This window comes from Brevundimonas sp. 2YAF1 (assembly GCF_052114745.1).
Lineage (GTDB): Bacteria > Pseudomonadota > Alphaproteobacteria > Caulobacterales > Caulobacteraceae > Brevundimonas.
Genome location: NZ_JBFRFI010000007.1, coordinates 1 through 56269 on the forward strand (window position 1 = coordinate 1; position 56269 = coordinate 56269).

The window sequence follows — 56269 nt, forward strand, 5'->3', positions numbered from 1 at the left end:
CCGGTCCGTTGCCGAACCCCGCGGGCCGCTCGTTGCAGAGCGAGGCGCGGATATACGGACCCGCCCCCGACTCCACAAGCCTTGAATGACGGAAATACGAAAAACCGAACGAACACGAATCGCCCGACAGCAGGCCCACGCCGCCGCCCTTACCCCGCCGCTATATAGGTGCGCAGGCTTTCGGCTTCGCGCGTCGCCTCGGCGATCTGGCATTTGACGACATCGCCGATGGAGACGACCCCGGCCAGGCGGCTGTCGCGCAAGACCGGCAGATGGCGCACGCGGCGGTCCGTCATGCGCGCCATCAGGACGGCAACGGTCTCCGCAGGCTCCGCGAAGATCACTTCGGTCGTCATATAGTGGGAAGCGGGACGCTTCAGCGCCTCGGCACCGTCCCGCGAGATAGCCTGGACGATGTCCCGTTCCGAGAGAACGCCGAGAACGGCGTCTCCGTCACAGACGATCAGGGCGCCGACCCGCTTGCGATGCAGTTCGGCGCACGCCTCGATCAGAAGCCTATCGGGCGACAGGGTGAAGACAGCCTCCCCCTTGCCCTTGAGAATCTCGGCGACCAGCATGGCGGCTCCTTCCCTTACGAATATGGGAGGCGACCGCGGACCGGCCGCTATAAGCCGCAGGATCGCTCAGACCCCGCCCGGAAGCAAATCCTCTCGCGGCCCGAACCAACGCCCCAAGGGGCCCATCGCCAGAATGCCGATCAGGAAACCGAATGCGTGCGCTTCCCAGGCGATGCTGGCCCCGGCCGCACCGGGCGCAAGGCCGATCAGCCCCACGACCAGATTGGCGACCATCCAGGCCGACGCCTGCTTCAGGACGCCAGGATGGAACAATGGAAGCACCCGTCCATGCCCGCCCATGAGGCGGGTCGCCGCGCCGATCAAGCCGAACACCGCCCCCGAGGCGCCGACCAGATTGCTCATGCTCCCCGGATGGCACAGCCCATAACCCAGGGCGCCCACGGCGCCGCTCACTATATAAAGGGCGATGAAGGCCAGCGGCCCCAAGCCCTTGGACAACAACCGGGCCACCGGCGTGCCGAACGCCAGGGCACCCACGGCGTTCATGGCCACATGGGGCCACCCACCATGCAGCAGCATGGAGGTGAACAGGCCCGTCCACCGCCCCTGCCACAGGTCAGCGGCCCGGAAGGCCATCGCCATACCATCGTCCGGCAGACGCTCCTGAAACCAGTAGAGCACGGGCATAGAGGCGGCGATCAGCACCGCCAGGAAGGGCGCGTTGAAGATCCGCTCGCGCTGGGGGTGGGTCGGTTCGTCGGCTGAACTCTGCATAGGCCTTGATGGACAAAGACCGGCGCAATCTCAAGTCGATCTTAAGACCCGCGTTCCAAACTGGCACGCGGGTTGCTTGGCGACCCGAAATCGCCCCTGCGGAGTCCTGCATGCCGTTTCAAAGACTGACCCTGACCGCCGCCGCCCTGGCCCTGCCCTTGCTGGCGGCCGGTGTTGCGTCCGCGCAGTCTACGGGCTCGGCCGGCGCCGCACAGTTCCAGGCCGGCTACGGCGCCTCGCGCTATACGACCGCCCAGGCCTCCAGCGGGTCGACCCGCGACGCCAACGGCAATCGGTTGATCGTCAACGGCATCATCCAGTCCGGCGCCAGCAGCTACGCCAGTTCCTCCGCCGGCGTCTCGAACGGCTTCGCCGGCGCGGGTTCGTCCAGCAGCGGGACGGCTATCGGCGGCGCGACCGCCATCGGCAACAGTCTGAACGTCGTGGTCCAGGGCAACCGCAACACGGTGATTATCAACTCCAATCAGACCAATACCGGCAATATCACGGCCGGGACCGCCCTGAACGGGACCCTGAACTTCTGATGGCCGCACATCGCTTCTCTCGCCCGCTGCGGGTCGCGGCCGTCGCGGTCGCCGCCGCCGGCGTCCTGGCCGGATGCGCCAGCACCAGCGCCGGTTCCTCGGGTCGCTATGCGACGCCGATCGGCAACGCGCCGGTGACGTCGAACCCGACGCCCTATTCGACCGCCCTCTATTGCCTGGCCGACTACGCCCGCCGCTATGATCTGCCTTCGCCGCGCATGGCTGTCGGTCGGATCAGCGACTACACGGGCTCGGTCTCCGCCGACGGCGGTCGCCAGATCACCCAGGGCGCGTCGCTGATGGCGAACACCGCCCTGGCCAAGGCCGGCGCGCGCATCGTCGAGCGCTACGACACCTCGGTGTCGGAGCTGGAGCTACGCTACGCCAACAACAAACTGATCAGCGACGACCAGCCCAACGGCGGGCCGCAGGACGCCGCCTACCGCCGAATCCTGGCCGGTCAGGTGCCGGGCTCAGACTTCTATGTCGTCGGCGGCATCACCGAGGTGAACTACAATATCCGCTCCGGCGGCTTCGACATCGCCGGCGGCGAGCTCCACGAGAAGGGGGGCTCGGGCATGCTGACCGGCAAGGTCTTCGTCATGAACGTAGCCATCGACCTGCGGCTGGTGCAGACCACCACGCTCGAAGTCGTCGATGTCGTCTCCTATCAGAAACAGATCGTCGGCCGCGAGATTTCGGCGGGCGTGTTCGACTTCCTGAACGGCAACGTTTTCGACATCTCAGCGGGAACCAGCGGCCTGGAGCCGGTGCAACTGGCGGTTCGCGCCCTGGTGGAGCGCGCGACGGTCGAGTTCATGGCCAACCTCTACGGCGCGCCCGGTCCCGAGGTCTGCCTCAGCCCCGCCAACGACCCCTTGGGCGACTCTGCCGTCGGCCCGACCGGCGGCTACTACCCCGCCTATGCCAATACGGACATGAACAATGGTCAGACTCGCGCCGATCCGTCTCGCTGGCATGATCGCCGCGACGGCGATGTGCGTCGCGGCCGCTACTGAGGTCGCGGCCCAGGATCGCGGTCTGGTCCTGAACAATCAACTGCAGCTCGGCGAGGTCGTCGCCGGGCAAACGCTGAACGTCGTCGATGTCAGCGATCAGGTGACCATGTCCGCCGCCGCCCACGGCAACAGCCTGATCGGCGGCGCGGACGGCCAGGACCTCGACGTCCGCACGTCACAGGACGCGCGCGACGACGTCTCGGCTTCGACCTCCCTGACCCTGGACGGCGACACCAGCGCCCGGGTAACCAGCGCCACCCAGGCGCGCGGCAACTATCTGGCGGGTACGGCGACGAACGCCCGGATGGCGATCGACGCGACGCAGACGGTCGGCGGCGACGTCACGGCCTCAACCGACATCACCGGAACCGACGCCCGACTGGTCGGTGGCGGGCAGATCGCCGCCGCCGCCTTCGGCAACGCCGTCGCCCTGACGGCCAGCGGCTTGAGCGGCGACCGCGCTTCTCTGACGGGAAGTATCGACCAGACGGTCACGGGCGAGGTCCGCGCGACCAATCAGGCCGCACCGCGTTTCGTGCGCGACCCGGCCGAGTTTTCCAGCCAGGCTGTCGCCAACACCGTCCAGGCCGCCACCGGTCCCTCCGCCAATCAGGAGTTGGAGGTCCGGCAGCATTCTTCGGGCGCCATGGTCGAGGCCGGCACAGGCGTCTGGGCCGGCAACGGCTGGAATCTGGCCGTGCGCGCCCACGCGGGCGGCAATCAGGCGACCTTCTACAATCAGGGCGGGTCGCTGATCCCGACCACGGCTCAGGATAACAGCGCCGATATCCGCGGCGCGGCCCAACTCAGCGCCTATGATTTCGGCAAGGCCACGGCCTCGGCCAGCGCCCTCGCCAACGAAGTGACCATCGGCAACAACGACATCTATGTCGACATCGACAACACCCAGATGAACACGGGCGGGGTCGAGGCGAGCGCCTCCTTTACCGGGCAAAGGGGCTACGACGCCTATGTGGGGGCCAACGCCGCAGGCAATTCGATCACTGGCTACGCCTGCGCCGAATGCGACGGCGATCTCAACGCCCGCAACGTCCAGACCAATGCGGGCAATGTCAGCGCCATCGCCACTACGACGATCAACGGATGGGGCCGCAACGTGGTCGCCGGGGCCAACGCGGTCGGCAATGCTGCGACATTTTACGTCACCCGAACGGGCGGAAATTAACATTCGGTAACTTGAGACAGTCAAGGACCTTTGTCACTCTGATCGAACGTGCATACGCCGTTGCACGCGACCATCGACGTGCAGGGCCGCAGTCAGTCCCGGGGGCAGCCTGATCGCACAGGGTTCGGAGTCTCACTGAATGCGATCGCCTCGCCACCTGCTGTTGCTTGCCGCCTCCAGTCTCGCCCTTCTAGGCGGCGCCGCCCTGCCCGCCGTCGCCCTGACGGCCCCCGCCGCCGTAGCCGCGCAGAACGCCCAGCCATCCAAGCCCTGGGCCCAGGTCGCCAGCGACATTCGGGCCGACCCGGCCGTGCGCTTCGGCGTCCTTCCGAACGGCATGCGCTACGCTATCATGAAGAACGCCACGCCTCCGGGACAGGCGTCGCTGCGTCTGCGGATCGACGCTGGTTCGCTGATGGAGAACGACGACCAGCTGGGGCTGGCCCACTTCATGGAGCATATGGCCTTCAACGGCACCACGAACGTGCCCGAGAACGAACTGCTGCGCATTCTTGAGCGTCTGGGCCTGGCCTTCGGCGCCGACACTAACGCCTTCACCAGCTTCGACCAGACCGCCTATACGCTGGAGCTGCCGCGCACCAACGACGAGACCGTCGACACCTCGCTGCGCATCATGCGCGAACAGGTGTCCGAGGCCCTGATGAACGCTGCCGACATCGACGCCGAGCGCGGCGTGATCGAGGGCGAGGAACGTCTGCGCAACACACCGGGCCTGCGCTCGCTCAAGGCCCAGATCGCCCTGCTCGCCCCGGGCCAGCGCCTGTCGAACCGTCTGCCGATCGGCGACCTCAGCATCATTCGCTCGGCCCCGCGTGAGCGTTTCGTCGAGTTCTACAACGCCTACTACCGCCCCTCGCGCGCGACGATGATCGCAGTCGGCGACTTCGACGTCGATCAGATGGAAGCCAAGATCCGCGCGACCTTCTCCGACTGGCGCCCCAAGGCCGCCGACGGCCCGAATCCCGATCTGGGCAAGGTCGTCCCGCGCTCGGCCGAGACCCGCATCCTGGTCGAGCCGGGTGTTCAGTCCTCGATCCAGCTCAACTGGATCCGCAATCCCGACCTGGACCCCGACACCGTCGCCGAACGCCGCGACACCTTCATCCAGAGCCTGGGTCTCGCCGTTCTGAACCGCCGCCTCGGGGAAATCGCGCGCGGCGACAATCCGCCCTTCATCACCGCCAGCGCCGGCAAGGGCAGCCTGTTCGACACGGTCGACCTCGGCAGCGTCTCGGCCAACTTCAATCCGGGCGGCCTGAATCGTGCTCTCGAGACCATCGAACAGGAGCAACGTCGTCTGGTGCAGTTTGGCGTGACCCAGGCCGAACTGGATCGCGAAATCGCCAACACCCGCACCGCGCTTGAAAACGCCGTCCAGGCGGCCGCCACGCGCAGCACCCCGGCCTTGGCCAACGGCCTGCTGGCGGCGGCCAACGATGATCGGGTCTTCGCCTCGCCCGCCACCAACCTGGCCCAGTTCGAGGCCGTGGTGAAGGATCTGAAGGCTGAACAGGTCAACACGGCTGTGAAGGCCGTGTTCGAAGGCTACGGCCCGCTGGCCCTGGTTGTCACCCCTGAGGCGATCGACGGCGGCGAGGCCGGCGTCACCGCCGCGCTGCAAGCCAGCCGCGCCGTCGCCGTCACGGCGCCCGCCGTCCAGGCCGAGCTGCAATGGCCCTATGCCGACTTCGGCGCCCCCGCCGCGCCCAGCAGCCGGACCGAAGTGGCCGCTGTCGGCGCCACGGTCGTGACCTTCCCCAACGGCGTCCGCCTGACGGTCAAGCCGACGGACTTCAAGGATCAGCAGATCCTGATCTCGGTCCGCACCGGCATCGGCGACGAAAGCCTGCCGACCGACCGCATCACGTCCCAGATGCTGGCCCCGCTGGTCTTCACGCGTGGCGGCCTGGGCAAGCTGACGGCGGACGAACTCAGCCGCGTCCTGACCGGCAAGATCTATAGCGCTGGTTTCGCCATCGACGACGACGCCTATCAGCTGTCGGGGGCGACCCGTCCGGCCGATCTGCAACTGCAAATGCAGGTGCTGACCGCCTATCTGACCGACCCCGGCCTGCGCGCCGCGCCGTTCGAGCAGATCAAGGCCTTCTTCCCGCAGATCCTGACCCAGCAACTCGCCACGCCGGGCGGCGCCTTCGGCATTCAGGCGGCCGGCCTGCTGGCCAGCGGCGACAAGCGCGAAGCCGTGCCTTCTCCGACCGAAATCGCCGCCTTCACCCTGGACGAGATGAAGCAGGGCGTGATTCAGGGCATGGCGTCGGGCCCGATCGACATCGTCATGGTCGGCGACGTGAAGATCAATGACGCAATCGCGGCGGTAGCCTCCACCTTCGCCGCCCTGCCGACGCGAGCCCCGGCGGCCCAGCCCCTACCCGGTTCGGACCTGCGCCGCTTCCCCGCGCCGACCGCCCAGCCCGTGCGCCTGACCCATACGGGTCCGGCCGAACAGGGCCTGGCCTACATCGCCTGGCCGACCACCGACGCCGTCGATGACCGCACCGAAGCCCGCAAGGTCAGCATCCTGGCCGAGGTCTTCAAACTGCGCGTGCTGGACGAAATCCGCGAGAAGCAGGCCCTGGCCTATTCGCCGCGCGTCTCGTCCTCCTCATCGGACGTCTACAAGGGCTACGGCTCCATCTCGGTCATGGCCGAGACGGCGGCGGACAAGATCCCGGCCTTCTACGCCGCTGTCGACGCCATCACCGCCTCCCTGCGCGACACGCCCATCACGCAAGACGAACTGAACCGTGCCCGCCTGCCGGTGATCGAGGCCCTGCGCCGCAGCCAGGCCGGCAACGAATACTGGCTCGGTCAGTTGGAGGACCTGGCGGCCAAACCGGCCTCGGTGGAGCAGATCCAGACGCATATCAGCGACCTGGAATCCTTCACCGCCGCCGACATCCAGGCCGCCGCGCGCCAGTACCTGAAGTCGAGCACGGCGTGGAAGGCCGAGGTCGTCTCGGTCAACGCCCCGGCCAAGTAGGGGTCCGCGACGCTGACGAAAAAGGGGCCCCGATCCAGCGGATCGGGGCCCTAGTCTTTTGGCCTATCGACGGAGAGCCGATGACCGAACCTTATGCCGGCCTAGCTGTCGCCAGGCTGAACGGCATGTTCAGAACACCCGGCCGCCGACACCGCCATCCAGCATGATGACCGCGCCCGAGGCCACGGCCCCGGCGGTCTCGACCATCTCCTCACGGTATTCGGTGTAGGATTCCTCGCGGATCATGGTCAGCACCTTCACGCCCGCGCCATAGCGGCGCAGCAGCGAACGCTCGTTGCAGTCGCGTTCCTGCTTCTCGGGACGGCATTCCAGCATCCCACCGCGGCCGTACCAGAGGGCCTCGCGCTTGTTGCAGTTCAGGGTCTCGCCCGGACCGCCCATCTCGTCGCCGATGGTCCACTGCAGCTTGGTCCCGGCCATGCAGCGAAACAGTTCGCCTTCATAGTCCATGGCCACGTCGCGGCCCGGTCGGACCTGCGAGGCCGGGTGCGGCACGGCGCGGTCGTCGATGCACAGAGCCTGGATGAGCACGCGCTTCTCCATCCGGCGCGAGGCGGTGTAGGGGACCCGCACCATCTGCATGGTCGAGCCCTCGACAGTCAGGCCCTGGATCGTGGTGGGATAGGGCTGATCGACGTTGAAATAGGCCCCGCCGCCCCCGCCGACGATCACCGTCGCGCCGCTGCGCGACCCGGCGAAGGCGCGCGCCGAAGCGCTGGCGTTCGCGCTGGCGTTCGCGTTCACATTGACGTTCACGTTGACGCCCCAGCCTGGCGGGTCGAAGGGCGGGTCCGCGGGTGGTCTGCACCCCCCGCCACACGGGGGGCTCGGGGGCGGAGGCGGAGGCGGGGGCTGGCACGTTCCCCCGCACTGGGCTGCGGCCGTGTCGGCGATCGCCATCAGGCCGACAAAGGCCCCGGCCGCCGCCAGCAAAGTCTTGATCCGCACCCGCATGGGCTGGACTCCTGCATTGATCTTCGCGCCGTCCCTGCAAGTCGCGGGCCGGTCCCATGCACGATGAAGGCGCAAAAGCCTTGCGTTTCCGTTGTCCGTGGGGCGGCAGGCGGAACGCAGGCTGTGCCATCCTGACGCGCCCGCCCCATTCGCGCCGACTGCCTCAGGCGAGCAGGCGCAAATCCTCGGCATAACGCCGCCAGTTGTGGACATAGTGCTGGGCCGAGACCCGCAGCGCCTCGATCTGTCCCTCGTCCAGCTCCCGGACCACCTTGCCCGGCTGACCCATGACCAGACTGTTGTCGGGAATGACCTTGCCCTCGGTGATCAGGGCGTTGGCGCCGATCAGACAATTCTTCCCGATGCGCGCGCCGTTCAGGATCACCGCCCCGATCCCGACCAGGCTGTTGTCGCCTATTTCACAGCCGTGCAGCATCGCCTTGTGTCCCACGGTCACGCCCTTGCCGATCGTCAGCGGCGCGCCGACGTCGGTGTGCAGGATGCTGCCGTCCTGAATATTACTGTCCCGCCCGATGACGATAGGGTCGTTGTCGCCACGCAGCACCGCATTGAACCAGATGCTGGCGCCAGGATGCAGAATCACGCTCCCTAGGACTGTTGCACTTGGCGCGATCCAGTATTCGCCCACTGGCGGAAGCTGCGGCCTGCTGTCGCCAAGACTGTAAACACTCATCCGAACACCGCCTATGTTTCAGAAAATGAAGGCTTTAAGCCTTCATAAACTACGTTAGCATCAGTCTGTTGATGCGATTCGAGGTCGCCATTTCGGCCCCGGATCCGAAGCCGGATCAAGCCCGGTCCGGTCAGATACTGGAGAATGCGCGTGGCGTGTTCGCGACCAGTCCCGGGACGGCGACGCCTCTGCTGCGGCGACGACCCCGCGACCGATCCGACCGGCCGCCGCACGATTCCGGCCCGTTCCTCCCCCACCGTCGTTCGAGGCGAGTCCCTGTCGGGCTCGCCTTTTTTCATGCCCTGGAGGCGTTCATGACGAAGCGTTCGGCCATCAAGCATCAAGTTCGTGAAGGCGTGCTGGATTCGCGAGAGTTCCTGCAGGACGCCAAGGTCCGGCGATTGCCGCCCCGCAACGGATGGTCGCCCCACCCCTCCAACGACGACCGCGACCAGGCCTACCTCAAGACGCTGAAACCGAAGTCGGACGGCCAGGCCGAACTGATGGACGCCGTCGACGCCCACAATCTGGTGCTGGCGCTGGGTCCCGCAGGCACCGGCAAGACCTACCTCGCCGTCGCCAAGGCGGTCGAGGCGCTGGAGGCCGGCAAGGTCGGCCGCATCGTCCTGTCGCGGCCCGCCGTCGAGGCTGGGGAATCCATCGGCTTCCTGCCCGGCGACATGGAGGACAAGCTGGCTCCCTATCTTCGCCCCCTCTACGACGCCCTGTCGGACCGTCTCAGCATGAAACGGGTCAAGGCGCTGATGGCCGAGGGTCTGATCGAGATCGCCCCCATCGGCTATATGCGCGGCCGCACGCTGAACAACGCCTTCATCGTCGTCGACGAGGCGCAGAACTGCACCTACGTCCAGTTGAAGATGCTGCTGACCCGGCTGGGCTGGCACTCGACCATGGTCGTGACCGGCGATCCGCAGCAGTCCGACCTTCTGCCGGGCATTTCGGGCCTGTCGGACATAGCGGAGCGGCTGGAGGCGGTGCCCGGCATCGCCGTGGTTCGCCTGGCCGAGCGCGACATCGTGCGCCACCCCCTGGTCGCGAGCATGATCGGCGTCCTGTAAGCCCCGATCAGGACGCGGATGCGCAAGAGGCCCGGCGAGCGATCACCGGGCCTCTTTTTCATCACATCACGTCGGCCAGGGCCGCCTTGGGCTCGACCTCCGGCTTCTTGCCCGGCGGCGGCATGCGCGCGCCCATCCGGTCGATCAGGGCGAAGACGAACGGGTTCAGCGAGATCGACAGCAGGGCTGCGGCCAGGATCAGGTCGTGGGTCTCGCGGCTCATGGCGCCCAGTTGCATCGAGATGGCGGCCAGAATGAACGAGAACTCCCCGATCTGGGCCAGACTGGCGGCGACCGTCAGACTGGTCGCCCGGTCCAGCTTGAAAGCCGTCGTGATGACCAGCGCCGCCAGGGATTTACCGATGATGACGATGCCCAGAACGCCCAGCACCGCCAGCGGCTCGCGGACCAGAATGGTCGGATCGAACAACATCCCGACCGAAACGAAGAACAGCACGGCGAAGGCGTCGCGCAGCGGCAGAGACCGTTCGGCGGCGTTGTGGCCCAGCGGCGAGCTGTTCAGCACCAACCCGGCCAGGAAGGCGCCCAGCGCAAACGAGTGGAACAGAGCATAGGCGACCCAGGCGATCCCCAGCGCAATGGCCAGCACCCCCAGGGTGAACAATTCCCGCGACTTGGTGTGCGCGATCCGGACCAGCACCCAGGGCAGCGCCTTGGCGCCCACGACCAGCATGACGCCGACAAAGCCCGCGACCTTGATCAGCGTCCATCCGATGGACTTGGCCAGTGCGACCCCGCTCAGCGTTTCGCCAGGCGCGATGATGAGCAGCGGGAGCAGAACCAGGGCGATCACGATCACCAGATCCTCGACGATCAGCCAGCCCATGCCGATACGGCCGGCGTTGGTCTTCAGCTGTTTGCGCTCTTCCAGCGCGCGCAGCAGCACCACGGTCGAGGCCGTCGCCAGGGCGAAGCCCAACAGCGCCGCTTCAACGTCGCCAAGGCCGAGCACGAAACGGCCGAGGCCCCAGCCCAGGATGGTGGCGGCCGCGATCTGGACGATGGCGCCGGGAATGGCGACCTTGCGGACCTGCATCAGGTCCTTGGGCGAGAAATGCAGCCCGACCCCAAACATCAGCAAGATGACGCCGACCTCGGCCAATTGCGGCGCCAGTTCGGTGTCGGCAACAAAGCCGCCCGTGAAAGGCCCGACGACGACCCCGGCCACCAGATAGCCGACCAGAGGCGACAGCTTCAGCCGATTGGCCAACATGCCGAACACGAAGGCGAGGACGAAGCCTCCGACCAGGGTGATAATCAGGCTGTCGGCATGCGGCATCGGCGCTCCTGCGTCGGGCGAAAGGTTCTTATGGGGCTGGAAGCCGTTATCTGGGGGCACAGGGCCGCCACCGCAAGGCTTACGCCCTAGTTTTACCGGGATGAAACCGATTTGGAACCGTCAAAGTTGCCTGCGCGACGACGAGTCGCGCCGCCTCGTGCTGGCACGGGCGGTGGAGGGCTGGGCGGGGCGCCGGGCCTTCGCCCGGAGAGGATGTAGTTTTACCGTTTCGACGAAGGCCGACGCCCCGCGCGAAGAGTTGGACATGAGCTCGGGGCAGGCGCCGCTGTTAGCGGCTACCCCCGGCGCCCATGACGGGCAGGCCGCGCGACGACGCGGTCCTGGAACGGTCCGAGTAACCCCCTCGACCCTGACCGGAGCCTCTATGGCGGACGGGTCGAACGCCCCGTCGCTAGGCCCCAGCGGCGTCATGTCTTGATGCTGTGGCCTATCGCGCTTGCGCGCTACTTGAGGCCACGGAACGACGGTAGAGGCGCTCGCCTCGTTCCCCCGCCCGCGAAACATCCTGAACCGCCCGCCTGATCCATCGCCGCCCTCCGCTGGGTGCTCCCTTGCCCGGTGCGCGCGACGAGAGGCTGACGGTCCGACAAGACCCCCGTTCTCTCCGCTCCCGCCGCCGCTTCGGTTCGCCGGCCAAGCGAGCCCTCCCTTGCGACGGGACAGGGAAAGCATGGCGCAGGTTGGGGGTGAGGCGAGGTGATGGGGGCGGATGAGGCGTAATCCCGGCGGTTTTCAGGGATTGGAGGGCCTGATTGTGAAGGCCGTCTCTTTTCTCCGCTCATCCCGGCGGACGCCGGGATCCAGTGAGTGCTCCGCCCGCGGCGTTTGCAGCCAAAGGGCTGCGTCGAGTGGCCGAGCGGAGCGAGGTCGGATGAGGGGCTGCGCGACAGCGGATGAAGCGTGCGGATTTCGAGGTCAGCGAGACCCCTCATCCGTCAGCCTTCGGCTGCCACCTTCTCCCGCAAGGGGAGAAGGAAATCGGGTTACGCCCACACCGCCCGGCTGGCGTCGACGCCCAGGGCCGACAGGGCGGTCGCCGCGATGTGGTCGGCGTCGAGGCCGGCCTGGGCGTACATGATCTCGGGCCTGTCCTGGTCCTGGAAGACGTCGGGCAGGGTCAGGGTGCGGATCTTGAGGCCGGCGTCCAGCGCGCCCTTTTCGGCCAGCAGTTGCAGGACGAAGGCGCCGAAGCCGCCCATGGCGCCCTCTTCCACCGTGATCAGGCACTCATGCTCGCGCGCCAGACGCAGGATCATGTCGGCGTCCAGCGGCTTGGCGAAGCGGGCGTCGCCCACGGTGGCCGAGACGCCGCGCGCGGCCAGCAGGTCGGCGGCCTTGAGCGATTCCTGCAGGCGGGTGCCCAGCGACAGGATGGCGACGGACGTGCCTTCGCGGACGATGCGGCCCTTGCCGATCTCCAGCGGGGCGGCCAGTTCGGGAATCTCGACGCCGACGCCGTCGCCGCGCGGATAGCGGAAGGCCGAGGGGCGGTCGTCGATGGCCAGGGAGGTCGAAATCATGGCGGCCAGTTCCGCCTCGTCGGCGGCGGCCATCAGCACCATGCCGGGCAGAGCCCCCATGAAACCGATGTCGAAGCTGCCGGCGTGGGTCGCGCCGTCGGCGCCGACCAGACCGGCCCGGTCCATGGCGAAGCGCACCGGCAGGGACTGGATGGCCACGTCGTGGACGACCTGGTCATAGCCGCGCTGCAGGAAGGTCGAATAGATGGCGCAGACCGGCTTCATCCCGTCAGCGGCCAGACCGGCGGCGAAGGTGACGGCGTGCTGCTCGGCGATGCCGACGTCGAACGTCCGATCCGGGAAGACCTGACCGAACAGGTCCAGCCCCGTGCCGGTCGGCATGGCGGCGGTGATGGCCACGATCGAGGGGTCGATGCGGGCGTGCTTGATCAGCTCGGTTCCGAAGACCTTGGTGTAGCTGGGGGCGTTGGAGACGGCCTTGGCCTGCTTGCCCGAGACGACGTCGAACTTGACCACGCCATGATATTTGTCGGCGCTGTCCTCGGCCGGGGCGTAGCCCTTGCCCTTTTGCGTCACGACGTGGACCAGCACCGGACGATCGGTGATGGCGGCGGCGTTTTTCAGGATGGGGACCAGGTTCTCCATGTCGTGACCGTCGATCGGCCCGATGTAGTAGAAGCCCAGCTCCTCGAAGAAGGTGCCACCCACGATCATGCCGCGGGCGTATTCCTCGGCCTTGCGCGCCGCGTCGCGGAAGGGGCGCGGCATGTGGTCGACGAACTTCTTCCCGACCTTGCGGATGTTCTGATAGGCGCCGCCCGAGACCTGTTTGGCCAGATAGGCGCTCATGCCGCCGACCGGCGGGGCGATCGACATGTCGTTGTCGTTCAGCACCACCATCAGCTGGCCGTTGGTGGCCTCGGCGGCGTTGTTCATCGCCTCATAGGCCATGCCCGCCGACATGGAGCCGTCGCCGATGACGGCCACGACGCGGTTCTTCTCGCCCTTGGCGTCGCGGGCGGCGGCGAAGCCGAGCGCCGCGCTGATCGAGGTCGAGGCGTGGGCCGCGCCGAAGGGGTCGTATTCGCTCTCGGAGCGCTTGGTAAAGCCCGACAGGCCGCCGGCCTGACGCAGGGTGCGGATGCGGTCGCGGCGCCCGGTCAGAATCTTGTGCGGATAGCACTGATGGCCGACGTCCCAGATCAGGATGTCCTTGGGCGTCTCGAACACATGGTGCAGGGCGACCGTCAGCTCGACCACGCCGAGCGCCGATCCCAGATGGCCGCCGGTGACCGAAACCGCGTCGATGGTTTCAGCCCGCACGTCGTCGGCCAACTGTTTCAGCCGCGCGATATCGAACCCGCGCATATCGGCAGGAACAGTGACGGTGTCGAGAACGGGAGTATCAGGCATCAGAGACATCTAGTCCGGGATCGGCATTCAAGCGAGTGTCCATGTCGTCGCCATGGGCATGTGGCAAGTTGTTAAACGGCGGCGTCGGGAGCCAGTTGCCGGGCAAGGCGCGTTGAATCGCCTCGCGTGGACAGCCAAATCAAGGCTTCGGTCGCATGGCTGATGGTGCTTTCGAGCCACGCGAAGCCATGGCCGCTGCGATGAGTAGCCGCATAGCGGATGTGCTCCTGCTCCTCGATCTGGATGCCTTCAATGGTGCTGCAAAGCTCTTCATCTCGCGATGAGGACCACCGAATCTGGTCATCGAGATGTCGATGAACTGTTCGCTCAACTGCCTCGGTGCAGGCCAGGATCGCTTCGCGACCGAGGACGCCCGAGATCAGGCCCAGCCCTGCGCCGCCAACCGCCCATATCCACATCATTCGGCAGGGTTTGCCCTGACGTGAAGGCATCAGGCTGCGAAATCGCGCCCGATGACTGCGCTCGTGAACCAGAGCTTCGTTCAGAAACGGCAGAAGATCGGGCGCTCTAAGCCGCGCCGCCGCGATCTGGGCGCTGTAGATGCAGATGGCGCCGTGTTCGCCGCCGTGATTGACCCGGAGGATACGCGCCGCAATCGACGTGTTCCACGTCATGCCGTCAGGACCTGCGCTTGAGCACAAAGTCCACGCTGGCCTTGAGGATTTCTGCGTCGTGGCCGAACGGATCCAGGTGGGAGCGGGCCTGATCGGCCAGGTGCGCGACCCTGTGCCGCGCCGCATCGACGCCCAGCAGGGTGACGAAATTGGTCTTGCCGAGGGCGGCGTCCTTGCCGCCGGCGGCCTTGCCCAGTTCGGCGGCATCGCCTTCCACGTCCAGCAGGTCGTCGACGATCTGATAGGCCAGGCCGATGTCGTGGGCGAAGCTGATCAGGGCGTGACGGGCGGAATCGCTGGCGTTGGCGATGATCAGCGGAATCTCGAAGGCGTAGGCGAACAGGGCGCCGGTCTTGAGCCGCTGCATCCGGGCGACGCCGCCGAGGTCGTCGCGAACGCCCAGCAGGTCGATCATCTGGCCGCCGGCCATGCCGCGCGCGCCCGACGCAAAGGACAGACGCCGGGCCAGCTCGCAGCGGATGGCCGGGTCCTCGTGGGTGTCTTCGTCGAGGATGATGTCGAAGGCGGCGGTCTGCAGCGCGTCGCCGGCCAGGATGGCGGTCGCCTCGTCATAGGCGATGTGCAGGGTCGGACGCCCACGCCGCATGTCGTCGTCGTCCATGGCCGGCAGGTCGTCATGCACCAGGGAATAGGCGTGGACGCATTCCAGGGCGCAGGCGGCGCGCAGCACGGCCCGCTCGTCGACATTGAACAGCCGCCCCGCCTCGATGGCGAAGAAGGGCCGCAACCGCTTGCCGGGGCCGAGCGCGGCATAGCGCATGGCCTCGGTCAGACGGGATTCGGGGCCGTCGGCGCGCGGCAGCAGCTCGTCGAGGGCCACGGTGACCAGATCGGCGATCTCGGCCACCCGGTCGATGACGGCCTGTTCAGGGGAATTGGCGGCGAGCACAGTCACAGGCGTGCGTCAGCCGAACTCGGCCGGTTCGACGCCCTTGGCCTGACCATCGGCGCCGACCACGATCTTCTCGACCCGCAGTTGAGCGGCCTTGAGCCGGGCCTCGCAGTGGGCCTTCAGGCGCGCGCCCTCTTCGTACAGGGCGATGGATTCTTCCAGCGGGGCCTGCCCGGACTCCAGACGCGAGACGATGCCTTCCAGACGCGACAGGGCGTCCTCGAAGCTGAGATCGGCGGAAACGGCGGGGGAAACGGATGCGTCGGTCATGATGCGGGCAACCTAGAGACGCCCGCCCGGCGCATCAACGACGAAAGGGCTCAGCGCCGCTCGTAGCGACGTTGCGACCAGTATTTGAAGCCCTGGTTCTCGGCCAGACGCCAGCCGTGGGCCTTCAGCTTCTGGCCGACCATGTGGTTGAAATAGCCGTGAGCCAAAACCAGGACGTCGTGGCCTTCGGACGCACGGGCGATCAGGATACGGGCGGCCTGATCGGCGCGAACCTCGGCCTCCGCGCGGGTCTCCTGGCCTTCGTGGTGATTGAAGACGTGCCACCAGAAGCGCGAGATCACGCCCCACAGGCGCGGCGACAGCTTGAGCCAGTTCGGCGCGGCCGGCGGCGGCAGGGGCGCCTCGATGAACAGGGCGTCGACCAGGACCTCGCGGTCGCGGGCCACGGCGCGGGCCGTTTCCTGGGCGCGCGGACGCGACGAGGCGTAGATGGCGCCCGCGCCCTCGGCGGCGGTCAGCAGGGTCTGGGGCGGCGTCTGGCCGGCGCGCAGGCCGCCGACCTCGTAGCGGCCCCACCAGTCGCGGTATTCGTCCGAGGTGATCAGACATTTGCGTGACAGGGCCGGTTCGCCGTGGCGCGCCAGAATGATCGCGCCAAACGCCGTCGCCGCCTGAAGGGCGCGACTCGCCTCTGAAGGCGTCGATGCGGCGGATTCGGTGTGAGTCATGAGTGCGGGAGAAGTCATAGCATGGGGAGCGGCCTGTGGAATCAAGGCTTTGGCGTCCCTCAATCTCCCCCGAATGCGGTTGACGGGGCAGGCGTTTCGTCGCCCCTTGGAAGACGGTGGTAGCCCCCGAGGCGCGCCCCTGCAACCACCAAGCGATGACAGCCTCGCGAGCGGCTCGACCGACGCGCCTTCCAGCGCTATGGCCGAAGCCATGACCGAACCCGCGATCCGCCCCGCCCGACCCGACGACGCCGCCGCCCTGGGCGTGCTCGGCCGCCAGACCTTCATCGACACCTTCGTCACGGGCTTCGGCATCCCCTACCCCGCCGACGACCTGGCCGCCTTCCTCGACAAGAGCTTCAGCGTCGAGACCATTCTGTCGAAACTGGCCGAGCCCGGCGCCGCCTGGTGGGTGGCCGACCGCGAGGGCGAGATCCTGGGCTTCGCCAATACCGGGCCGAACACCCTGCCCCATCCCGACGCCCGCGCCAGCCACGCCGAACTGCGCCGCCTCTACATCAGCCGTGACGCGCAAGGCCTGGGTCTGGGCACCCGACTTCTGAAGCTCGCCCTGGAGTGGATGGAGGCCAACACCGACGGCCCCCTGTGGATCGGCGTGTGGAGCGGCAACGAAAAGGCCCAGAAACTCTACGCCGCCTACGGCTTCGAGAAGGCCGGGGAATACGACTATCCGGTCGGCGCCTGGAACGACCACGAGTTCATCTTGCGGCGCGGCTGATCGCGGCCCAGTCTGATCCCATGCTGCTGCCCTTCTTCACCGCCCTGCGCGAAGCCCGTGTGCCGGTTTCGCTGAAGGAATGGCTCCATCTGATGGAGGCCATGGACAAGGACGTGGCGGGGCGGGAGGTCGAGGCCTTTTACCATCTGTCGCGGGCGGTGCTGGTCAAGGACGAGAAGCACTATGACCGGTTCGATCAGGTGTTCGCCAAGGTGTTCAAGGGGCTGGAGACGGTCGGCGCGGGCGAGGACCTGACCACCGACATTCCAGAGGAGTGGCTGCGGCTGCTGACCGAGAAGTTCCTGACCGACGAGGAAAAGGCCCAGATCGAGGCCCTCGGCGGCTTCGACAAGCTGATGGAGACGCTGAAACAGCGTCTGGACGAGCAGAAGGGCCGCCACGAGGGCGGCGATCGCTGGATCGGCACCGGCGGGACCAGCCCCTTCGGCCACGGCGGCTATAATCCCGAGGGCGTGCGCATCGGCGGGCCGGGCAAGCAGGGCCGCGCGGTCAAGGTCTGGGAGAAGCGCGAATACAGGAACCTGGACGACAGCGTCGAACTGGGCACCCGCAACATCAAGGTCGCCCTGCGTCGTCTGCGCCGCTTCGCCCGCGAAGGCGCGGCCGAAGAGCTGGACATGGACGGCACCATCGACGGCACGGCGCGTCAGGGCTGGCTGGACATCCGCATGCGGCCCGAGCGGCGCAACACGATCAAGGTCCTGCTGTTCCTCGACATCGGCGGCTCGATGGATGGGCATATCAAGCTGTGCGAGGAGCTGTTCTCCGCGGCCAAGACCGAGTTCAAGAACCTGGAGTTCTTCTACTTCCACAACTGCCTCTACGAAGGGGTGTGGAAGGACAACCGGCGGCGTCACAACGAGAAGATCCCGACCTGGGACGTGCTGAACAAATACCCCGGCGACTGGCGCGCCATCTTCGTCGGCGACGCCACGATGAGCCCCTACGAGATCACCATGCCCGGCGGCTCGGTCGAGCACTGGAACGAGGAGGCCGGCGCCGTCTGGCTGAAACGCGCCCGGCAGCAGTGGGACAAGTCGGTCTGGTTGAACCCCGTCACCGAACGCTATTGGAGCTACACCCAGTCGGTCGGCCTGATCCGCGAGGTCATGGACCAGCGGATGTATGCCCTGACGCTGGACGGACTGGACAAGGCCATGCGGGCGCTGACACGGTAGGCGCCTGATCCGGGAGGCCCAGCTTCGGGAGAGATGCGATGACGACGGTTCTGCTCTTCGCCTTCATGCTGCAACAGGCCGCGTCGCCCGGCGTGGTCTGGTCCGACGAACCGCCCGCCCCGGTCGAGGAGGTCGCCGTCGCGGCGCCGGTTCGCGCCCTGCCCGCCCTCGCCCTGGCCGATCCCTATGGCTGGGAGCGGTCGCAATGCAGCCCCTTCATCCGCAAGGACGAGCCACTGGCGCATTGCCAGGCACGGGTGCGGGTGGAACTGGCCGCCGCGATGGGCGACCGTCTGCCCGACGGCCTGCGCCCGTCCGCGGCACTGGAGAACTGCACCCCCGGCAAGGCGGCCAACGGCTACGCCATGCAGTGCGGGCCGCGACCCGTGGCGGCGCTCGGCGCGCCGACGCCGCTCGAAAAGGTCTGCGACAACCGCCCCCAGCGCACGGCCAGCGGCGCCATCGCCTTCAACAGTGAATGTCGCCCGGCGGCGGGCGAGGCGCGCGCACAGGACGGCTTGCGCATCCGTCTGGGCGGCGACTGACCCAGGCATGAAAAGGCCGCGTTCCCGCGGGAGCGGCGGCCCGATCGGTGCTGACTTTAGTGGCGGTCGCCCCGCAGGGTATCCTTGATCCCACCGACGGCGTTCTGGACCTTGCCGGTCACCTGATCGGCGCGGCCCTCGGCTTTCAGCTTCTCGTCGCCGGTCAGCTTGCCGGCGGCTTCCTTGATCTTGCCGCCCATATTCTTGGCGGCGCCTTCCATACGGTCACGATCGGGCATGATACGTCCCTGTACTGACGCCGCCAGAGTGACGACGCTTCGACAGAAACAACCGTTCGGCGTCGCGCCGGTTCCCTAAATTCGTGACCGCAGCCATTTGGCCACGGCCCAGGCGTGGGCCTCGTGGCGCAGGCGGGACACGGCTTCCAGCGGATCCAGCCAGACCAGTTCGTGGTCGTCCTCGCATTTGGTCCCGGCGTCGAAACCGGCCAGACGCACGGTCCAGAATCCCCCGGCGTTGTTGACCGCCGAGCCGTCGGTGCGAAGGAAATACTGCGCCGCCTCGGTCAGACGATCCTCGGGCTGGACGATCAGGCCGGTTTCCTCGGCGAACTCGCGGATCAGGGCCTGCTGCTCGCTTTCCTCGCCGTCGACGGCGCCGCCCGGCAAATCGAAATAGCAGCCCTCGCCCCGATCCACGCGCACGCAGGCCAGCTTGCCGTCCCGTTCGGCCAGACCAAAGGCGGCGGGGCGGTGGAGGTAGTCGAGACCCGGTCGGGCCGTTCCAAACTGAAGCTTCATGACGGCAGACTAACGCGCGGCGAAGCCGATGCGAAAGGGCCTAAAGATCGAAGACCAGCCGCGCCCGCACGCCGGGGTGGTCGGCGTCGAACTCGACCGCCGAGCGCAGGCCGCCAGCCATGGCTGAAACGATCTTGGCCCCAAGGCCGGTGCCCTTGGGGGCGCCGTCGCCCAGGCCCGGCCCGTCGTCCTCGACGGTCAGGACCGCCCGGCCCTCGGTTGCGCCTTCCAGCACCACGCGGATCTCGCCGTCCTCGCCTGGGGCATAGGCGTATTTGACGGCGTTGGTGACCAGTTCGGTGACGATGACGCCCAGCGACACCGCCTGATCTGTGGTCACCCGCATCGGCTCGGCGCGAAGGGTCAGGCGAGGCGAACCGTCGTCGGGACCGACCGACTTGCCCAGTTCCTCGACCAGGCCCGCCAGGTATTCGTCCATCGCCACCGTGGCCATGTCCGAAGAGGTGTAGAGGCGGCGATGGACCTGGGCGACCGCCTCGATCCGCACCTGGGCCTCGCGCAGGGCCGAACGGGCGCCTTCGTCCGCCAGCTGGCGCAGCTGCAGGGAGATGAAGCTGGACACCAGTTGCAGCGAATTGCCGACCCGGTGATTGACCTCGCGCAACATGGCCTCGGCGCGGTCGCGGGCCAGACGGACCTCTTCGTGAGCCTCGTCGTTCTCGCGTTCCAGACGGCGGCGCAGCAGGGCGTCCTCGATCGCGGAGCGCAGCAGGGCGGTGAAATCCTCGGACACGTCCTTAATGACGTAGTCGGCGGCGCCGGCGCGCAGGGCGGCCACGGCGATGCGCCCGTCCTGGGCGCCCGTGACATAGACCACCGGCGGCGGGCTCGGCAGGGCCAGGATGTCCGGCAGGACGTCCAGCCCCTCGCGGCCGGGCATGTAGTGGTCCAGGGCGCAGACGTCGAACTCGCCAGTCTGCAGCGCCGCATAGCCGGCGTCGGCGTCCGGCGCGCAGGTCACCTCATAGCCGTGTCGCCCCAACTCCTTCTGGACGAGCCGGGACAGGCCCCGGTCGTCGTCGATGTACAGCAGACGGATGGCGGCCCCCATGTGGATCACGCGGCTCAGATTTCCGGGGCCTGCATGACAGACAGGAACAGGCCCAACTGCTGGATGGCGCCGGCGAAGGCTTCATAGTCCACCGGCTTGGTGATGTAGACGTTGCAGCCCAGGTCGTAGCAGCGCTCGATCTCGACCTTGTCGTCGGTGGTGGTCAGGATCACCACCGGGGCGCGGCGCAGACGCTCGTCGGACTTCACCCGTTCCAGAATATCGGTGCCCGACATGTCCGGCAGGTTGAGGTCCAGCAGGATCAGCAGCGGCCCTTCGGCGCGCACCTCGTCGCTGAACAGATAGTCGAGCGCCGCCCCGCCCTCGGCGAAATGGACGATGTCGTTGGCGATATTGGCGCGCCGGATATTCTTCTCGATGAGCTTGGCGTGACCCAGGTCGTCCTCGACCATGACGATCTTCACGGAGTGGCTCATAGACGGTCTCCTGCATCCCCCGGCACGATCAATCGTGTGGGGAATTTCAAATGGAATGTCGAGCCTTGTCCCAGCTCGGACTCCAGTTCCATGACCCCGCCGAGGCGGCGCACGTTGTTGCGGACGAAGGCCAGGCCCAGGCCCTCGCCCGGCTGGTCCTGTTTCCCCGCGCGACGGAACAGTTCGAAGATACGCTCGTGGTCGCGCGCCGACACGCCGCGCCCGTTGTCAACGACGCGGTAGTGGACGCGGCCGTCGTCGGTCGTCTCGCCCTCGACCACGATGCGGACGGGGCGGCCGGGCTGCTGATATTTGACGGCGTTGTCGAGCAGGTTGCCGAAGATCTGCTCGATCGACAGCCGGTCGCTTTCCAGCACCGGCAAGTCGCGCACGACGATCTCGCCGCCGGACTCGATGGCCTGATGATGGACGCTGTCGGCGATGGCCTTGACCACGGCGGTCATCGGCAGAACCTCGGGAACCAGCGTCCGACGTCCCTCCCGCGATAGCTTGAGAATGGCGTTGATCAGCCGGTCCATCTTGGCGGTGGAGGCGCGGATGAAGCCGACGGCTTCCGGCACGTCCTCGCGCACGGCCCGGAGCGCCTCGGCCTCCACGGCCTCGGGGTGGGTCTTCTCCAGCGCCGTCAGCTGATGATCGAAGATCTTGCCGACCTGCTCCAGCTCGGAGGTGTAGCCCATGACGTTGACCAGGGGCGCGCGCAGGTCGTGGCTGACGATATAGGCGAAACGCTGGATCTCTTCGTTGGCGCGGGTCAGTTCGGCGGTGCGGTCGCGGACCTGGTTTTCCAGCCCGGCGTTGACCCGGTCCAGTTCCATATGCGCCGCCTCGATCTCCTCGACGTAACGCCGCACCAGCCAGACGCTGATGCCGGCCAGGATCAGGATCAGCAGGGCGGCCAGGGCGTTGACCGCCACCGTCACCTGAGAGGCGCGCTCGGATTGATTGGTGCGTTCGACCAGGCGCCGCGCCTCGACCTCGTCGATGGCGGTCAGTTCGACCCGCATCGCGTCCATCATGGACTTGCCCTGACCGCTGCGGATCAGGGACACGGCCTCGCCGATCCGCCCGGTGCGCGTCAGGTCGATGGTATGCTCCATCAGGGCGAGACGTTGTTCATACAGCGATCGCACCCGCCCAAGCCGGGGGGCCAGTTCGTCGTCCGCGCCGACCAGGGCCTCCAGCCGGCCCAACGCCGCGGGCAGAGCCGCGACCGCCTGATCGTGGACGCTCAGATAGTCAGGACGGGCGGTCAGCATGTAGCCGCGCTGCCCGGTCTCGGCATCGACCAGCAGACCGAGCATGTCCTTGGACGCCAGCCGCACCTGCTGTCCGTGGTCGACGGTGTCGTTATAGGCCGTCGTCCGCTGGATCATGACGAAGGTGGCGGCATTCACCGCCAGCAGCAGCAGGATGGCCAGCGCCAGCAGGGCGATGATGGAACGACTGAGGGTCGGCGTGCGCAGAAAGAGGCTGAAGCTGCGCAGGGCCGGCCGGATGCGATTCATGATTCGAGCATCCGCGACCGAACCCCTTGAGTCCAGCCGTTAACTCGACGCCGGTCAGACCGTGCCGATGGTCCGCAACCGGGCCTTGGGGTGGACCTCGTTCTGGCTCATCACCACCGTCTGGCCGCGGAACCGCTCGATGATCGACCGGACATAGGGGCGGACCTGCGGCCCGGTCAGCAGGACCGGGTTCTCGCCTGACATGGCGGCGCGCTCGAACACGTCGCGGACTGCGCGGATAAAGTCCTGAAGCCGGCTCGGGGCCATGGCCAGTTGTTTGTCCTCGCCCGGACCGATCAGGGCATCGGCGAAGGCCTGCTCCCAGTCCAGCGACAGGCTGACGATCGGCAAGGCGCCGTCGTCGCCCCGGTTGGCCCAGCACAGCTGACGCGCCAGACGGGTGCGGACGTGCTCGACCAGGGTGGTGACGCTGGTGGTGTGCGGCGCCGCCTCGGCCAGACCTTCCAGAATGGCGGCGAGGTCGCGGATCGAGACCTTTTCGCGCAGTAGGGTCTGCAGCACGCGTTGCAGGGTGGTGACGGTGACGACGGTCGGGATCAGTTCCTCGACCAGCTTCTTCTCCTCGCCCTGCAGCTCCTTCAGCAGCTTCTGCACCTCGGCGTAGGACAGCAGGTCGGCCATGTTCTCCTTGAGGATCTCGGTCAGGTGCGTGGTCAGCACCGTCGAGGGATCGACCAGGGTGTAGCCGCGGAAGGTGGCCTCTTCGCGCAGGGATTCGTCGATCCAGGTGGCGGGAAGACCAAAGGCGGGCTCGCGCGTGTGCTCGCCCGGCAGCTCGACCTGACGACCCGCCGGATCCATGGCCATCAGCTGGGACAGACGCACCTCGCCGGCCCCGGCCTCCATCTCCTTGATGCGGATGGCGTAGCCCTGATTGGACAGGCGCATGTTGTCGAGGATGCGCACGCTCGGCATGACGAAGCCGTATTCCTGGGCCAGCGAACGGCGCAGGGCGCGGATCTGATCGGTCAGGCGACGGCCCTCCAGATCGTTGATCAGCGACAGCAGGGCGTAGCCCAGTTCGATCTTGACCTCGTCGATGGTCAGGGCCGTGGCGATGGGCTCCTCGACGTCTTCCTTGGGCTTCAGATCGACGGTTTCGACCGGCGCCGGCTTCAGCCGGTTGCGGCCCAGCCTCCAGGCCATGAAGCCCGAGCCGATGGCCAGGGCCGCAAACGGGACCAGCGGCATCCCGGGGATCAGGCCGATCAGGCCCGCCGCGCCGGACACCACGCCCAGGCTGACCGGGTTGGTCGCCAGTTGCGCCACCAGGGCCTTGTCCGCCGTGCCCTCGACGCCCGCCTTGGACACCAGGAAACCGGCGGCGATGGAGACGATGATGGCCGGAACCTGGGTCACCAGACCATCGCCGATGGTCAGCAGGACATAGGTGTTGGCGGCCTCGCCGACCGGCATCTTGTGTTGCAGCACGCCGATCAACAGCCCGCCAATGGCGTTGATGAAGGTGATGATCAGGCCGGCCACGGCGTCGCCGCGCACGAATTTCGAGGCGCCGTCCATGGCCCCGAAGAAGGTCGATTCCTGCTCCAGTTCCTTGCGGCGCAGCTTGGCCTGTTCCTCGGTGATCAGGCCCGACGACAGGTCGGCGTCGATGGCCATCTGCTTGCCCGGCATGGAGTCCAGGGTGAAGCGGGCCGAGACCTCGGCGATCCGGGTCGACCCCTTGGTGATGACGACGAAGTTCACCACCAGGACGATGGCGAAGATGATCACCCCGATGATGAAGTTGCCGCCCATCATCAGTTCGCCGAAGGCGTTGATGACCTGGCCGGCGGCGGCGTGGCCTTCCTGGCCGTGGCTCAGGATCAGCCGCGTCGAGGCCAGGTTGAGGCCCAGCCGGTAAAGCGTCGAGACCAGCAGCACCGTCGGGAAGATGGCGAAGTCCAGCGGCCGCTTCATCATCACGGCCGTCATCAGGATCAGCACGCTGGAGACGATCGAGATCGCCAGCAGCAGGTCCAGCAGCATCTTCGGGATGGGCACGATCAGCAGCATGATCACGCCGATCACGCCGACCGACATCAGCACTTCGCCGCGCATCACCCAGCCGAGCGCGTCACGCCCGGTCGGGCGCGCATAGCCGTCCTTCATCAGGATCGGCGCATCAACCATGGCGGACGCAAAGAGACGCAGTCGAAGTCATCCCGCCAGATGACAGGATTCGCGGATTCTCAGCCATGCCCGAGGGCCTTGAGCGCCAGACGCGTGGCGTCGGCGATGACGGCTTCGCGCTGAGCGTCGGTCGAAGCGTCAGTCGCGTGGAAATAGACGGCGATGACGATGGGCGCGCCGGTCGGCGGCAGGATCAGGCCGATGTCGTTCACGGGGCCGTAGCCGCCGGTGCCCGTCTTGTGCGCCACGGCCCAGCCGGGGGGGACGCCCGCCCTGATGCGCGCCCGGCCGGTCGGCGTCTCGGTCATCCAGCGCATCAGCAGCGCCTTCGACGCCGCGTTCAGCGGGGTCTCGGGAGAGACCAGCAGGCGGCTGAGGTTCTGCATCGACTGGATCGGGGTGATGGTGTCCTTGTCGCCGTCCAGGCGGTTCATCTCGGGCTCGAGACGATCGACGCGGGTGCTGTCGTCGCCGATGCCGCGATAGAAGGCGCGAAGCACGTCCAGACCGCCCATTTCCCGGATCAGGATGTTGGCGGCGGGGTTGTCGCTCAGTTCGACGGTGGCCTTCATCAACTGTTCGACCGTCAGGGTCGAGCCGATGGTCGGTTCCGTAGTCGGCGCATGGTTGACCATGTCGGCGCGGGTGATCGGGATGGCGCGATCCAGCCACTCCTGCCCCGCCTGCACGCGCAGCAGCATGGCGGCGGCCAGATACATCTTGAAGGTCGAGCAATAGACGAACCGTTCGTCGCCGCGCCAGGCGGCGTTCATTCCCGCCGAGGCGACCGCGACGCCCAGACGACCGCCGTGCCGCGCCTCAAGCGCTGAAAGGTCCAGATCCAGGGCTCCGGCGTCGGCGTCGGCCTCGCGCACGCAACCCGTCAGCGCCAGCGCCCCGGCGCCCAGCAGGACGGTCCTGCGGACGGCGCGCATGGTCAGCCCACGGCGCCGTAGGCGGCGGCGACGCCCGATTGCGGGGCCGGGATCGGCGTGCCCTCGTCGGCGTATTCGTTCAGCTTATTGCGCAGGGTGCGGATCGAGATGCCCAGGATGGTCGCCGCATGGGTGCGGTTGCCCAGGCAGTGCGACAGGGTGTCGAGGATCAGCGTCTTCTCCATCTCGGCCACGGTCTGACCGACGAAGCCGCGGGTCATGGCGTCGGCCATCTGGGCCGCATGGCCGGCGACCCCGGCGTCATAGGTCGAGGCGGCGGGCGACGGCGCGGTCGAGCCGCCTTCCAGCAGCGGCCGGCCGTCGGGCAGGCGGAGCGCGTCGACGTCGATCTCGGAGCCCGTCGCCAGCAGGACGGCGCGGTGCATGGCGTTTTCCAACTCGCGCACGTTGCCGGGCCAGCGGTGGCCGACCAGGGCGCGGCGAGCGTCAGACGAAATGGGACGCGGCGGCACGCCGTTGGCGACGGCGTATTTGCGGATGAAGTGATCCGACAGGACGGCGATGTCGCCCGGCCGTTCGCGCAAGGACGGCAGACGCAGGTTGACGACGTTCAGGCGGTACAGCAGGTCCTCGCGGAATGTGCCTTCGGCCACGGCCTTGGCCAGGTCGCGGTTCGAGGTGGCGATGATGCGAATGTTGACCGGCACGGGCTTGGAGCCGCCGACGCGGTCGATGACCCGCTCCTGAATGGCGCGCAGCAGTTTGGCCTGCAACCGGGCGTCCATCTCGCTGATTTCGTCCAGCAGCAGGGTGCCGCCGTCGGCCTCTTCGAACTTGCCGATGCGGCGGGCCACGGCGCCGGTAAAGGCCCCCTTCTCGTGGCCGAACAGCTCGGATTCCAGCAGGTTGTCGGGAATGGCGGCGCAGTTGACGCTGATGAAGGCGCGATCGGCGCGCTTGGAGCCGTTGTGCAGGTGACGGGCCATCACCTCCTTGCCGACGCCGCTTTCGCCGGTGATCAGGATGGAGGCGTCCGAACGCGCCACCTGATCGGCCAGGGCCACGACCGCCTTCATCGCCGGATCGGCCGAGATCATCGGCCGTTCGTCGTCGGCCACGGCCGACAGGACCGCGGCGATCAGGTCCGCCTCGGGCGGAAGGGGGATGAACTCCTTGGCCCCGGCGCGGATGGCGTCGGCGGCTTCCTTGGCGTCGGCGTCCACGCCGCAGGCGACGATCGGCACGAAGATGCGCTCGGCGTCATTGGCGGCGATCAGGGCGGCGATGTCGATGCGGTAGTCGACCATCATCAGGTCGGCCCCCTGCCCGCGCCGCAGTTGCTCGGTCGCCTGATCGGCGCGTTCGACGTGCTGGACCTTGGCGCCGTGCGCCATGGCCATCTTCACCGCCGTCGCCAGCTGTCCGCTGAGCCTGCCAACCACCAGAAGCCGCATGGGTCTTCTCCTCTAGAGCGCTATTCCGAAACAGGGCGGCCGATCAGGCGCCCTTGTCCTCGGTCTTGATGATTTCCGTCATGGTCACGCCCAGGCGGTCCTCGACGACGACGACCTCCCCGCGGGCGACCAGGCGGTTGTTGACGAAGATGTCGATGGCCTCGCCGACCTTGCGGTCCAGTTCGAGCACCGATCCCCGGTTCAGCTTCAGCAGCTGGGCGACGGACATGTGGGCCTTGCCCAGCACGGCCGAGATGTTGACCGGCACGTCGAAGACGGTGGCCAGATCGGCGGCGGACTTGTCGCCGCCCTCGTCGGCGACGTTGAGCGCGGTGGAATCGCCGAACTCTTCCAGGGCAAGGTCGTCGGTGGCCATCAGAAGGCGCTCCTGTCGAGGGGTTCAGCATGGCCGGCCTCGGCCGCGAGTGCGGCCTCCAGCGCGGCGGAAACACGGGCGGCGACGCCCTCGGGATCAAACTCGGCGCGGCCGTCGGCCCATTCCAGGGTGAAGGCGGAGGCGGGCGCCCCGGCGTCCTCGCGGAAGGCGATCAGGCCGCTAAAACCCGCGTCGGCGCACAGGGCCTCGACGTGGGCGCGGGCGGCTTCGTCCAGACCGGCGGCGCGGACCTGCAACCGGGGCGAGGCGTCGATCTCCTGGGCCAGTTGCTCGATGGCGGCTTCCAGCGGACGGCGCGGGAAGCGGTCGAAGGCGGCCGAGGCCAGGACGCGGGCGGCGGCGACCGACAGTTCGGCCGACTGGCGCCGGTGCGCCTCGACGACCATGCTGAGGGTCCCGACCGAATGGGCCACCGACTGGGCCAGGGCGGACAGGGCGTCGGCGCGCAGGGCCTCGACCTCGGCCAGGGCCTGCTGCCGGGCCTCCAGCCGCGCCTGGGCGACCAGGGCCTCGACCTCGGCCGGCGCGAAGGAGCGCTTCATCGGCTGCCAGGTCGAGGGGCGCACGACGTCGCCGGCCGCGTCGAACTCGGTGTCGAAAATGAAGGGGCGAGCGGTGGAAAGGATGGCGGTCATATCAGTAGATCAACTCGTCGTCGCCGCTCTGGCCCGCCAGCATGATGTCGCCCCGCGCGGCCAGATCCTTGGCCACCTGGACCATGGTCATCTGGGCGGCGTCGACGTCCTTGAGGCGGACAGGCCCCATGGACTCCATGTCCTCGCGCATGATTTTCGAGGCCCGCTCCGACATGTTGGAGAAGAACATTTCGCGCAACGCGTCCGAGGCGCCCTTCAGCGCCAGGGCCAGTTGATCCTTCTCGACCGCGCGCAGCAGGGTCTGGACGCCGCCCGGATCGAGGCGCGACAGGTCCTCGAAGACGAACATCAGGGCGCGAATCCGCTCGGCGGAATCGCGGCTGCGTTCCTCCAGGGCGCCGATGAAGCGGGCCTCGGTCTGGCGGTCGAAGCTGTTGAAGATGTCGGCCATCAGTTCATGGCTGTCGCGCTTGGAGGTGCGCGCCAGATTGGACATGAACTCGGTGCGCAGGGTCTGTTCGATCTTGTCCAGGATGTCGCGCTGCACCGGCTCCATGCGCAGCATGCGCTGGACGCACTCCAGGGCGAAGTCCTCGGGCAGGGCCGTCAGCACGCGCGAGGCGTGCTCAGGCTTGATCTTGGACAGGACCACCGCGACGGTCTGCGGGTATTCGTTCTTCAGATAGTTGGCGAGGACGGCCTCGTTCACATTGCCGAGCTTGTCCCACATGGTCCGGCCAGCGGGACCGCGGATTTCCTCCATCAGGGCGTCGACGCGCTCGCCCGGCATGAAGGAGGCCAGCAGACGCTGGGTTTGCTCGTAGCTGCCCATCAGCGAACCAGAGCCGCCGATGCCGGACACGAACTCGACCAGGACTTCCTCGACCACCTGGGCGGCCACGGTGCCCAGCGAGGCCATGGCCTGGGAAACTTCCTTGATCTCTTCGTCGTCGAGCTGCTGCCACAGGATCGTGTGCTCCTCGCCCAGCGACAGCAGGACCACGGCGGCCTTCTCGGGCCCCGTCAGCTTGCGGATGTCATCGACTGCAGGTTTCTTGCTCACGAGACGGGTCACTAGCTTTCATGCACCCACGACCGGAGGATCGCGGTGGATTCCTCCGGGTGGGAGTCCACGAAGTCGGCCACCTTCTTGATCGAGGAAGCCTTCACCTGTCCCTCGATGCGGGCGATGTCGAGCCGCTGTTCCATGTCGCTCGGCCCGGTCAGCATGGGCGCCCCGCCCGGCAAGGTTCCGCCGACAATCTGGGCGTCCAGCGCCGTCACCGGCATGCCGTTGGCCCCGACCAGGGCCGGGAGGCCCGTCGCGCCCGAGGCGGTCTTCAGCAGCGGCCGCACGACGAAGAAGATCAGCAGCAGGCCGGTCACCAGCAGCACCAGCAGCTCGACCCCGCGCATGATGTCGTTCTTGTCGAAGTTGAACATCGACGAGCCGGTGTCTTCGCCCGGCGCCGCCGAAGGCTCACGGCTGAAGCGGACGTTGACCACCTCGATCTTGTCGCCGCGCGTCTCGTCGATGCCGACGGCGGCGGCGACCAGGGTCTTGATCTGCTGGACTTCCTCGGCGGTGCGCGGGGCGTAGGTCGGCTCGCCCTTGCCGCCGGCGGCGGGGGTGTATTTGCCGTCCACGGCGACCGAAACCGACAGCTTCTTGACCTCGCCGGGCTCCTTCACCGTCGTGGTGGTGGTGTTGGAGATCTCGTAGTTGGTGGTCTCGGTGTTTTCCGAGTTGGTCGAGCCGAGGGGCGTGGTGTTCGGGGCCGCGCCGCCGGGAATGTTGTTGGTGGCGGTGACGCCGCCGTCGGCCTGGCCCGTCGTGTCCTGCGACTGCGAGCCATTGGTCGAGGTCGAGCGGACGACCTGGCCGTCGGGGTCGAACTTCTGCTCCTGGGTGGTCGAGCGGCTGTGGTCGATGTCGGCCGTGACCTGGACGCGCGCCGCGCCGGCGCCGACGACGCCCTCGACGATGTCCTTGATCCGGGTCTGCAACTGAGCCTCGGTCGTGGCCTTGGCGGCCTCGGCGTTGGCCGAGGTGAAGCCGCTGTCCTCGGACCCCGCGGCCAGGGTGCGGTTGGCCTGATCGGTCACCGTCACCTTGTCCGGCTTCAGGTTCGGCACCGAGGAGGCGACGACGTTGCGGATGGCGCGCACCTGATCGGCGCTGAGGTCGCGCCCGCCCAGGCCCACGACCACGGCGGCGGTCGGGTCGATGGCGGCGGCCTGGAACATCTCGCGGCGCGGCATGGTGATGTGGACGCGGGCCGAGGTGATGCCGCGCATCGACATGATGGTGCGCGACAGCTCGCCCTGCAGGGCGCGCTGCTCGTTCAGGTTCTGCTGGAACTCGGTCTGGCCCAGAACCGACTGGTTGTCGAAGATTTCGTAGCCGACGCTGCCCGAGGTCACGAGCCCCTTGCCCGCCAGCATCAGGCGCGCCGTACCGACTTCGTCGCGGCTGACGAAGATGGTCGAGCCGTCGCCCTTGGAACTGTATTTGATGTTGGCCTGATCCAGGGCCGCGCTGATCTCGGAGGCTTCGCGCAGGTCCAGGTTGGAATAAAGCAGCGCGTCGGGCGCCTGGCCCACACGCAACATGACGGCGACCAGCACGGCCGCGACGCCCGCGGCGACGCCAAGCACTGCGGCCAGACGGCCGATCCCGAACTTCTGCAACGCCGCCGTGAAGCCGCCCACGCGTCCCCGCCTCATACTGGCGGGAGGACCAAACCGCCCCGCTAGGCAGAAACTGCCGTGTGGATGGTAAACGCGGCGTTAAGATGCGTTAAAGATTGAAGGAATCGGGGAGCGCTTCCCTTCTCCCCTTGAGGGAGAAGGTGGCTCGCGCAGCGAGACGGATGAGGGGTGACGGCGCAACCGGCTACCGTCAGGCGAACACCAGACACGAAAAAGGGGTGCGGCCCTGCCGGAAACGGCAGCGCACACACCCCTCATCCGAGCGCCTGCGGCGCCCACCTTCTCCCTCAAGGGGAGAAGGAAGATCGTTACGCCGCCTTCAGCAGTTCCGCCTTCTTGTCTGCGGCTGCGTGGATTCGGGCTTCGGCGATGGCGTCGGCGATCAGATGGGTCGGCTTGTTCTCGACCACCGAGCGCTCGAGGATTTCCTCGAAGGTCTCCATCAGACGCGACAGCTTGCCCTCGACCCACGACGGGTCATAGGCCCCGCCCGACTGGCGCGCGTTCATTTCCGAGGCCACGTTGATAATGCCGCCGCCGTTGACGACATAGTCCGGCGAATAGAGGATTCCGCGCGCGAACAGCTGGTCGCCGATGTCCGGGGTGGCCAGCTGGTTATTGGCGGCGCCGCAGATCGCCCGGACCTTCAGACGCTCCAGCGTCTGCAGGTTCAGCGTCGCGCCCAGGGCGCAGGGGGCATAGATGTCGGCGGCGACGTCATAGATGGCGTCGGGAGCGACGATCTCGGCGCCGGTCTTGGCGGCGACGGCGTCCAGGTTGGCCTGGTTGACGTCGGTGATGATCAGCTTGGCGCCAGCCTTGTGCAGCTTCTCGGCCAGATAGGCGCCGACGTGGCCCACGCCCTGGATGGCCACGGTCAGGCCGGTCATGTCGTCCTGATTGAACAGGCGACGCGCCACGACCAGGTTCGAGCGGAACACGCCCTCGGCGGTGACCGGGCTGGGGTCGCCCGAGGCTTCCGGGCCGTCCTTCAGGCCCAGGACGTATTCGGTGACCTTGCGGGCCTCGGCGATGTCCTCGACCGAAGTGCCGACGTCTTCGGCCGCGTAATAGTTGCCGCCCAGGCCGTTCAGGAAGCGACCGAAGGCGCGGAACAGCTCGGGGCTCTTCTGCGTGCGGCTATCGCCGATGATGACCGACTTGCCGCCGCCCATTTCCAGGTCGGCGACGGCGTTCTTGTAGCTCATGCCCTTCGACAGGCGCAGCACGTCTTCCAGCGCCTCTTCAGCGGTGGCGTAGTTCCACATGCGGGTGCCGCCGACGGCGGGGCCGCGCGCGGTGGAGTGAACCGCGACGATGGCCTTCAGGCCGGTTTTCTCGTCATGGAAGGCGTGGACGCCTTCATGGTTCGCGAAAGAAGGGGAATCAAACAGCGTCTTGCCCATGACAGGCCTTTCCTGGGGTATTTTTTATTGCGTGAGGAGATACGCCGTGCCCGCCTAAACGGCAAGCATGACGGTTTCGCACGCCGAGAGATCGGGACTGACTTCATCTGGCGTGTAAGCCCCCACACTTAGTCCCGCTCATCCCGGCGGACGCCGGGATCCAGTAAGAGCACAAAGCGGTACGGTGAGAATGCACCTTCCTCCAACCACGCGCTTGCGGCCAAAGCACTGGATCCCGGCGTCCGCCGGGATGAGCGGAGAAGATCAAGCCAGGACGAGCGGCTCTTAAGCTCAGCGCGCCTTGGGGTCGGCCTTCAGCGCCGGCAGGACGGGCGGAGCCCCGGACGGCAGGGGTGCGGCCGGGTCGCGCAGCCAGGCCTCGATGTCGCGATAGACGACCTCGCCCTGCAGGTCCCGGTTCAGGATATGCCAGCCGTCGCGGTAATAGGCCGTACGCAGGTTGGACCGTTCGCCGGCTCGCTCCAGCGCCAGCCGCATCGGGCGCTTCTCGATGATCTGATCGTGGGCGCCATAGAGCAGCAGGGTCGGCTTCTCGACCGCACCCAGCCGGTTCGTCGCCGTCTCCATAAGATCGACCAGCCCGTGCAGGGAATCGAAGCGGGTGGCGATGATGCTGAGCGGATCGCGGCCGTTGCGGACCAGTTCCAGCGTATTGTCGGACGCACGGATCTTGCTGACCGCGAAGGACGGCGGCTCGACCGCGACATCGCCCATCAATCTGGCGGCGGCCCACAATCCCGCGCTGTTGAACGGACTCTGGCTGGACCAGCCCCAGACGCCGGGGGCCAACAGGATGACCCGGTCGGCGTCGGGCGGCGTCTCGGCCCCGAAGGCGGCGATGGTCGAGGACCCGCCCATGCTTTCCCCCGCCACCACGATCAGGGCGTGGGGCCGCTCGGCGCGGACCAGGGCGACGACGGTGCGCAGGTCCTGGCTGGTCAGGCTTTCGGGCGCGAACTCGCCGCGATGGGGCGCCAGGCCGAAGCCGCGCTGGTCATAGGCCCAGGTCTCGATGCCGCGCGTCGCCCACCACGGTCCCGCCAGCCGGAACGAGGCGTAATGGTCGTTGAACCCGTGCAGGGCGACGATGACGGCCCAGGGCTGCTGCCCCTGGGGGCTCCAGCGCAGATAGGGCAGCCGCGCCCCGTCCTGCACCACGAAGGCGCCGCGCCCTTCGGTCCCCGTCTCGATACGCGGCCCGGCGAAACCGGCGGGCGGGCTCTGCGGCGCCTGAAGATGCGGCGTGGCGCAGGCGGACAGGGCGAGGGCGAGCAAGGCCGCCCCCAGCAACCGCTCACCCCGGCGGACGCCGGGGCCCAATGATTTGGCCGCGCGCGCCAGGCTGGCCAACAGGGCTGCGATCAAGTCCGAACTCTGCTTCATGATGCCCAAAGCACTGGATCCGGCGTCCGCCGGGATGAGCGGATTGGAAAGATCGTCACCCGAGAATGACTCGAACCCGTTCGCGAAGGTAGGGCAGAAGCTCGGCCTCGAACCACGGATTTTTCCGCAGCCAGGCCGTATTGCGCCACGACGGGTGCGGCAGCGGCAGGATGGCGGGCGCGTAATCGCGCCAGGCCCGGACCGTTTCGGTCATGTTGGTCTTGGCGCGATCGCTCAAAGCCCAGGCCTGGGCGTAGCCGCCGACCAGCAGGGTCAGTTCGACCTTGGGCAGTTCGGCCAGCAGCCGGGGCCGCCACAGCTCGGCGCAGCGGCGCGGCGGCGGATAGTCGCCGCCCTTCGGATCGGTGCCCGGAAAACAGAAGGCCTGGGCCGCGACGCCCAAACGCGGGTCGCCGTAGAAGGCGGCCTCGTCCACGCCCAGCCAGTCGCGCAGACGGACGCCGGACGGATCGGTGAAGGGCAGACCGCTTTCATGCACCCGCCGCCCCGGCGCCTGGCCGCAGATCAGCAGGCGCGTCTGGGCCGTGACCATGACCACCGGCCGCGGCGTGTGCGGAAGGTGGCCCAGGCAGGCCCGGCAGGCCCGGATGTCGGCCAGGACCGCGTCCAGGCCGCCGTCCTCCGCGCCCTTTTCAGGGCCCTTTTCAGGATCAGTCGAAGTCGCCGTCATCCGAAGGCTCGACCGGCGGCAGGGCCGCCAGGGCCGCGGCCGTCTCGGCCTCGGTCGGCAGGCGCAGACGGATCACGCCCTTGAAGCTGTTGGGATCGACCGCCTTGCCCTTCTTGGTGATGGTCAGCTTGCCCTGACGCATCAGGCCCAGGGCCGCGCTGCGCACCTTGGGCAGCATCCGCTGCCACTGCTCGGGCTGCAGCTCCTTGGCCACATCCGACGGTTCAATGCTCTTGCCGCCGACGCTCTTGGGGTCGGCCTTGGCCAGTTTTTCAAAAATGGCCGCTTCGATAGGATCGCTCATTGCGCCTATATGCTGCAGCGCGAGATCAGAAAGAAGGCGTAATCGGCATGGTCGGCAGGATCACGGTATCGGAAGGCGAGTTTTCGGGTTGGGAAACCTACGAGGTGAGCGGCGCCACCTTCGACTCCACTGTCGGTCCCTTCTACCGCAAGCCGGACCCCGACGGGTCGATGCGCTGCGCCTTCCGGGCCGAACAGAAGCATATGAATTTCGGCGGCCGGATGCACGGCGGCTGCCTGATGACCTTCGCCGACATCGCCATGTTCCAGATCGCCTATCAGGAGATGGAGGGGGCCTCGGGCGTCACGGTGCAACTGGATTCCACCTTCATCGACGGCGCCTATGTCGGGGAACTGATCGAGGCGACCGGCCAAGTCACCAAGGCGGGCAAGAGCCTGATCTTCGTGCGCGGCCAGATCAACACCGGCGACCGACTGCTGATGACCTTCTCGGGCGTGATCCGGAAATTCACGCCACGCGGCTGAAGCGGACGAGGACCGCCAGGCCGGTCGCCAGCCCCGCCGCCGGCCACAAGGCGTTCAGGCCCAGCGCGCCGTAGCTGAATGCGCCCACCACGGCCCCGCCGAACAGGCCCGCCCACAGCAGCAGATAGGGCGCGAAGGCCGCGCGCTGCCCGCCCCGCAGAGCGCCGGCCAGCGCCTGCCCCAGCTTGACCAGGGCGCCGGTCATATAGGTCAGGCCGACGCCGACCTCGCCGTCGCGCAGGAAGACGGCGTTCTCGACCCCCATGGCCAGCACCATCAGGCCGACGGCCAGCGGCGTCAGCCCGACCGGGACGGCCAGCGCCGCGCCGGCCAGCAGGCCCGCCTCCAGCGCCAGAACCCGGCTGCGCGACCGCATGCCTTCGCCGCCGGCGACCAGAGCCCCCAGCGCCGCCCCGAGAACGAACAGGATCAGAATGGTCGCGGCCACCCCGACGGTGCGCCAGTCGCCCAGCGACACGCCGACCGCCATCCGGGTCGAATTCCCGCTCATGAAGGAGACGAACAGCCCGCCCAGCTGAAGAAAGCCCAGGCTGTCGACATAGCCCGCCAGGCCCGCCAGCAGCACCGCCATCCCCCGCTCAGGCGGGGCCAGCGTCCGCATGACGCCTAGGCCCCCGCCTTGGCCGTCGGACGCGCCCGGCAATCCTCCATCCAGCGCGCCAGATGGGTGAACTCTTCCGGCGGGCGGTATTTGACCAGACGAGCGAAGTCGAGGCCGACCGCCGCGACGATGTCGGCGATGGTGAAGCGGTCGGCGGCGATGAAGGTGTGCTCGGCGAGGTGGCGGTCCAGCGACTTCATGAACTTCTCGGCGCCGACGCGGCTGTACTCGGCGACCTGCGGCTGAGGCGGTTCGAGAGCGGCCAGTGCCGGGTGGCTGAAGCGCACGTTCAGCATCATCGGATTGGCCAAGTAGATCTCGCAGCGACGGGTCCACATCTCGATGATCGCCTGCTCGCGCGCATCGTGGCCGAACAGGTTCGGCTCCGGGTACAGCGCCTCCAGATAGCGGCAGATGGCGATGGACTCGGAGATGCAGGCGCCGTCGTCCAGCTCCAGCGCCGGGACGTGCGGCACGCCCACCTTGGCGCGGTAGTCCGCCGTGCGGTGCTGACCGGCCAGCAGGTCGATCTCGACGAAGTCGACGTTCTCGACGCCCTTCTCGGCCATGACCCAGCGGACCCGGCGCGGGTTGGGAGCGCGATGCGAGGTGTAGAGCTTCAAGCCGTCCTCCAGCGTCTTAAAAAACCTACTGTCCGAACACCGAAGCCGGCATGGCCCCGACGATGCAGGCGGTCATCAGCGTGGCCAGGAAGCCGGCGAACAACGCCTTCCACACCAGACCCAGAACCTCCTCGCGGCGTTCCGGCATCAGGACCGACAGGCCGGTGACGGTGATGCCCACCGAGCCGATGTTGGCGAAGCCGCACAGGGCGTAGGTCATCAGCATCCGGGTGCGCTCGGTCATGTCGCCGGGGGGGATATGGCCCAGTTTGATGAAGGCGACGAACTCGGTGAGCGTCAGCTTCACGCCCAGCAGCCAGCCGGCGGTGCGGGCGTCGGCCCATTCCACGCCGATCAACCAGGCGACCGGCGCGAAGACCACGCCCAGGATGCGCTCGACCGTCAGCGGATCGCCGCCGATGACGAAGCCGCTCAGAATGACGTTGGCCAGGGCGACCAGGGCCACGAAGACGATCAGCACCGCCGAGATGTTCAGCACCACCATCAGGCCGTCCGACGTGCCCTTGACGATGGCGTCGATGGAGCTGTCGTACTTCAGCGCCGAGTTGTAGTCGGCCACCGCCCCGCCCTGGCCCGGCTTTTCGGGGATGATGACGCGGGCCAGCAGCACGCCCGCCGGAGCCGAGACGATGGAGGCGACCAGGACGTGGCCCGCCGCGTTCGACAGCACCGGCGCCAGGATGGTCGCATAGGCCACCATGGTCGAACCGGCGACGGTGGCCAGACCGACCACCATCATCAGGAACAGCTCCGACCGGGTCAGCTTGTCCAGATAGGCGCGGATGACGATGGGGCTTTCGATCATGCCCAGGAAGACATTGGCCGCCACCGCCAGGGCCGAGGCGCCGCCGAGACCCATGGTCCGCTGGAACAGGAAGCCGAAGCCGAGCGTGATCCATTTCAGGATCTTCCAGTGCCACAGCAGGGCCGACAGGGCCGAGATGACCAGGATCAGCGGCAGAACCTTGAAGGCGAAGGTGAACAGGGCGCCCTCATTGGCCACGGCGTAGGGCTGATCGCCCCCCGCGAGGAAGCCGAAGACGAACTTGGTCCCCTCCTCCGTGGCCAGTTCCAAGCCCTGAACCGCGTTGTTGATGCCGTCCAGCACCACCTGAGACCCAGGGATGGCGAAGGTCGCCAGCACCAGGGCCGCCTGCACCGCGATAGCGCCCAGCGCCAGCCGCCACGGGAAGACCCGGCGGTTCTCGGACATCGCCCAGCAGACGGCGACGATGACGGCCAGGCCGAACAGGCTCTGGAGGTTCAGGAAACTGAACATGGGAAAGGCGGCTCCGCGACCGGCGCTACGGGAGCCGGCTTCTTATTTGCGCATGAACGACAGCCGCGCGCGGCTGGCAAGAGGCGCATGAAAAAGGCGGAGGATGAATCCTCCGCCTTCGCTCCTTGTCCGACCAGGGTCAGAGTTGGCCGCGCACCAGCTTGCCGTAGTCGTCCATCAGGGTCAGCGACAGGTCGCCGGGCGTGAAGCAGTAGTCGCCGATCTCGCTGACCGGGGTGACCTCGGCCGCCGAGCCGGTGAGGAAGCATTCCGAGAAGTTCGACAGTTCTTCCGGCAGAATGTCGCGGACGACGACCTCGATCCCCTTGGCCTGGGCCATCTCGATCACCGTCTGACGCGTGATGCCGTCCAGAATATGGTCGACGCGCGGGGTGTGCAGGACGCCGCCCTGGACGAAGAAGACGTTGGCGCCGGTCGCCTCGGCGACATAGCCGCGCCAGTCCAGCATCATGGCGTCGGCATAGCCGCGCTTCTCGGCTGCCGTCTTGGACATGGTGCAGATCATGTAGAGGCCGCCGGCCTTGGCCGTCGAAGGGGCGGTGGCCGGGTCGGGGCGGCGCCATTTGGCCCACTCCAGCCGGATGCCGCGCTTCTTGACCTCGGGGTCGAAGTAGCTGGGCCATTCCCAGGCAGCGATGGCCATGTGAACCTTGCTGTTCAGCGAGGAGACGCTGAGCTGTTCGGCGCCCAGATAGGCCACCGGACGGATGTAGCAGTCCGTCATGCCGTTCTTTTCGCAGGTTTCCTTGCAGGCCGCGTCGATCTCGGCCACGCTGTAAGGAATCTCGAAGTCCAGCAGCTCCGCCGATCGTTTCAGCCGCTCGCTGTGCGCCGTCAGCTTGAAGATTTCGCCGCCGTACATACGCTCACCCTCGAACACCGACGAGCCGTAGTGAAGGCCATGGGTCAGAACGTGCGTTTTCGCTTCCCGCCAGGGCACGAATGCGCCGTCAAACCAGATCCAGCCGTCACGATCGTCGAAAGGAACGAAGGCCATTGAATAACGTCTCCCGGGGATATGATCGGGTTACACTCTTCTCGCCCGCCGCCGTCAACGCCTCGCGTTCGGCAGGATCGCCCAAAGCATGACCGATACCCGTTCTTCCAGCCGTTCCGGCCCCGTCGCAGCCCCCGGCACGGGCCGCCACCTGCTGATCGTCGATGATGACGACAGAATCCGCGAACTGCTGAAAGAGTTCCTGGCGCGCGAAGGCTATCGCGTCACCGGCGCCGCGCACGCGGGCGCCGCCCGACGCCTGGTGGAATTGATCGAGTTCGACTTGATCGTGCTGGACGTGATGATGCCGGGCGAGAGCGGCTTCGACCTGACGACCTGGATCCGCAGCCAAGCCTCCCTGTCCAGGACGCCGGTCCTGCTGCTGACGGCCAAGGGCGATCCCGACGACCGAATCGAGGGCCTGTCGCGCGGCGCCGACGACTATATGTCCAAGCCCTTCGACCCGCGCGAACTGGCGCTGCGGATCGAGGCCATCCTGCGCCGCACCGGCGGCAAGCCCATGACCCCGCGTGAAATCCGCATGGGACCGGCGGTGTTCGACATGGAGCGGCTGGAACTGACCCGCGACGGGACGCTGCAACGCTTGACCGAGGCCGAGGCGCAACTGCTGAAGACCCTGGCCATCCACTCCCATTCCCCCGTCGAGCGCATGAACCTGTCGCCCGACACCGCCGACATCACCGGCCGCGCCGTGGACGTTCAGGTGACGCGCCTGCGCCGCAAGCTGGAAGCCGACCCCAAGAACCCGCGTTATCTCCAGACCGTGCGCGGCGTCGGCTATATGCTGGCGCCGGACTAGGGTCTTGCGTCTTGCTCACGCCCCCTCCTCCGCCGTCATCCCCGGCCTTGTGCCGGGGATCCAGACCCTCGACGTCGACGGATCGAAGCGACGATCTTCGCTATCGAGCGGCATGTTTCTGGATTCTCGGGACAGGCCCGAGAATGACGCAAGACTAACAACACCTCCCCTACCTAGGCCCCTCCGATGAGGCTGCTGCCGTTCAACGTCTGGGCGCGAGTGATCAAGCGCCGCCTGCCGACCTCGTTGTGGGGGCGGTCGCTGCTGATCATCGTCCTGCCCGTGCTGATCATGCAGGGGGCCGTGACCTGGGCCTTCTTCGACGCCCACTGGCAGGCCGTGACGGCCCGCCTGTCCGAAGGGCTGGCCGGAGACGTGGCCTGGGCGGCTGAAAGCTATCGCGACGAACCGACGCCGCAGAACCTGACCCTCATCGCCGACCGGGCCGAGCGGTCCATGCAGTTGTCGGTCGCCTTCCAGGAGGGGGCGAAACTGCCCGCCGAGCAAAGGCGCGGGCCGATCGGCGTGGTCGACCGCACGCTGGAGAAGGCCCTGGCCTCGCGGCTGGATCAGCCCTTCTGGTTCGATACGACCCGCTACCCCGCCTATGTCGACATCCGGGTGGAGGAGCCCGGCGGGGTGCTCCGCGTCATCGCACCGCGCGAACGGGCCGTGGCGACCCAGGCCCACATCTTCGTCCTGTGGCTGATGATCGCCACCGTCCTGCTGCTCAGCGTGGCGGTGCTGTTCATCCGCAATCAGGTGCGCGCCATCGAACGGCTGGCCGACGCCGCCGAGGCCTTCGGCCGGGGCGAGAGCGTACCGCGCTTCAAACCGCACGGCGCGCGCGAGGTGCGGGCCGCCGCCAGCGCCTTCCTGGACATGCGCGCTCGCATCCAGCGCCATATCGAGCAGCGTACGGCCCTGCTGGCCTCGGTCAGCCATGACCTGCGCACACCCCTGACCCGGCTGCGGCTCGAACTGGCCCTGGCCCCGCCGTTCAAGCGCGCCGAGGCGATGAAGGGCGATCTGGACGAGATGGAGCATATGATCGACGAATACCTGGCCTTCGCGCGCGGCGAGGCGGGCGAAGCGATCCAGTCGATCTCAGTCCCCGAAATGCTGCGCCGCGCCGCCGAAGACGTTCGCCGCGCCGGCGCCGAGGTCACGGTCGAGACCCCCGATGAACTGGACGCCCAGGTGCGCCCCCTGGCCTTCCGGCGCGCGTTGAGCAATCTGGCCGGCAACGCCGCCTCGCACGGCGAGCACGTGCGGCTGTCGGCCCGCCCCCTGCCCTCCGGCGGGCTGGAGATCGCGGTCGAGGACGACGGGCCCGGCATTCCCGAAGACATGCACGAAGAAGCCTTCCGGCCCTTCTCGCGGCTGGACGCCTCGCGCAATCAGAACCGCAAGGGCGTGGGCCTGGGCCTGGCCATCGCCCGCGACGTGGCCCGCGGCCACGGCGGCGACATCACCCTGGACCGCAGCGACATGGGCGGGCTGAAAGCGCTGATCCGCCTGCCCGCATAAATCGCGACGCGCCCTCTGGCGTGACTGTAAAATCAGCGCCATCTTGGGACAGTTCTAGGGGGGCCTGGATCAGGAGTCCGTATGATGCGTAATTTCGCATTCCTCGCACCGCTCGCCGCCGTCGCGGCTCTCGCCGGCGCGGCCGCCGCCCAACCCTCCGCCGTCGTCGTCACCGTCAGTCCCGACATGGCCAAACAGGTTCAGGAACTGGGCCAGCGCGACGTGCAGCAACAGGTCGAGGATCTGACCCGGACCATCGAGCGCACCCTGACCGCGCGTCACGCGCTGGACGGCGCCCGGATCGAACTGGTCATCACCGACCTCAAGCCGAACCGGCCGACCATGCAGCAACTGGTGGACAAGCCCGGTCTGGACGCCATGCGCAGCATCTCGATCGGCGGGGCCGCAGTCGAAGGCGCCGTCACCATGGCCAACGGCGAGGTGCAGCCGGTCAAGTATGACTATTATTCCAACACCCTGGCCGAGGTTCAGGGCTTCACCACCTGGCAGGACGCGCACACGGCCTATGACCGGCTGGCGCGCAACCTGGCCGACGGACGCTACGTCAAACGCTGAGGAGTGAGGCGCTGACGATCAGCCGCTGAGCTCGGTCGACTTGGCCACAGCCGCCTGAACGGCGCTCTCGACCGCCCGGTCGAGGGCGCCGTTTGCGTTCAGGGCCACCAGACCGGCCTGCGTCACCCCGCCGGGCGAGGCCACGCGGTCGATCAGGGCGTCCAGCGCCTCGGTCCCCTCGACGCCCGCCGCGGCGGACCGCAGGGTGGCGCGGGCCAACCGCACGGCGGCCTCGGGGGACAGGCCTTCCTCGATCCCGGCCTGGGCCAGGGCGCGGGTGAAGGCGAAGAAATAGGCGGGCCCGCAGCCGGACACGGCGGTCGCGGCGTGCATGACGGCTTCCTCGTCCAGATGGACGGTCTCGGCGATGGGCGCGAACAGGGCCTCGCCCACGGCGCGGGCCGCGTCGTGGGCGGCCCAGATGGTCGCCACCCCCTGAGCCTGGGCCACGCCCGTCGTCGGCATGATGCGGACCACAGAACGGCCGCCGAAGCCCGCGGAAATGGTCTCGCCCTTCACCCCGGCCATGACCGAGACGATGACGGCGTCGGGGGCCAGATGCGGCAGGATCGGGCGCGAGGCCTCGAACCATTTGGCGGGTTTGACCCCGATGACGAAGGCGCGGGCCTCGGCCAGGGCCTCCAGCGGCGGATTGATCCGCGCGCCCAAAGCCCGCGCCGCTTCGGCAGCGGGCTTTTCGGAGGGCGTCAGGATGATCAGGTCGGCGGGATCGACGGCGCCGGTCTTGAGCCAACCTTCAAGGATGGCCGAGCCCAGCCGCCCCACGCCTTGCAGGACGACCGGCCCGATCTTCCCGACTTTGCTCATCAGGCGGTGCCGACGGTCTCGAACAGGCAGGCGTCGATGGCCTCCTGCGCCTTCTTGGAGCCGCGCACCATGAAGTCGAAGGCAGGATAGTAGCGGTCGGCGGCCTCGATGGCGGCGTCGATCATGGACGCGGCCTGGGCCAGGGTCGGGCGCTCGCTGTGCGGCAGGGCCAGCGAATGACGGAAGACGATCTCGCCCTCGTCCGGCCAGACCTCGAAATGGCCCAGCCAGGTGCGCTGGTTGATCATCGACACCAGTTCATAGGCGGCGGCGCGGCGCGTCTTCATGACCCGCAGGTCCAGGGCGCAGCACAGCTGAAGGCAGTCGCCCTCGGGCCGCCAGGCGAACCACAGCTCATAGTCCTTCCAATCGCCGGCCAGGGCGAAGGCGAGGTCGCCGTCGTCCGTGCGGTCGAACGGCAGGTTCTCCGCGTTGAGGACATGCTCCACGACATCCAGGGGGTCGTAGGGAACGTCGACCTCTTCGGGTCGGGCTGCATCCATCAGGGATTCACATTCTTACTCGGGGGCCGCGACTCACGACCTGCAAACGAACGGTAAACGTGTTCGGAGATTCGGCTCAACCGGCTGTGTCGGCGTCGGGCGCCGCGCCTGTGGACGTTCCGGCCGAAGAGTTTTTCCCGGGCGTTTTCTGAGCCTTAAGCTCGGCGATTTCGGCGCGAAGGGCGGCGATCTCGTCCTTCAGCACATCGAACTCATCGCGACGGACCAAATCCATCTCGGCCACGAAGCGGTCGGTCTGGGCGCGCCAGGCGGCCTTGGCCTCGTCGCCGGCCGCCTGGGCCAGGCCCATGGCGCCCGTGGTCAGCTTGGCGAACTCGTCGAGGATCGGATTGCGCGTCTGCATGATGAAATCTCGCGTCTCTGCCACACCAGTATATGGTTAATGGCGTCGTAAATTGGGTGAACGAAACCTTTCCGTCCGAACCGGCTATAAACTGCTTCGCTGGAAAAGCGCGCGACGAATGCAGTCTCGCTTGCTAGACGACGAAGGGTTCAAAACGGCGCTGACGGAGGCCCTGTGCCCTTCCCCGAATTCGACCCTGTCCTGATCCATCTCGGCCCCCTGCCCATCCGCTGGTACGCCCTGGCCTATGTCGCCGGGATCGTGCTGGGCTGGTGGTACGCCTCGCGTCTGGCCAAGACGGAGCGGCTGTGGTCGCCGGGCAGGCCGCCGGTGACGGGGCCGCAGTTGGACGACCTGGTGCTGTGGATCACGTTCGGCGTCATCCTGGGCGGGCGTCTGGGCTACGCCCTCTTCTACAAGCCGGCCATGTTCGCCCAGTTGTTCACGGGTCAGAACCTGGGCGAGCGGCTGGAGCTGCTGCAGCTGTGGACCGGGGGCATGAGCTTCCACGGCGGCTTCCTGGGCGTCGTCGTCGCGCTGACGCTTTACGCCAACCGCCAGAAGATCAATCCGCTGAGCCTGGGCGACCTGATCGCCCCGGTCGCGCCGCTGGGCCTGTTCTTCGGCCGCATCGCCAACTTCATCAACGGCGAGCTGTGGGGCCGCGAGACGACGGTTCCCTGGGCCATCCGCTTCTGCAACGCCCGCATCGAACAGATGTACGGCTTCTGCCCCGCCGGCAACGAGCCCCGCCACCCCAGCCAGCTCTATGAGGCGGGCCTGGAGGGGCTGCTGCTGTTCGTCGTCCTGTCGCTGGCTGTGTGGAAGTGGCGGATGCTGAAGCGTCCGGGCTTCGTCACCGGCCTCTTCCTGCTGGGCTACGGCGTCTGCCGCGCTGCGCTGGAGAACGTGCGCCAGCCCGACGCCGGTCTGGAGCATCTGCCGCTGGGCCTGACCATGGGCATGATCCTGTCGACGCCGATGATGCTGGTCGGCGTCTGGCTGATCTGGCGAGCGCTGAAGAAGCCGGTCGTCACCGCCTCTACGGATTGATTTTCCTCGTCATTCTCGGGCTTGTCCCGAGAATCCAGACACGCGACGAGTCGCACTCAAGACATGACGCCCCTATGTCACGCCTTGAGTCCCTGGATCCTCGGCACAAGGCCGAGGATGACGGGACAAAGAGAACACGCGACATGAGCCACGCCGCACAGCCCACCACGACAGAGACCCTCAAGGACCGGCTGGTCCGCGAGATCGTGCTGACGGGGCCGATGACGGTGGCGGACTATGTCACCCGCTGCCTGCACGACCCCAGGGGCGGCTACTACGCCACCCGCCCCGCGCTGGGGGAAGGCGGCGACTTCATCACCGCCCCTCTGGTCAGCCAGATGTTCGGCGAACTGATCGGCCTGTGGGCCATCGAGGTCTGGAGCCGCCTCGGCGCGCCCGAGCGGGTGCGGCTGGTCGAGGTCGGACCCGGCGACGGGACGCTGATGTCCGACATGTTGCGCGCCGCCCGGCTGGTTCCCGGCTTTCTCGAGGCCGTGGACCTGATCCTGATCGAGCCGAGCGCGCCGCTGCGGGCCGAGCAGGCGCGGCGGCTGGCCGACGCGGACGTCCATCCCCGCTGGCTCAGCGCCCTGCATCAGATCGAGACCGACGCCCCGGTCATCCTGATCGCCAACGAGGTGCTGGACTGCCTGCCCGCCCGCCAGTTCATGAAGACCGAGGGCGGCTGGGCCGAGCGCCGCATTGGCGTCACCGACGATAATGAGCTGACCTTCGGCCTGGTCGCCATTTCCGGCGGTTTCGAGCGGCCCGAGTATGACGTGGAGCCGGGCCAGGTCGTCGAGATTTCGGAACAGCAAGCCGCCTTCGCCCGCGATCTGGCGACCCTGGTCAAGACAGCCTCGGGCGCGGCCCTGCTGATCGACTATGGCCGCAGCAGACCCGGCGCGGGCGACACGCTCCAGGCCCTGCGACGGCACCAGAAGGTCGATGCGCTGGAGACCCCGGGCGAGGCCGACCTGACGCAATGGGCCGACTATCCGCTGGTGCTGGAGGCGGCCGTGCGCAGCGGCGCCGACGTGACCGGCTGCGTCGGCCAGGGCGCTTTCCTCAAGGCCCTGGGGATCGAAGCCCGCGCCCAGCGGTTGATGCAGGCGCGCCCCGACGCCGCGCCGGTCATCCAGCGGCAGCTGGATCGCCTGACCGCGCCGGACCAGATGGGCGAGCTGTTCAAGACGGCGGCGATCTTCTCGCCCCGCTCTCTGGCCCTGCCGGGTTTTGAAGCATGAGTTTGACGCCCATCACCCACCCCCTGCTGGACAAGGCCGGGGTGCGCCACGGCTTCTTCACCCGCGAGGGCGGCGTGTCGGAAGGCCTCTACGCCGGGCTGAACACGGGCGTCGGCTCCAACGACGATCCGGCGCGCGTGGCCGAGAACCGTCGTCGCGTGGCCGAATGGATGGGCGGCGGCGCCGACGACCTGTGCGGCTGCTATCAGATCCACTCCGCCGTCGCCCGCGTGACCGACGCCGGCTGGAAGGGCGAGCGCCCCGAAGGCGACGCCGTGGTCACGGCCGTGCGCGGTCCGATCTGCGCCGTCCTGACCGCCGACTGCGCGCCGGTGCTGCTGGCCGACGCCGAGGCCGGCGTGGTCGGCGCGGCCCACGCGGGCTGGAAGGGCGCGCTGGGCGGGATCATCCACTCGACCGTCGCGTCCATGGAGGCCCTGGGCGCGAGCCCTGCACGCATGGTCGCCGTGGTCGGCCCCTGCATCGCCCAAGGCTCCTATGAAGTCGGCGCGGACTATCAGGAGCGGTTCGCCCACCACGACCCCGGCAGCGAACGCTTCTTCGCCCTCGGGCCTGCGCCCGACAAACGCCTGTTCGACCTGCCCGGCTTTGTTCTGTGGCGACTGGAGCAATCCGGCGTCGGCGAGGCCGCCTGGACCGGCGAGGACACGCGCGCGGACGCGGCGCGGTTCTATTCGAACCGTCGGGCGTTTCTGGCGGGAGAGCCGGACTTCGGGCGGTTGATGAGCGCGATCACGCTCACCTGATCCTTCTCCCCTTGAGGGAGAAGGTGGGCGCCGAAGGCGCTCGGATGAGGGGTGTGAGCGCGATGATCGAGTACGAAAAGCACTGAAGCCGGGCCTGAGCATCGAAGGGCGCCGCCGACACCCCTCGTCATGCTGCGCACGACACCTTCTCCCTCAAGGGGAGAAGGAAGGCTTGGTTCAGCCCGCCATCGCCAGGTCGAAGACGCGTGTCGTTTCGCGCCAGGCGTCGGGCTGGGCCAGCAGGGCGCGGACCAGCTTGTTGTTCAGGGCGTGGCCCGCCTTGACGCCTTCGTAGCGGCCCAGCAGGGGCGCGCCCAGGACGTAGAGGTCGCCGATGGCGTCCAGGGCCTTGTGGCGCACGAACTCGCCTTCCATGCGCAGGCCGCCGGGGTTCAGGATCTCGTCGCCGTCGATGACCACGGCGTTTTCCAGCGAACCGCCGCGGGCCAGACCGGCCTGACGCAGGGCCTCGACCTCATGGGCGAAACCGAAGGTGCGGGCGGCCATGATATCCGAGCGGAAGGTCGCCTCGTCCACGACGAAGTCCACCACCTGATTGCCGATGACCGGCGTCGGGAAGTCGATCTCGAAGCGCATCTCATAGCGGTCGCAGGGCAGCAGGACGGCGGACTTGTCGCCCTCCTCCACCCGGATCGGTTTCAGGATCTCGATATAGCGGATGGGGGCTTCCTGACGGCGGAAGCCGGCGCGGTCCAGCAGTTGCACGAACTGAAGAGCCGAACCGTCCAGGATCGGCAGCTCGGGACCGTCGACCTCGATCACGGCGTTGGACACGCCCAGCGCGCACAGCGCGGCCATCAGATGCTCGATGGTCGACAGGCGCACGCCCGCCGCATTCTCGATCATCGTGTTCAGGCGCGCGTCGACGACGGCCTCGCCCGAGACAGGGATGCGATTGTCGCGGTCGGTCACGTCGGTGCGGACGAAGACGATGCCTGCACCGGGCGCGGCCGGGCGCACGACCAGCTTGACGCGCTGGCCAGTATGGACGCCGACGCCGGCGCAGATGGCCGGGGCGACGATGGTCTGTTCGTGATGGTCGTGACGGACCGGCAAGCTGGAAACTCTCTGGGCTGCGCGCCCCCGCCTCTGACGTGCGGAGTTCGCCTCACCTGTCGTTTACCCACGACCGCTCAAGCACGAAATGAAAGATGGGTTTCGGATTGTTTCGGTCCGGCGCGACCCAGTTTCATGGCTGAAACAAAGAAAAACGCCCCGGAGCCTGGCTCCGGGGCGTTCGATCAGCGTCTCTTCCGCTCAGTTCGCCAGGCGGCGAAGGAAGGACGGAATCTCGAGGTCGTCGTCTTCGGCGTGACCTGCCTGATAGTCCTGCGTCGGCTGGGCCGACTGGGACTGACGCAGTTGCTGGGTCGTGCGGTTCGACGACGGCTGCGGCGCATAGGACGGCTGCTGCTGCTGTTGCGGCTGCTGGCGCTTCTTGCCGAACAGGCTCCAGCCGCTGCGACGATGATCACGGTCGTCGTAGTATTCTTCTTCAGCGACCGGCTGCTGCTCTTCGCGGCGCGGGGCCGGACGGGCTTGCGGCTGTTGCGGCTGGCCGCGATCGAAATAGAGGTCGCCTTGCGAGGCGGCGACAGGCTGGGCGCGGACGGCGCCGGATTCGTATTCCTCGACCCAGGGGTCGACGATCGGCTCCAGATTGCGGGGCGCGTCGTGGATCACCGGCTCAGGGCGCGGCTCGGGCGCACGGGCGGCCGAGGCTTCATAGGCGGAGGCCGGCTCGGGCGCGCGGACCGGTTCGCGCACCGGCTCGATGCGGACTTCGGGCTGGCGCGGCGCGGCGGCGTGGGTGGTCGGGCGACGGTCCGAGAAGGCCGAACCTTGCGGCTCGATCTTCTGGATGACGGCCTCGTCCATGCCGGTGGCGACGACCGAGACGCGGATCTTGCCGTCCAGAGCGGGGTCGAAGGCGGCGCCGAAGATGATGTTGGCGTCGCCGTCCACTTCGGCGGCGATGGCGTTGGCGGCCTCGTCCACTTCCAGCAGGGTCATGTCCAGACCGCCGGTGATGTTCACCAGCACGGCCTTGGCGCCCTTGAGGCTGGTCTCGTCCAGCAGCGGGTTGGCGATGGCGTTCTGAGCCGCCAGCAGGGCGCGGTCGTCGCCCGTGGCCTCGCCCGTGCCCATCATCGCCTTGCCCATTTCGGACATGACGGCGCGCACGTCGGCGAAGTCGAGGTTGATCAGGCCGGGCAGGATCATCAGGTCGGTGATCGAACGCACGCCCGAGTGCAGCACCTGGTCGGCCATGCCGAAGGCGTCGGCGAAGGTGGTGCGCTCGTTGGCGACGCGGAACAGGTTCTGGTTCGGAATGACGATCAGGGTGTCGACGTAGCGTTGCAGCTCGGCGACGCCCGAGTCCGCCAGACGCATGCGGTGACGGCCTTCGAAGGTGAAGGGCTTGGTGACGACGCCGACGGTCAGGATGCCGCGGTCACGAGCGCACTTGGCGATGACCGGGGCCGCGCCGGTGCCGGTGCCGCCGCCCATGCCGCAGGTGATGAAGACCATGTGCGCGCCGTCCAGGTGCGCGTGGATTTCGTCAGCGCTCTCCTCGGCGGCGTTCATGCCGACTTCGGGGTGGGCGCCGGCGCCGAGGCCCTGGGTGATGGTCTCGCCCAACTGGATGCGGCGGTCGGTCTTGGCGAAGCTGAGGTGCTGGGCGTCGGTGTTGGCGACGACGAACTCGACCCCTTCAAGGCCGGCGTCGATCATGTTGTTCACGGCGTTTCCGCCCGCGCCGCCGACGCCGAAGACGACGATCCGGGGCTTCAGTTCCGTGTGTTGCGGCTTCACCAGCGAGAGAGACATGATTGTTGTTCCGACCTTCCGACCCTTGCCCGTTAACCCCAGTGCGAAATCCCCGCCGAATCGCATTGGTTATGAGCGCGTTAAGCAAAACCCTGTCTGCGTTAACGAAGAGTTACTCCGGTAATATGAGTCGGCTGATTTGACAGCCCGCTTCCGCAGCTTGGCCGCAGATTTCCTTCATTTTTTAGGCTGTTGGCGTCCAAAAGGAAAAAGGGCGGCTCTTGCGAGCCGCCCTTTCCGTTTCAGATCGAACCGAACTTACCAGGGACGGTAGTTCAGGCCGATGAAGTAGCGCGTGCCGTAGGGGTCGAAGTTCGGATACAGGGTAAATCCGAGCTGCGGCGCCGGCTCGGCGTCGAAGGCGTTGACCACGCCGGCGCGAACCGACAGGTCCTCACGAACGTTCCAGCGCACCGTAAAGTCGTGACGGGCGAAGTTACCCGTGTCCATGTACTGGGGCAGGCGCGAGTCGGCGTTGTTGACCAAGGTGCGAGCAAAAGTGATGTTCTGAGCGGTCTGCCAGTCCATCGACCAATTCACACTCCACTTGTCGTTCGGCGTCCAGGTCAGCGAAGACGTCATACGAACCCGCGGATAGGTCAATAGACTTGCCGATTCCGTGTAGTCGTTCGGGTTTTGGGCGTTGTTGAAGTTCTTCTGCTCGATCAGCCAGGTGCCGTTCAGGCTGTAATTCAGGCGGCCCAGCTGAAGGCCCAGAGTTTCCTCCAGATCCATCGAGTAGCGGGCGTTGAAGTCCAGGCCGCGCGTGGAGCGCTTGGCATAGTTGATCGAACCCTGGATGTAACCCCCGATCGGGTCGCCGGTCGGGGCGCCGACACCAAACGGCACGTTCGGGTTGTTGCGGAAGACGGTGGCGCAAGCCGCCGTGTTCAGGGTCGAGCCGTTGACGCAGTTCTCTGCCGCAACCGTCGACGTGACCGCCGCGATGACGTTCGTCAGCTCGATTTCAAAGTAGTCGAGCACCAGGCTGAAGTTCGGGATGAAGCGCGGTTGCAGCACCGTCGAGAAGGTGAAGCTTTCCGACTCTTCCGGCTTGAGGAAGGGGTTGCCGCCGCTCACGCCAGCGATGCTGGACGTGCTGTAGAGCAGACCAAAGTCATCGGTGTTCGTCGGCGTGGCGCCGGCGAAGTCGAAGGTCAGGCCTTGCTGAGCCGCCAGAGCGGTACAGTTTTTGATTCGGTTATCGCGATACTGAACGTTGGCCGCCGCGTTGATGTTGGCCGTGGTGCAGGGATCGCCCGAACCGAAGAAGGTGAAGGTCTGGCTATACGGCCGGAAGCTTTCGAAGAGGTTCGGCGAGCGCAGCGAGGTGTTGAAGCTGGTCTTGAACGTGATGTCCTGGATCGGACGATAGATCAGGTTGACGCCGTAGACGTCGCCCGAACCGGTCGTGGTGTAGTCGAAGTAGCGGTACGAGCCGCTCAGCTCAGCGTACTCACCGAGGAAGTTGTCGCGGAACAGCGGCACCGACAGCTCAGCGAACACTTCGTTCGACTCGTACTGGACGCCCGGCATGTCAGCGCCGGTGTTCAGGAACAGGAAGCGGTCGCCAGTTTCGCGATCGCGTCCCGTGGCTTCCGTGTACTCGCGACGATATTCCGCGCCCACGGCGATGCCCAGAGCGCCGGCGCCCCAGAAGTCCCACAGCTGGCCGGAGACCGAAGCCAGGGCTTGCTCCTGCTCGTTCCGTTCCGTCACGCCGACTTCGGCGTAGAGGTACTTCAGAGCCTCGGCGCTTTGGTTGCCGGCGCCGAAGATGTTCAGCGGCTGGCACTCATTGATCGCCGCCTTGCCGACGGCCGAATCGCGCACGTCGCCGCCGCGGATGTAGTCCGTAATCGGACGTCCTTGGGCCTGGAGCAGTTGCGCGCGGCAAACGATCTGGCCTGCGCGGCCAGCGACGATGCCAGCGGTATCCACGACCGCGTCCGACGCGAATGCCATGCGCTCGACATCGACGCCGTTCTCACGGTTGACGACCTCGACCTGACCATAGGTGTAGCCGATGTCCCACGAGACGTTCTTCACGAAGCCGACGCGATCATGATTACCGTCGAACGAGATGACGCCGCGCCACAGATCGCGGGTGTTCAACTGGCTACGGTCAGGACCGCGCAGCGCCGAGCGGGCATAGGGAGCAGCAGCCGTGCCGAGCAGTTGCCCCGGCAGGTCCGCCGTCGGCTGGCTGTAGATGTTGATCCGGTTGTTCTGGATCGCCGTCTTCAGGTTCGCCGGCATATAGGCGTTGTCGCTGAGGCGGATATCATAGGCGCTGCTGCCCCGGATCTGCGAGATCGAGGTCGCGGCAGCACGGTCCGAGATGAAGATGTCGAAGAAGGTCGGCTGACCTTCGTCGAAGGTCTTCTCGGTCACATACTTGGCTTCAAGGTGCGCGTTGATCGAATCGGTGATCTTGTAGTGGGAGCCGACTTGGTAGCGCTGCGATTCCGAACGCGGAACCTGCGAATACTGGCCGTACTCCGAGGCCAGCTCACCGTCCCCGCCGACGTTCAGAACGCGTTGAATACCGGTGCCGACCCGCGTGCCGAAATCAGCAAGGCGCGCGCCCGTTCCGTCAAAGACGTAGGAGTATCCGGGGTTCAGGGCCGTACAGTTGGTGTTGGTGTAGTTGGCCGTAGCCGGGTTAGCGCCGACCGTGCCGCAGCTGCTGTACGGGAGATCCGGGTCGTTGAGGGGGCTGCCGGGCTGGTTGTTCGCCAGGTTGACAATGCCCCAGCGCAGACGTTGCATCGTCCTCAGATTGCTGAACAGGGTGGTGTCGATAATCCCGTCATAGGGATTGGCTACCGTATCCGCGTCGGTGGTCACCAGGCTGGTCGAGCGCGCCAGCCAGTCGACCTGGTTGGTGCGAACTTCGTCCAGCTTCTCGTATTCGGCGAACCCGTACAGGTTCAGGCGGTCGTCAAAGAAATTCTTGCCGAGCAGCGCGGAGATACGCTTGTTGCTTTGCCCACCCTGGTTCTTCTGGCCGTAGTTGCCGTCGATCTCGAGACCTTCGAAATCCTTGCGCAGGACGAAGTTCAGCACGCCCGACACAGCGTCGGCGCCATAGATCGAGGAGGCGCCGCCGGTGACGATTTCGACATTCTGGATCAGCAGGCGCGGAATGGCGTCGACATCGACGGACAGCGTGCCGCCGTTGGAGCCGACGTGACGGCGTCCATCAACTAGCGTCAGCGTGCGGCCCGAACCCAGCGAGCGCAGGTTGGCGAACGACAGACCACCATCCCCCAGCCCCGAACCCGTGGTGTCGGACGGCACGACCGAGTTCGACAGGGCCGGAATCGTGGCCAGATAGTCGATCATGGTGTTCTGACCGGTAGTCAGCAGCGTCTCGCGCGAGACCTGGATCAGCGGCGTCGGGGAGGTGGTTGGGTCGCGACGGATGCGCGAACCGGTGACGACGATTTCATCGACCGTCGTGCTCTCTTCGCGCTGTGCGGCAGGCGCCGTCTGAGCGAAGGCCGGAGCCGAAATGGCGATGACGCCGGCCAGGACGGTCGTCCCGAATAGATAGTTGCGCTTCAGGTGCATTTGTATTTGGCCCCAACCTTGATTGAACTGCAGCACAGCGGAATCACGCAAGGCGACCCACATGTCAGATCGTCCCGTCTAATCGAAAATGCCGCACGGACAAGCTTTGTGACCCAAATCAGGCCATGGGGCGTCAAACGTGTAACAATGAGGACACAGTCTGGTCATACATGACCGATGATCGTTCCTTGAGCGTAGATCATTCTTCAGTTTCGAGAAAAGCTGCACGAATGATGCACGATTTTTCGCAATCAAACATGTGGGCGCATCTCGCAACCAGACGACGTGCGATCAAATAGGACCGTAGTAGGGCGAGTTTCGTCGCGGGTGCAGCCGCGTCGCGACTAGAGGTTGTCGCGCAGCCACCCTGCGGCGCGGGCCACCATGCCGCCGCGGTGCACCTTGGGGGCGTCGGCGGCGGTGATCTGACGGGACATCAGCTTGCGGGCGGAGACGGCCTCGCGCGGGCCGTAGGCGGCGCGCAGCAGGACGCCCGAGGCCGAGCAGAAGGCCGGGCCGGAGGCGGCGTCGGCCAGGTGGGGAGCGCGTTGCGGCTTGCCCAGGCGGACCGGGCGGTCGAAGACGCGCACGGCCAGCTCGCGCACGCCGTTCAGCTGGCTGGCGCCGCCGGTCAGGACGATGCCCGCGCCGGGGTCCATGCCGACGCCGGCGTGCTTCAGCCGGTCGCGCAGCAGTTCGAGGGTTTCCTCGACGCGCGGGGCGATGACGGTCTTCAGCATGGCGCGCGGGACGATGACGGGACCGGCGGACGGGTCCTCGCCGCGCGGCGGAGCCTCCAGCATCTCGCGGTCCTCGTTCGCCGACGCCATGGCCGAGCCGTGCAAGGTTTTCAGGCGTTCGGCGCCGACCTTGGAGGTCGACAGGCCGCGCGCGATGTCGGCGGTGACGTGATCGCCGCCGACGTTCAGGCTTTCGATATGCAACAGGCTGCGCCCGCCCCAGACGGCCGCCGAGGTCGAGCCGCCGCCCATGTCAATGCAGACGCTGCCCAACTCCATCTCGTCTTCTTCCAGCGCGGCGAGCGAGGAGACGACGGGGGCGGCGGCCACGCCTTGAAGATCAAGGTGGGCCAGTTCGAGGCAGTGGCTGAGGGCGCCGAACGCCCCTTCGGCCATGGAGACGACCAGCAGGTCGAGGCCCAGCGAACCGCCGCGCATCGAACGGGGATCATGCACGCCGCGCGCCCCGTCCACCGACCAGGCGATGGGCAAGACGTGGATCGGGCGGCGATTGGGCAGGCGGATCTGGGCCAGGGCCATACCGATGGCGCGGGCCAGGTCGCCGTCGCTGATCGGATGGGCGCCCAGCGAGACGCGGGCCTGGACCCGGTGGCTGGCCATCTGGCCGATGGCCGTGGTGACGATGACGCCGGAGACGGGCGAGCCGGCGGCGCGTTCGGCGCGCTCGACCGCATGGCCGATAGCCTGGGCGGCCTCGTCCATGTTGACGATGGCCCCGCCGCGCACCCCGCGCGACTGGACGTGGCTGGCCCCCGCGACGCGGATGGTGCGGTCGGCGTGGCGCACGCCCTCGGGCTTCATGATGAAGCAGGCGACCTTGGACTGGCCCAGGTCGAGCGCGGCCACGGCCGGTGCGCGCGGGGCGCCCTTGGTCTGGTCCGTGTTCGTGTCTCGGCTGCGTCCGGCCATGATGCGTGTGTCCTGGGTATTCGTGTCAGACGGCGCCTTCGGAGGGCCGGACGGCGACCTCCTCGGGCGTGCGGAGATCGACCCGGGCGAAGCCCAGGTCGAGAAGGCGTTCGCGCTGATCCAGGGCGTCGAGACGGATCAGGGCGCTGTCCTGATCGACGGCGGGCAGCTGGATCAGGCTGCCGTCCTTGAGCCGCAGGTCCCAGCGGCGCTCGTCCACCCGGACCAGAGCCTCGATGCGCGCCATCAGGCGCGGACGCTGGGCCAGAAGCGGCAGGATTTCAGACGCGGTCTGATCGGCGCCCTTGCCGACGACCAGCGGCAGCCTGGGATAACGGCCGGCGTCGGCGCCCTGGATCACCTGACCCCGGCTGTCGATGACATAGGCCTGGCCGGCGATCTGCCAGACGGCCAGACGGTCGTGTTCCTTGACGTCCACGATCAGGGTATCGGGCAACAGGCGCACCACGCGCGCCTCCTTGACCCAGCCCACAGCCTGCACCCGGTCGCGCACGGCGTTGAGGTCGAGGCTGACGATGGGCTGGTCGGCGCTGACGCCGACGGCCTGTTGGATCGCCGCCTTGGCCTCGGGCGAGGCGCCGGTGACGTGGACCTGCTTGACCTTCAGGCCCATGCCCGAGGTGACGCTGTCGAACTTGTTGGAAACCGAGTTGGAGATGCGCTCGGCCCGCGCGCCGGTGGCCAGGACCCCGCCCAGCACCGCGACGCCCGCCACGATGGAGATGACAACGGCGCGCGGAGACAGGTCCAGCCGACCGATGGCGGCGACCTTGCCCGGCGTAGCCGGAGCGTTACGGGAGCCCTTTTGTGGCCCCTTACCCTTCGTCGAACCCTGTCGCCGACCGCCACGCACTACCGCGGGCATGAGGCGTCCTCCACCATCCACCGAACCAGATCACGATACGCCATCCCGACATAGGCCGCCTGCTCGGGACTGAGCGAGGTCGGCGTCATGCCGGGCTGGGTGTTGACCTCCAGAAGAACGAGAACGTCGTTAACATCGTCATAACGGAAGTCGGATCGCGACACGCCGCGGCAGCCCATGGCCGTGTGGGCCAGCTCCGACTGGCGCAAAGCCGCCTCGAAGACGTGGGCGGGCAGGCCTTCGGCGGGCAGGACGTGCTTGGAGCCGCCCGGCGCATATTTGGCTTCGTAGTCGTAGAAGCCCTTGGTTGGGGTGATGTCGGTAACGGTCAGGGCGCGCGGGCCGGCGGCCTCGCCCAGAACCGTGACGGCCAGTTCCTTGCCCGCGATGAAGGGCTCGACCATGACCAGATCGCCATAGGTCCAGCTGTCGTCGCCGACGATGGCGCAGGGCGCGTCGCCCGGCTGGATGACATAGACGCCGACGGAGGAGCCTTCGGCGTTCGGCTTGATGACATAGGGGGGCGCAATCACGTGGTCCGCCGCCACCGCCATACGGTCGAACAGACCGCCGCCAGGAACGATGACGCCCGCCGCGCGCAGCACGGCCTTGGACTTGTCCTTGTCCATCGCCAGGGCCGAGGCCAGGACGCCGGAGTGGGTGTAGGGGATCTTCAGGGTTTCCAGCACGCCCTGGA

General features: G+C 67.3%; 54 protein-coding genes (1 of these 54 cut by a window edge). 15 read left to right on the plus strand and 39 right to left on the minus strand.

The genetic code is table 11. From position 1 onward, the window contains the following. Positions 1-149: 149 nt before the first annotated feature. Entirely contained in the window at positions 150-578 is a 429-nt protein-coding gene (locus tag AB4Y68_RS10675; RefSeq protein WP_441455629.1) for a CBS domain-containing protein, read from the minus strand. Between the two features lie 66 nt (positions 579-644). Beyond that, a complete protein-coding gene (locus AB4Y68_RS10680) occupies positions 645-1313 on the minus strand; it encodes a rhomboid family intramembrane serine protease (protein WP_441455630.1) in 669 nt (222 codons plus the stop codon). Between the two features lie 110 nt (positions 1314-1423). Between AB4Y68_RS10680 and hfaA the strand changes: the two genes are divergently transcribed. The 4 genes from hfaA (at position 1424) to AB4Y68_RS10700 (ending at position 7085) form a co-directional block, all read left to right on the plus strand. Further along, on the plus strand, positions 1424-1858 hold the full coding sequence (hfaA, locus tag AB4Y68_RS10685) for a holdfast anchoring protein HfaA (protein ID WP_441455632.1): 435 nt from the start codon (positions 1424-1426) through the stop codon (positions 1856-1858). After that, positions 1858-2877: a holdfast anchoring protein HfaB gene (hfaB, locus tag AB4Y68_RS10690; protein WP_441455634.1), complete on the plus strand. Its 1020-nt coding sequence runs from the start codon at positions 1858-1860 to the stop codon at positions 2875-2877. The genes hfaA and hfaB overlap by 1 nt, the downstream gene beginning before the upstream one ends. Then, the gene (hfaD, locus tag AB4Y68_RS10695) at positions 2804-4063 is read left to right on the plus strand and encodes a holdfast anchor protein HfaD (protein ID WP_441455635.1); all 1260 of its coding nucleotides are present in this window, start codon (positions 2804-2806) and stop codon (positions 4061-4063) included. The genes hfaB and hfaD overlap by 74 nt, the downstream gene beginning before the upstream one ends. 139 nt (positions 4064-4202) lie before the next feature. Beyond that, entirely contained in the window at positions 4203-7085 is a 2883-nt protein-coding gene (locus AB4Y68_RS10700) for a M16 family metallopeptidase (RefSeq protein ID WP_441455636.1), read from the plus strand. Positions 7086-7214: 129 nt separating this feature from the next. Here the strand turns inward: AB4Y68_RS10700 and AB4Y68_RS10705 are convergent, their stop codons facing one another. Both AB4Y68_RS10705 and AB4Y68_RS10710 read right to left on the minus strand, forming a co-directional pair. After that, positions 7215-7862, minus strand: a complete 648-nt coding sequence (locus AB4Y68_RS10705; protein ID WP_441455637.1) for a hypothetical protein — start codon at positions 7860-7862, stop codon at positions 7215-7217. Between the two features lie 361 nt (positions 7863-8223). Continuing rightward, complete coding sequence (locus tag AB4Y68_RS10710; protein WP_441455639.1) at positions 8224-8754, minus strand: gamma carbonic anhydrase family protein; 531 nt, start codon at positions 8752-8754, stop codon at positions 8224-8226. 302 nt (positions 8755-9056) lie between these two features. Between AB4Y68_RS10710 and AB4Y68_RS10715 the strand changes: the two genes are divergently transcribed. Next, complete coding sequence (locus AB4Y68_RS10715) at positions 9057-9833, plus strand: PhoH family protein (RefSeq protein ID WP_441455859.1); 777 nt, start codon at positions 9057-9059, stop codon at positions 9831-9833. A 61-nt stretch (positions 9834-9894) separates the two neighbouring features. Here AB4Y68_RS10715 and AB4Y68_RS10720 read toward each other — a convergent pair whose 3' ends face one another. From AB4Y68_RS10720 to AB4Y68_RS10745, 6 genes are all read right to left on the minus strand, one after another. Beyond that, positions 9895-11133, minus strand: coding sequence for a cation:proton antiporter domain-containing protein (locus AB4Y68_RS10720; RefSeq protein ID WP_441455641.1), 1239 nt, complete (start codon positions 11131-11133; stop codon positions 9895-9897). A gap of 1004 nt (positions 11134-12137) precedes the next feature. Continuing rightward, a complete protein-coding gene (gene dxs, locus AB4Y68_RS10725) occupies positions 12138-14048 on the minus strand; it encodes a 1-deoxy-D-xylulose-5-phosphate synthase (RefSeq protein WP_441455643.1) in 1911 nt (636 codons plus the stop codon). Positions 14049-14119: 71 nt separating this feature from the next. Beyond that, positions 14120-14683: a demethoxyubiquinone hydroxylase family protein gene (locus AB4Y68_RS10730; protein WP_441455644.1), complete on the minus strand. Its 564-nt coding sequence runs from the start codon at positions 14681-14683 to the stop codon at positions 14120-14122. Positions 14684-14687: 4 nt separating this feature from the next. Continuing rightward, a complete protein-coding gene (locus AB4Y68_RS10735) occupies positions 14688-15560 on the minus strand; it encodes a polyprenyl synthetase family protein (protein ID WP_441455860.1) in 873 nt (290 codons plus the stop codon). Positions 15561-15608: 48 nt separating this feature from the next. Continuing rightward, the gene (locus AB4Y68_RS10740) at positions 15609-15866 is read right to left on the minus strand and encodes an exodeoxyribonuclease VII small subunit (RefSeq protein WP_441455645.1); all 258 of its coding nucleotides are present in this window, start codon (positions 15864-15866) and stop codon (positions 15609-15611) included. A 50-nt stretch (positions 15867-15916) separates the two neighbouring features. Further along, entirely contained in the window at positions 15917-16555 is a 639-nt protein-coding gene (locus tag AB4Y68_RS10745; RefSeq protein ID WP_441455647.1) for a histidine phosphatase family protein, read from the minus strand. Positions 16556-16766: 211 nt separating this feature from the next. Between AB4Y68_RS10745 and AB4Y68_RS10750 the strand changes: the two genes are divergently transcribed. Genes AB4Y68_RS10750 through AB4Y68_RS10760 form a run of 3 tightly spaced genes read left to right on the plus strand, consistent with a single transcriptional unit; the run spans position 16767 to position 19038 of the window. Then, positions 16767-17294, plus strand: coding sequence for a GNAT family N-acetyltransferase (locus AB4Y68_RS10750; protein ID WP_441455648.1), 528 nt, complete (start codon positions 16767-16769; stop codon positions 17292-17294). Positions 17295-17314: 20 nt separating this feature from the next. Beyond that, entirely contained in the window at positions 17315-18493 is a 1179-nt protein-coding gene (locus AB4Y68_RS10755; protein ID WP_441455649.1) for a vWA domain-containing protein, read from the plus strand. Between the two features lie 38 nt (positions 18494-18531). Next, complete coding sequence (locus AB4Y68_RS10760; RefSeq protein ID WP_441455650.1) at positions 18532-19038, plus strand: hypothetical protein; 507 nt, start codon at positions 18532-18534, stop codon at positions 19036-19038. Positions 19039-19094: 56 nt separating this feature from the next. Here the strand turns inward: AB4Y68_RS10760 and AB4Y68_RS10765 are convergent, their stop codons facing one another. The 16 genes from AB4Y68_RS10765 to AB4Y68_RS10840 all read right to left on the minus strand — a co-directional run bounded on the left by AB4Y68_RS10765 (position 19095) and on the right by AB4Y68_RS10840 (position 34851). Continuing rightward, complete coding sequence (locus AB4Y68_RS10765) at positions 19095-19277, minus strand: CsbD family protein (RefSeq protein WP_441455651.1); 183 nt, start codon at positions 19275-19277, stop codon at positions 19095-19097. Between the two features lie 75 nt (positions 19278-19352). Then, entirely contained in the window at positions 19353-19799 is a 447-nt protein-coding gene (locus AB4Y68_RS10770; protein ID WP_441455653.1) for an NUDIX domain-containing protein, read from the minus strand. Positions 19800-19839: 40 nt separating this feature from the next. Beyond that, complete coding sequence (locus AB4Y68_RS10775; protein ID WP_441455861.1) at positions 19840-20871, minus strand: sensor histidine kinase; 1032 nt, start codon at positions 20869-20871, stop codon at positions 19840-19842. A gap of 14 nt (positions 20872-20885) precedes the next feature. Next, positions 20886-21308 (minus strand): response regulator, encoded by a 423-nt coding sequence (locus AB4Y68_RS10780; protein ID WP_441455654.1) that lies wholly within the window; start codon positions 21306-21308, stop codon positions 20886-20888. Beyond that, positions 21305-22837 carry a sensor histidine kinase gene (locus tag AB4Y68_RS10785; RefSeq protein ID WP_441455656.1) on the minus strand — a complete coding sequence of 511 codons (1533 nt, stop codon included), beginning with the start codon at positions 22835-22837 and terminating at the stop codon, positions 21305-21307. The genes AB4Y68_RS10780 and AB4Y68_RS10785 overlap by 4 nt, the downstream gene beginning before the upstream one ends. Positions 22838-22891: 54 nt before the next feature. Then, positions 22892-24970 carry a flagellar biosynthesis protein FlhA gene (gene flhA / locus AB4Y68_RS10790; protein ID WP_441455862.1) on the minus strand — a complete coding sequence of 693 codons (2079 nt, stop codon included), beginning with the start codon at positions 24968-24970 and terminating at the stop codon, positions 22892-22894. Positions 24971-25050: 80 nt separating this feature from the next. Then, positions 25051-25926 (minus strand): class A beta-lactamase, encoded by an 876-nt coding sequence (gene bla, locus AB4Y68_RS10795; protein WP_441455658.1) that lies wholly within the window; start codon positions 25924-25926, stop codon positions 25051-25053. Positions 25927-25928: 2 nt separating this feature from the next. Further along, on the minus strand, positions 25929-27341 hold the full coding sequence (gene flbD / locus AB4Y68_RS10800; protein ID WP_441455660.1) for a sigma-54-dependent transcriptional regulator FlbD: 1413 nt from the start codon (positions 27339-27341) through the stop codon (positions 25929-25931). Between the two features lie 43 nt (positions 27342-27384). After that, positions 27385-27717, minus strand: a complete 333-nt coding sequence (fliN, locus tag AB4Y68_RS10805; RefSeq protein ID WP_441455661.1) for a flagellar motor switch protein FliN — start codon at positions 27715-27717, stop codon at positions 27385-27387. Next, positions 27717-28373, minus strand: a complete 657-nt coding sequence (locus AB4Y68_RS10810) for a flagellar assembly protein FlbE (protein ID WP_441455663.1) — start codon at positions 28371-28373, stop codon at positions 27717-27719. Before AB4Y68_RS10810 ends, fliN begins: the two co-directional genes overlap by 1 nt. Before the next feature lies 1 nt (position 28374). After that, positions 28375-29409, minus strand: a complete 1035-nt coding sequence (gene fliG / locus AB4Y68_RS10815) for a flagellar motor switch protein FliG (protein WP_441455664.1) — start codon at positions 29407-29409, stop codon at positions 28375-28377. Then, positions 29409-31046 (minus strand): flagellar basal-body MS-ring/collar protein FliF, encoded by a 1638-nt coding sequence (gene fliF, locus AB4Y68_RS10820; protein ID WP_441455665.1) that lies wholly within the window; start codon positions 31044-31046, stop codon positions 29409-29411. Before fliF ends, fliG begins: the two co-directional genes overlap by 1 nt. A 308-nt stretch (positions 31047-31354) precedes the next feature. Next, on the minus strand, positions 31355-32452 hold the full coding sequence (locus AB4Y68_RS10825; protein WP_441455667.1) for a Glu/Leu/Phe/Val family dehydrogenase: 1098 nt from the start codon (positions 32450-32452) through the stop codon (positions 31355-31357). A gap of 291 nt (positions 32453-32743) precedes the next feature. After that, the gene (locus AB4Y68_RS10830) at positions 32744-33838 is read right to left on the minus strand and encodes a serine aminopeptidase domain-containing protein (protein WP_441455668.1); all 1095 of its coding nucleotides are present in this window, start codon (positions 33836-33838) and stop codon (positions 32744-32746) included. Between the two features lie 73 nt (positions 33839-33911). Then, on the minus strand, positions 33912-34547 hold the full coding sequence (locus AB4Y68_RS10835) for a uracil-DNA glycosylase family protein (RefSeq protein ID WP_441455669.1): 636 nt from the start codon (positions 34545-34547) through the stop codon (positions 33912-33914). Further along, complete coding sequence (locus AB4Y68_RS10840; RefSeq protein ID WP_441455670.1) at positions 34528-34851, minus strand: DUF3253 domain-containing protein; 324 nt, start codon at positions 34849-34851, stop codon at positions 34528-34530. Before AB4Y68_RS10840 ends, AB4Y68_RS10835 begins: the two co-directional genes overlap by 20 nt. Positions 34852-34898: 47 nt before the next feature. Between AB4Y68_RS10840 and AB4Y68_RS10845 the strand changes: the two genes are divergently transcribed. After that, complete coding sequence (locus tag AB4Y68_RS10845) at positions 34899-35336, plus strand: PaaI family thioesterase (RefSeq protein ID WP_441455671.1); 438 nt, start codon at positions 34899-34901, stop codon at positions 35334-35336. Here the strand turns inward: AB4Y68_RS10845 and AB4Y68_RS10850 are convergent. From AB4Y68_RS10850 to AB4Y68_RS10865, 4 genes are all read right to left on the minus strand, one after another. Then, complete coding sequence (locus tag AB4Y68_RS10850) at positions 35320-35958, minus strand: YoaK family protein (protein WP_441455672.1); 639 nt, start codon at positions 35956-35958, stop codon at positions 35320-35322. The genes AB4Y68_RS10845 and AB4Y68_RS10850 overlap by 17 nt on opposite strands. A 5-nt stretch (positions 35959-35963) precedes the next feature. Then, the gene (locus tag AB4Y68_RS10855; RefSeq protein WP_441455673.1) at positions 35964-36581 is read right to left on the minus strand and encodes a glutathione S-transferase family protein; all 618 of its coding nucleotides are present in this window, start codon (positions 36579-36581) and stop codon (positions 35964-35966) included. 25 nt (positions 36582-36606) lie between these two features. Next, positions 36607-37881: a NupC/NupG family nucleoside CNT transporter gene (locus AB4Y68_RS10860; RefSeq protein WP_441455674.1), complete on the minus strand. Its 1275-nt coding sequence runs from the start codon at positions 37879-37881 to the stop codon at positions 36607-36609. A gap of 139 nt (positions 37882-38020) precedes the next feature. Beyond that, a complete protein-coding gene (locus AB4Y68_RS10865) occupies positions 38021-38899 on the minus strand; it encodes a branched-chain amino acid aminotransferase (protein ID WP_441455676.1) in 879 nt (292 codons plus the stop codon). Positions 38900-38987: 88 nt separating this feature from the next. Between AB4Y68_RS10865 and AB4Y68_RS10870 the strand changes: the two genes are divergently transcribed. The 3 genes from AB4Y68_RS10870 (at position 38988) to AB4Y68_RS10880 (ending at position 41825) form a co-directional block, all read left to right on the plus strand. After that, on the plus strand, positions 38988-39719 hold the full coding sequence (locus tag AB4Y68_RS10870; RefSeq protein ID WP_441455677.1) for a response regulator: 732 nt from the start codon (positions 38988-38990) through the stop codon (positions 39717-39719). A 186-nt stretch (positions 39720-39905) separates the two neighbouring features. Further along, positions 39906-41249, plus strand: a complete 1344-nt coding sequence (locus AB4Y68_RS10875; protein WP_441455679.1) for an ATP-binding protein — start codon at positions 39906-39908, stop codon at positions 41247-41249. Positions 41250-41333: 84 nt separating this feature from the next. Further along, complete coding sequence (locus AB4Y68_RS10880) at positions 41334-41825, plus strand: hypothetical protein (protein ID WP_441455680.1); 492 nt, start codon at positions 41334-41336, stop codon at positions 41823-41825. A gap of 18 nt (positions 41826-41843) precedes the next feature. Here AB4Y68_RS10880 and AB4Y68_RS10885 read toward each other — a convergent pair whose 3' ends face one another. The 3 genes from AB4Y68_RS10885 to AB4Y68_RS10895 all read right to left on the minus strand — a co-directional run bounded on the left by AB4Y68_RS10885 (position 41844) and on the right by AB4Y68_RS10895 (position 43520). After that, positions 41844-42653 (minus strand): pyrroline-5-carboxylate reductase family protein, encoded by an 810-nt coding sequence (locus AB4Y68_RS10885; RefSeq protein WP_441455681.1) that lies wholly within the window; start codon positions 42651-42653, stop codon positions 41844-41846. Continuing rightward, positions 42653-43156, minus strand: a complete 504-nt coding sequence (locus AB4Y68_RS10890) for a YbjN domain-containing protein (protein WP_292032930.1) — start codon at positions 43154-43156, stop codon at positions 42653-42655. Before AB4Y68_RS10890 ends, AB4Y68_RS10885 begins: the two co-directional genes overlap by 1 nt. Positions 43157-43232: 76 nt before the next feature. Continuing rightward, entirely contained in the window at positions 43233-43520 is a 288-nt protein-coding gene (locus AB4Y68_RS10895; RefSeq protein ID WP_441455683.1) for an accessory factor UbiK family protein, read from the minus strand. Between the two features lie 174 nt (positions 43521-43694). Between AB4Y68_RS10895 and lgt the strand changes: the two genes are divergently transcribed. The 3 genes from lgt to pgeF all read left to right on the plus strand — a co-directional run bounded on the left by lgt (position 43695) and on the right by pgeF (position 46587). Further along, positions 43695-44573 carry a prolipoprotein diacylglyceryl transferase gene (gene lgt, locus AB4Y68_RS10900; RefSeq protein WP_441455685.1) on the plus strand — a complete coding sequence of 293 codons (879 nt, stop codon included), beginning with the start codon at positions 43695-43697 and terminating at the stop codon, positions 44571-44573. 143 nt (positions 44574-44716) lie between these two features. Next, positions 44717-45820 (plus strand): class I SAM-dependent methyltransferase, encoded by a 1104-nt coding sequence (locus AB4Y68_RS10905; RefSeq protein ID WP_441455687.1) that lies wholly within the window; start codon positions 44717-44719, stop codon positions 45818-45820. After that, complete coding sequence (gene pgeF / locus AB4Y68_RS10910) at positions 45817-46587, plus strand: peptidoglycan editing factor PgeF (protein ID WP_441455688.1); 771 nt, start codon at positions 45817-45819, stop codon at positions 46585-46587. The genes AB4Y68_RS10905 and pgeF overlap by 4 nt, the downstream gene beginning before the upstream one ends. A gap of 177 nt (positions 46588-46764) precedes the next feature. On the opposite strand, the gene lpxC is transcribed toward pgeF, so the two are convergent. From lpxC to AB4Y68_RS10940, 6 genes are all read right to left on the minus strand, one after another. Next, positions 46765-47664 (minus strand): UDP-3-O-acyl-N-acetylglucosamine deacetylase, encoded by a 900-nt coding sequence (lpxC, locus tag AB4Y68_RS10915; RefSeq protein ID WP_441455690.1) that lies wholly within the window; start codon positions 47662-47664, stop codon positions 46765-46767. Positions 47665-47865: 201 nt separating this feature from the next. Continuing rightward, on the minus strand, positions 47866-49440 hold the full coding sequence (gene ftsZ / locus AB4Y68_RS10920; protein WP_441455692.1) for a cell division protein FtsZ: 1575 nt from the start codon (positions 49438-49440) through the stop codon (positions 47866-47868). A 258-nt stretch (positions 49441-49698) separates the two neighbouring features. Beyond that, on the minus strand, positions 49699-53067 hold the full coding sequence (locus tag AB4Y68_RS10925; RefSeq protein ID WP_441455693.1) for a TonB-dependent receptor domain-containing protein: 3369 nt from the start codon (positions 53065-53067) through the stop codon (positions 49699-49701). 293 nt (positions 53068-53360) lie between these two features. Next, positions 53361-54686, minus strand: coding sequence for a cell division protein FtsA (gene ftsA / locus AB4Y68_RS10930; protein ID WP_441455694.1), 1326 nt, complete (start codon positions 54684-54686; stop codon positions 53361-53363). Positions 54687-54711: 25 nt separating this feature from the next. Continuing rightward, positions 54712-55572 (minus strand): cell division protein FtsQ/DivIB, encoded by an 861-nt coding sequence (locus tag AB4Y68_RS10935; protein ID WP_441455696.1) that lies wholly within the window; start codon positions 55570-55572, stop codon positions 54712-54714. Beyond that, a protein-coding gene (locus tag AB4Y68_RS10940; RefSeq protein ID WP_441455698.1) for a D-alanine--D-alanine ligase crosses the window boundary here: on the minus strand, positions 55560-56269 show its 3' portion. It continues 229 nt past the right edge of the window; only the last 710 of its 939 coding nucleotides appear in the window; its start codon lies off the right edge, out of view; it ends in the stop codon at positions 55560-55562. The genes AB4Y68_RS10935 and AB4Y68_RS10940 overlap by 13 nt, the downstream gene beginning before the upstream one ends.

Coding starts and splice junctions, on each gene's coding strand:
- AB4Y68_RS10675 (WP_441455629.1), bottom strand. CDS start 578: ATGCTGGTCGCCGAGATTCTCAAGGGCAAGGGGGAGGCTGTCTTCACC.
- AB4Y68_RS10680 (WP_441455630.1), bottom strand. CDS start 1,313: ATGCAGAGTTCAGCCGACGAACCGACCCACCCCCAGCGCGAGCGGATC.
- hfaA (WP_441455632.1), top strand. CDS start 1,424: ATGCCGTTTCAAAGACTGACCCTGACCGCCGCCGCCCTGGCCCTGCCC.
- hfaB (WP_441455634.1), top strand. CDS start 1,858: ATGGCCGCACATCGCTTCTCTCGCCCGCTGCGGGTCGCGGCCGTCGCG.
- hfaD (WP_441455635.1), top strand. CDS start 2,804: ATGGTCAGACTCGCGCCGATCCGTCTCGCTGGCATGATCGCCGCGACG.
- AB4Y68_RS10700 (WP_441455636.1), top strand. CDS start 4,203: ATGCGATCGCCTCGCCACCTGCTGTTGCTTGCCGCCTCCAGTCTCGCC.
- AB4Y68_RS10710 (WP_441455639.1), bottom strand. CDS start 8,754: ATGAGTGTTTACAGTCTTGGCGACAGCAGGCCGCAGCTTCCGCCAGTG.
- AB4Y68_RS10720 (WP_441455641.1), bottom strand. CDS start 11,133: ATGCCGCATGCCGACAGCCTGATTATCACCCTGGTCGGAGGCTTCGTC.
- dxs (WP_441455643.1), bottom strand. CDS start 14,048: ATGCCTGATACTCCCGTTCTCGACACCGTCACTGTTCCTGCCGATATG.
- AB4Y68_RS10730 (WP_441455644.1), bottom strand. CDS start 14,683: ATGACGTGGAACACGTCGATTGCGGCGCGTATCCTCCGGGTCAATCAC.
- AB4Y68_RS10740 (WP_441455645.1), bottom strand. CDS start 15,866: ATGACCGACGCATCCGTTTCCCCCGCCGTTTCCGCCGATCTCAGCTTC.
- AB4Y68_RS10745 (WP_441455647.1), bottom strand. CDS start 16,555: ATGACTCACACCGAATCCGCCGCATCGACGCCTTCAGAGGCGAGTCGC.
- AB4Y68_RS10750 (WP_441455648.1), top strand. CDS start 16,767: ATGACCGAACCCGCGATCCGCCCCGCCCGACCCGACGACGCCGCCGCC.
- AB4Y68_RS10755 (WP_441455649.1), top strand. CDS start 17,315: ATGCTGCTGCCCTTCTTCACCGCCCTGCGCGAAGCCCGTGTGCCGGTT.
- AB4Y68_RS10760 (WP_441455650.1), top strand. CDS start 18,532: ATGACGACGGTTCTGCTCTTCGCCTTCATGCTGCAACAGGCCGCGTCG.
- AB4Y68_RS10765 (WP_441455651.1), bottom strand. CDS start 19,277: ATGCCCGATCGTGACCGTATGGAAGGCGCCGCCAAGAATATGGGCGGC.
- AB4Y68_RS10770 (WP_441455653.1), bottom strand. CDS start 19,799: ATGAAGCTTCAGTTTGGAACGGCCCGACCGGGTCTCGACTACCTCCAC.
- AB4Y68_RS10775 (WP_441455861.1), bottom strand. CDS start 20,871: ATGGGGGCCGCCATCCGTCTGCTGTACATCGACGACGACCGGGGCCTG.
- AB4Y68_RS10780 (WP_441455654.1), bottom strand. CDS start 21,308: ATGAGCCACTCCGTGAAGATCGTCATGGTCGAGGACGACCTGGGTCAC.
- AB4Y68_RS10785 (WP_441455656.1), bottom strand. CDS start 22,837: ATGAATCGCATCCGGCCGGCCCTGCGCAGCTTCAGCCTCTTTCTGCGC.
- flhA (WP_441455862.1), bottom strand. CDS start 24,970: ATGAAGGACGGCTATGCGCGCCCGACCGGGCGTGACGCGCTCGGCTGG.
- bla (WP_441455658.1), bottom strand. CDS start 25,926: ATGCGCGCCGTCCGCAGGACCGTCCTGCTGGGCGCCGGGGCGCTGGCG.
- flbD (WP_441455660.1), bottom strand. CDS start 27,341: ATGCGGCTTCTGGTGGTTGGCAGGCTCAGCGGACAGCTGGCGACGGCG.
- fliN (WP_441455661.1), bottom strand. CDS start 27,717: ATGGCCACCGACGACCTTGCCCTGGAAGAGTTCGGCGATTCCACCGCG.
- AB4Y68_RS10810 (WP_441455663.1), bottom strand. CDS start 28,373: ATGACCGCCATCCTTTCCACCGCTCGCCCCTTCATTTTCGACACCGAG.
- AB4Y68_RS10825 (WP_441455667.1), bottom strand. CDS start 32,452: ATGGGCAAGACGCTGTTTGATTCCCCTTCTTTCGCGAACCATGAAGGC.
- AB4Y68_RS10835 (WP_441455669.1), bottom strand. CDS start 34,547: ATGACGGCGACTTCGACTGATCCTGAAAAGGGCCCTGAAAAGGGCGCG.
- AB4Y68_RS10840 (WP_441455670.1), bottom strand. CDS start 34,851: ATGAGCGATCCTATCGAAGCGGCCATTTTTGAAAAACTGGCCAAGGCC.
- AB4Y68_RS10845 (WP_441455671.1), top strand. CDS start 34,899: ATGGTCGGCAGGATCACGGTATCGGAAGGCGAGTTTTCGGGTTGGGAA.
- AB4Y68_RS10850 (WP_441455672.1), bottom strand. CDS start 35,958: ATGCGGACGCTGGCCCCGCCTGAGCGGGGGATGGCGGTGCTGCTGGCG.
- AB4Y68_RS10860 (WP_441455674.1), bottom strand. CDS start 37,881: ATGTTCAGTTTCCTGAACCTCCAGAGCCTGTTCGGCCTGGCCGTCATC.
- AB4Y68_RS10865 (WP_441455676.1), bottom strand. CDS start 38,899: ATGGCCTTCGTTCCTTTCGACGATCGTGACGGCTGGATCTGGTTTGAC.
- AB4Y68_RS10870 (WP_441455677.1), top strand. CDS start 38,988: ATGACCGATACCCGTTCTTCCAGCCGTTCCGGCCCCGTCGCAGCCCCC.
- AB4Y68_RS10875 (WP_441455679.1), top strand. CDS start 39,906: ATGAGGCTGCTGCCGTTCAACGTCTGGGCGCGAGTGATCAAGCGCCGC.
- AB4Y68_RS10880 (WP_441455680.1), top strand. CDS start 41,334: ATGCGTAATTTCGCATTCCTCGCACCGCTCGCCGCCGTCGCGGCTCTC.
- AB4Y68_RS10885 (WP_441455681.1), bottom strand. CDS start 42,653: ATGAGCAAAGTCGGGAAGATCGGGCCGGTCGTCCTGCAAGGCGTGGGG.
- AB4Y68_RS10890 (WP_292032930.1), bottom strand. CDS start 43,156: ATGGATGCAGCCCGACCCGAAGAGGTCGACGTTCCCTACGACCCCCTG.
- AB4Y68_RS10895 (WP_441455683.1), bottom strand. CDS start 43,520: ATGCAGACGCGCAATCCGATCCTCGACGAGTTCGCCAAGCTGACCACG.
- AB4Y68_RS10905 (WP_441455687.1), top strand. CDS start 44,717: ATGAGCCACGCCGCACAGCCCACCACGACAGAGACCCTCAAGGACCGG.
- pgeF (WP_441455688.1), top strand. CDS start 45,817: ATGAGTTTGACGCCCATCACCCACCCCCTGCTGGACAAGGCCGGGGTG.
- ftsZ (WP_441455692.1), bottom strand. CDS start 49,440: ATGTCTCTCTCGCTGGTGAAGCCGCAACACACGGAACTGAAGCCCCGG.
- ftsA (WP_441455694.1), bottom strand. CDS start 54,686: ATGGCCGGACGCAGCCGAGACACGAACACGGACCAGACCAAGGGCGCC.
- AB4Y68_RS10935 (WP_441455696.1), bottom strand. CDS start 55,572: ATGCCCGCGGTAGTGCGTGGCGGTCGGCGACAGGGTTCGACGAAGGGT.